The organism is Psychrobacter sp. CX16, from assembly GCF_057396245.1.
In genome coordinates, this window is the sequence record NZ_JBXYJF010000009.1 from 1 (window position 1) to 57,671 (window position 57,671).

The window sequence follows — 57,671 nt, forward strand, 5'->3', positions numbered from 1 at the left end:
TTTTTTCATCAGCCAGTTGTCGCTCAAGTCTTTTTATGATTTGGGCTGGGGTTTCTTTGTGTGGCATTCTTAGGCTCTTTGGCGGTGTATTCCAGTCTAATGTACCATGTTTCCTAAGCCAAGTTAGGACGGTACTACGTCCTTGTATGCCATAGTGCTTTTGGGCTTGTTTGTAGGTCATGTCGCCTTTTTCTACTTGCTCTACAATAGCTAATTTAAAGCCGAGTGTGTAATCTTTCTGTGTTCGTTTAACCCTTGATCTTTCTGCTTTGTCCATTTATAAGCTTCCTTTTCGTAAACTTATTTTAGGACGGGACAATAGATAAAAATAAAGCCCGCTCTTATAAGAGGGGGCTTTATCGCCTATAACAGGCAAATTATGCTATCGCATTACTTCTGTTTGCTTTTTTCGTCTAAATAACGACCAATCTCGTCTTTTAGTGCAAGCTTGCGACGTTTCATTTCATCGATTTCGTCTTCACGGCTTGCTGACTTAACCACATCATTTTCAAGCTTATCGATTTCAGTGTCTAAGTCGTTGTGCTCTTTGAACATTTTTTGGAAATGAGTGTCAGTATTCTTAAGCTCAGAAATTAAATCACGATGTTCATGGAACATATCATTATCCTTTTTAGGGTTGGGTTACATAAATCAAATGGGTAGCATAAGGAGCATTAAGTAGATTACCCATCAAAGAGAAAGTATATTTATTTTTATTACCTTCTCATTAAATTGTACCCAAAATATCAAGTGTTGACCATGGCAAAAACACTTAGTTTTGGCTTAACTTACAATTTACCTGTCAAAAAGTATAAATGGTGTCAGTTTTTATCAATAATAAGTATTACAAAACTAATTTCTATAATAGTTCAGTTTTATCAATCATATTATTCAGCTTTATACGCTTGTTGTTTTGCGCCTATGCCCCGATAATAAAGACATAAGCTAATCAGTAATCCTTTATTTACTTGCCATTACGCTGCTTAGTGAGCAACTAATGCAACAATAATTATTCAACCATCAATTAAATCGTATTTATTCCCTATTTTAGAACATTGATATAGATAACAGCCCCGAATGAGGAGTTCGATATGTTAGACCAAAGTTTATTAGATGCGGTAAAAAGCTATAGTGAAAAAATGACTCGCCCTATTAGTTTTGTTATTGGTGCCGGTGAGCATCAAAAACGTGCCGAACTGGTTGATTTCTTGACCAAAATTGCGGGAACAACCGACAAGATTAAGTTTGATGAGAGCAACACTGACGACAGTCTACCAAGCCCAATCAGCTTCAAGATTACAAGCGAAGGCGATGATGTTAATAATGAAACGGGTATCGTATTTAGTGGTATTCCAGGCGGTCATGAGTTTACGTCGCTAATCTTAGCCATCTTACAAGCCGGCGGTCACACACTAAAGCTTGATGAAAGTATTCAAAAGATGGTGAAGCGTATTGGTCAACCATTACAGTTCCAAACTTATGTGTCTCTGTCTTGCCACAACTGTCCGGAAGTGGTGCAGGCGCTTAACCAGTTTGCGTTATTGAATGATGGCATTAGTAACGAGATGATTGATGGTGGCTTGTTCCAAGAGCAAGTCGAAGCCAACAATATTCAAGGCGTACCAGCGGTATTTTTGAATGGCAAGCCTTTCTTAAATGGTAAAGTGGACACGGCTCGCATTATCGATAAGCTACAAGCAGAATACCCAGATTTATTGAATGCGGCGAGTGCCGATGACCAAGAGCAGCTAGAGCGTCAAGACGTTACCGTGATTGGTGGTGGTCCAGCAGGCGTAGCATCAGCGATTTATAGCGCACGTAAAGGTTTAAAAGTTACTATCATTGCTGACCGTATCGGTGGACAGGTGAAAGATACTCAAGCAATTGAAAACTTAATCTCTGTGCCTTTAACCACAGGTAACGAGCTGTCAGCTAACTTTGAAAAACACCTTAAAGAGTACGACATTAATATCAAAGAGCACGTCAGCGTTAAACAGCTGTCTGAAACTGAAGATGAAAACTACAACATTCATCTAAATACCGGTGAGCAGTTTGAGACCCGCAGTATCATCATCGCCACCGGTGCGCAGTGGCGTAAGCTGAACGTCCCTGGTGAAGAAGAAAATATCGGTAGCGGTGTTGCGTACTGCCCACACTGTGATGGCCCATTCTTTAAAGGTAAAGACATCGCGGTTATCGGTGGCGGTAACTCAGGTATCGAAGCAGCATTAGATTTAGCGGGTATCGTGAAAAACGTCACAGTATTTGAGTTCGCAGACGGCTTAAAAGCGGACCAAGTATTGATTAATAAAGCCAAAGAGACTAAAAACATTAACATCATTACCTCAGCGGCGACCAAAGAAATTAAAGCAGCTGACGGTAAAGTGAAATCCATTGTGTATGAAGACCGCACGTGCGGCGAAACCAAAGAGCAAGAATTGTCGGCGGTATTCGTGCAAATTGGTCTGGTACCAAACTCTGAGTTTGTTAAAGGTTTTGTCGATGTTAACCGCTTTGGCGAAATTGAAATTGATGAAGCTTGCCGAACAGACCGCAGAGGTATCTTTGCTGCGGGCGACGTGACTACCGTACCGTTTAAGCAAATCAACATTGCAATGGGCGAGGGTAGTAAAGCGGCGTTATCAGCATTTGAATACCTTGTGATGCAATAATTGGCATGATTTATTAGCCTACTGTTAAATCATTTGTATGTACTAATATGATTTAATATTGAACGACTTAAAAAGCCATCCTACAGTAGTGTAGGCTGGCTTTTTTATTTGAGCTTAATCGCCTTAGTTTTAATTGATTTGGTCAACTTACGATACTTAAGTAGTTATCTGTTTTTAATTTTAATTTCTATAATCTTAGCGTCTATTTTGCTTTAGAATATACCCCCAGAACTGAGCGCACCGCTGATAAACGTGTCTATTAACTGTGCTATTAAGCCATTTATTATAAATGCTAAGCAGCTCGTTTAAAGGTCTAGGTGTCCAAATTCACTTGACTGTCTTGTATCTGATGCACTCTCATTGATGGCGTTTTTAATTTGATGGTGTGTCTATGGCCTAACCAGATGCAGGGTTTACTTTAAAAGGAATGAGAATACGATGGAGTTAATTCAAGCATTTTTTAGCAAAGTGGGTGATCTGACATGGGGGTGGTCGCTTGTCCCGATGCTCATCATTTTTGGGCTATTGTTTACGATAGTCGGTAATTTTGCACAGATTAGATATTTTAAACGCATGTTTTCGGTATTCCGCAGCGATGAAGTCGGAGAAGGTGGTATTACAGCGCGTCAGGCACTATTGGTCTCTATCGGCGGGCGTGTCGGCGGTGGTAACATCGCTGGTGTCGCAGTTGCTATCTCACTGGGGGGTCCAGGTGCGGTGTTTTGGATGTGGACAGTAGCGGCCATCGGTATGATGACCAGTATTGTCGAATGTAGCTTGGCGCAGCTGTATAAGCGCAAAGACCATGAAGGCAACTTCCGTGGTGGTCCAGCAACCTATATCTTGCACGGCTTAGGTCGTGAGTATAAATGGCTAGCAGTTATCTATGCGGTGTCATTATTATTGTCATTCTCAATTGGCTTTGTGGCATTCCAAGGCAACACGGTGGCAGGCTCAGCGTTAGAAAGCTTTGGTATTGAACGCTGGATTTCAGGTATCATTTTGGTTATCGCTGGCGGGTTTATTGTGTTTGGCGGTATCAAGCGTATTGCAAAAGCTGCTGACATCGTGATTCCTATTATGGCGCTAATTTACCTATTAATGGCCGTAGTCATTATTGTGCTAAATATCACGGAACTGCCAGCACTAATCACTATGATTGTCAAAAATGCGTTTGGGTTTGAGTCAGTGGTCGGCGGCGGTATTGGTGTTGCCATTGAGCAAGGTATGAAGCGTGGTCTGTTCTCAAATGAGGCCGGCTTAGGCTCAGCACCAAACGTTGCGGCAACTGCTTATGCGACCCATCCAGTGAGCCAAGGTATCTCGCAATCGTTGTCTGTATTTATTGATACTATCGTGGTGTGTAGTGCTACTGCTTTTATGATTTTATTGAGCGGTGTGTATCAGCCCGGTGTTGAGATTGACGGTATTGTATTAGCGCAACAGGCCTTAACTAGCGAGCTTGGAGAATGGTCACAGTATGTGCTAACCATATCGCTATTATTATTCGCCTTAAGCTCTATTATGTATAACTACTATATGGGCGAAAATGCGATTAACTTTTTGGTAAAAGATAATATTAAAACGGCGACCTTTATTTTACGTGTGGTGGTGGTTGCTATTTTATTCGTCGGTGCAGTTGCGCCAACAGCAACAGAGGTATTCTTCTTCGCAGATCCACTAATGGGTGTATTGGCATTGGCCAACTTATTGGCACTGATTATGCTATTCCCACGTGCCAAGCGTTTGCTTGATGACTTCGCCCGTCAGTTAAGAGCGGGTGTCAAAGTGCCGTTATTTGATGCAAAAGAGTATGAAAAACTTGACTTAGATTTGGCTGCTTGGGGTAAAGAGGCCGTATTAGAAGCCAAAGAGCTCAAGCAAAAATCTTAAATCGCGTTCATTGCTAACGTCCAACCTTTCACAATAGAGCCCTCGTAGCCGCCTTAACAGTGGTTACGGTGGCTTTTTTTGTTTTTCAATAGCGAGTGTCATTCGGTTGATTGCTTTGGAATGTTGTATGGTCTAATTCGGTTGCCAACGTCATCGCCGTGATAACTTATTAAATGATGCTTGAGTTATTGTTTGCCACGCACATAGGCAACTACTGGCAGTGCGATAACATACATCAGTATTCCATACAAAGCGGCAGGCAGTGCAATCACTGGTAGTGCCACAGAAGTGCCCATAATAATCGGCGCAAGCGTTATCGCCGTGGTGCTGTTTTGGATGCTGGTTTCGATGGAAATCGTTTTGGCATCTGTCCAGATCAGATGAAACGCTCTGGCAATAAGTAAGCTCAATGCAAACAAAATCGCAATAATTAACGCCAGTTCCAGTCCGATTTCAGTAATATGTGATTGAGTCAACCTCCAGTTTGAGGCAATAGCTGCAATAACGATTACCACAAAAAACAAACTGGCCAAGCCATTTAATAAGCCGCTTCTGCGTGTCATAAAGTCAGTAAATTTATGACGTGCTAACATACCTAAACCGACCGGCAAGGTAGTGATTAAAAACATAACCAACCCAATCTTTAAGGCGCTGATTGAGCCGGCTTGGTCCTGCATAAAGTGATTAAAGGCGAGCGTAATCATAATAGGTAGGGTAATCACAGATAACAAGCTGACCACGCCAGTGAGTGCAATGGATAGCGCCACATTACCTTTGGCATGGTAAGTGAGAATATTGCTGGTAACACCGCCGGGACAAAAGCTGATTAGCATAATACCAAATGCAATGGCAGGGGGTGGTGACATCAAGGTGACGACGATTATGGCCACTAAAGGCACTAGTAATATTTGACTAAACAGTCCGAGCAAGAACACTTTTGGGCGCTTGACAATGATTTTAAAATCGGTAGTGGTCAGCCCTGTACCCAAGGTGAACATAATATAGGCCAGTGCTAATGGCAGCAGAGCGAGTGCATGATTCATGAGACAATCCTTGTCAAAAACGTAGCTAACTGGTGTGCAAGCCATAAGTGTGAAAATAAAAGTGTAACGACCTCATCATAAACGTAAATGGTGAATCTTCCAATGATTCATTATTCAGTTATCGATAATAGATATGGATTGAGTATGAAATGGAGCAAAGCACTGTTTATAGACCTTGCTATAGACAGTCGGTTAACGTAATTTATTAAATTATCTACAACTTATCTTATAGAGATATGGCATGTCAGTATTAAAAGAGACGTTATCGATTAAAGGGTTATCAAGAAAGGTGTCTTTGGCATTATTCGCCATGCTGTCAATCAGTGTGGCCAGCCACGCCTCAGCAAAAACGGTCAATGACATCATTAAAACGTATTACCCTATTTATAATGAGACCAAACAGTGCCGAGGTATTATTGCTAAAGATGGCTCATCAAGTTGGGAGGGGCAGTACAATAAAAGTGGCTATTGTATCCAAGTGGACATGATTGAAGTATTTAAGGATGGAACATAGCTTTACCTAAAACTTTACTCACCCAATACTATACTGTCATAATCAAACCAATTCCTTTTTCCATTATCTATATTTTAAGCAATACCTAACAAGAGGTAGTCAAGTGGAGCAGTCAAAACTATGGCAGAGTGAGGACTACTCAGGCATCGAGCTATTGTCTGCGACCTATACCAACTTTGAATTCAAAAAACACTGGCATAATGAGCTTGCCATTGGTGTGATTGAAGCTGGGGCAGAGAGCGTCTGGTATCGAGGGGAGAACCTGCTCATTCCTGAGCAGCAAATCATTGCAATTAATCCTGGCGAAGTGCATACAGGCTTGGCAGGAGTAGAGAGTGGTTGGCGCTATCGCATGTTTTACTTTGACTTATCCTATCTAGCTACTCATCTATCAGACAGCGGACTATCGATAAATTCGGTAATAGATACGCCTGTTATTAACGATGCTACTTTGTACCAAGACTTATTGCAGCTACATCAAGCCTTGGAGCTTAGCAGTTTGCGTTTAAGTAAGGATACGCTACTAACGCATGCGCTAGAAAATTTATTTGCAAGATATGGCTCATCCATCGCACCAGATAAAGCAGCTGCTATCGATATAAAAAGTGCGACACTGGCCAAGGCTTATATCAGTGATAATTGGCAAGGTAATCCATCGCTTGAAGATTTAGAGACGTATACCCAGTGCAATCGGTTTCAGTTATTACGCAGTTTTAAAGCGCTGTACTGGGTAACGCCGCATCAGTATCTATTGCTCATTAAAACCCAAAAAGCCAAATCAATGCTATCTCAAGGAATGTCTTATATTGACACCGCTTTAGCGTGCGGATTCTATGATCAAAGCCATTTTAATCGTAACTTTCGTAGAGTGTATGGCGTTGCGCCCTCTAGATACTTTGGCTATTCTGAATCTACTTAAAATCTCTGTACTTACCCCCTCAGTCAATAAACGAATCGATCTTGTCAATTTTGTACAATAAATCCATAGCTCAAACATCTAAGATATTGGTTTTAACGTCTTAGGAAGGATGATTATGAGTTTATTTTTGGCATGGTTCGCTGTTATGTTTCCCCTAGTGTTTAGCCCTGGTCCTGCAAATATTGCCTTTGCTGCAACGGGTTCACAAGTCGGTTTAAAACGGTCGCTTCCTTTTTTAATCGGCATAGATTTAGTATTTATTGTACAAACCATTTTAGTGGGTTTTGGTTTGGGTCAAATCGTGCAAACTTATCCCAGTATTATGAGTTGGATGCAACTGTTAGGGGCAGGGTATTTGATATATTTGGCGTATACGTTTGTTGTGGCAGGCAAGCTTGATACCGATATAAATACCAAACTATTGGGGTTTAAAGACGGACTGATTGTGCAAGCGTTAAATAGTAAAGGCTGGATCATGGTGTTTTTGATGTTCTCGTTATTTACAGCACAAGCGCATGCAGAGTTTGCAGGTTATGGTATCGTCATTTTGATAGTTTGGTTGGCGATACTCAATATATCGCTTCATCTAGTATGGATAGTCGTCGGTGAGTTATTGGCTAAGATATCAAGTAGCCCTACTTATCGTAAACGTTTGGATTGTAGTTATGCGCTATGTTTGGTAGGCGTTGCGATATGGTTGATTATTGATAATTCGATTTGGACGTTATAAAAAATGGTGGTTATATTTTGGTTGATTGACCAGTTTGGACTAACTATTCAAACCAATTATTCTAACCAACTATCTAAATCCAATGCTGGTTTGAAACAGCAACCGTAGTATCATGCACTAATTTTCCTGTATGTACGGCACTGGCAGATTCAATCCTCATAAAGTGAGTATCTGGCGCTGCAAAAGGGCAATGCTCAACACCTTTAGGAACGACATACATCTCGCCTTCATTAAGTTCTATATTTTTGTCTCTCAATTGTAGGATGAGCTTCCCTTTAAACACGATAAAAAGCTCATCTTCGTTATCGTGTTTATGCCATATTCTATTACCACTACCTTTAACAATTTTTACCAATTGACCGTTAAACTCGGCAATGATTTTGGGTATCCATACTTCATCAAATAGGCTGAATTTTTCTTTAATATTTATTTTAGGCACTATGTTCTCAGTGTAGGGGTCAGTTATTTCGATTATTTAACGGTCATATTGACATAAACCGATTATGTTTGCACTAAATCGATTATATTTGAGGTATTTTGCTTTATTTTGATTATTTTTAATGATAGCTGACACAATGGAGACTATTTCAGCCATTTGTAAGCGCCTGAGAGGTCTTTAAAGCGCCAGCACATAACAATGATTACCATTTGCCGTCCATTTTTATTTTGCGTCAGTCCTATATTTTAAAAACCATCCCCACCTGTCAATGTTAAAGAGGTTTATCAACCCAGCTAACCCTTCAATGCCCCTTCCACATACAATATTTCACCCGCTTCATCTTTATCAATCTTTCGTGTTTCCTGTAAGGCATCCACTCGCCACTGCTGCATATGCGGATTGTTTAGCATAACGTCCATATATTGTTTAGTCGTTGCCCTTAAAATTAACCCTGAATGTTGCATATAAGTTTTCAAACGAAAGATAACAGGCGCATAAAACGCATCAGCAATGGTGAAGTCGCCAAAGAGATAGTTATTTTCACTGTTCTTAAAAGCGTCGCTACCCAAACAGTGCTCAAAGATATCTTCGATACGATTAAGGTCAGCCAAACAAGTGTCGCTTGGATTGATTTTAGCCGTTGCCCGAATGTTCATTGGCATCTCATTGCGCACTCCCATAAAGCTTGAGTGCATCTCAGCAACGATACTTTGGCAATAAGCGCGCTGTTTTTGTGACGTTATCTCCTCTTTACTCAGGACGGATTTGTTTTTGCCTGACCAAATATCTAAATTGGTTAGATAATCATTAGCAAATAAACCAATGGCTAAGCTGTCAGTAATGGCGATGTGTTGGTTATCATTCGGCGTATCTTTATTCGGATTGATAACCAATACAGGCACTTTACCCGTTGCGGAATATTTAGCAAGTGTTGGGGTAGCAGAGGCATCAAACAACTGAATAAGCTGCTCATCAAACTCAATGTCAAATTGCTTGAGAAGAAGCCAAGCACGCAGTGACCAGGAGGAGTAGTTTTTATTACCGATGATAAGTAGCGGTGTGTTCATGACCATATTCCTTATGTGATGGATATTCCTTTTTAGCTTTGAATTTTAGTATGTCGCAGTTGTCGTCATTGAACAAACGCAAAATCTTAATGTCACCTATTAGCAATTTGCTTAAGTCATCATCTTTCTTTCACCTAAAGTTATGTTACTGTAAAAGATGAGATGTCTTAACTATAAATAGAGAGAATAACGTGGATATAGAAGCTATACGCTGCTTTATTGCGGTTGTAGAGACGGGTAGCTATTCGCAAGCGGCAAAGCAGGTGCATCGTAGCCAAAGTGCGGTGAGTCAAAAAATGCATAAACTGGCTGAGCAGACAGATAAAACATTATTTCAAAAGGCAGGTAGAGGGCTTGAATTAACTGAGGATGGTAAGTTTTTACTGGGTTACGCCCGTCATATTATTAGTCTTCATGATGATGTGATGCGTCAGATGCAGGACAGTAAACAGATTGTTCGTCCATTGCAATTGGGATGCCCCGATGACTACGCACAGGTGATATTACCCAAGATTATAGACTCGATACAATCGGTTGTACCAAACTTGCCCATTCAAATCCATTGCAATAACTCAACCAATTTAAAAGAGATGTTGGCAGCGGGCACGATTGATACGGCGATTCTTTCTCGTTCATCGTCAAAAGTTGCAGGACAGTATCTAGAGCAGAGCCAAGGGGTATGGGCATTTAATGGAGACAGCAATAAACTTGAAAAGGCGTTTAGAGCTTTAGGTAGTGTACCGCTGATATTGTTTGAGAAAAGTTGCCATTTTCACCATGCAGCGGTGGAGAGCTTAAGTCAATTAAATATAAGCAGTCAGGTCGTTTGTAGTACCAACAGTGTCGGTGCGATAAAAAGTTTGGTAAGCTCAGGGCAGGGTATAACGGTGGTGGCAGAATGTAGCCGCGGAGAAATGACGCTATTAACAGATGATAATAACCCCTTACCCTTTAGCTTACCAAAACTGCCCAGTGTGATCATTGAGATGGTCGTTGCAGCAAATGCCCATCCAAATTTTGGACGGGCGCAGTTGAATGAGATATGCTCGAAATATTAGTCAATAAATCAGACTTTATACGGCCTTATTTCTTAGCAGGTGGCACAAAACCATCCGCTTCAAAGCCCACTTTGACATGGGTGCTGTCACAAAATGGCTTGTGTCCAGAGTGGCCGCAGCGGCATAAATGCACTTCGGTATCACGGGTAATGGTGCGACCTGTTCCTGTCACCACTTCTACATTACCGTAGATGAAGTTTGGTCCGTTTTTCATCGGTTCAATACGCAGCTCACCGCCGCTGGCATCTTTCACTTCTGGTAGTTTGATTTCAACAGATGGCGGCTCGCCAGTCGCTTCAAAGTTAACCTCTTTATGACTGCCGTCACAATAAGGCTTTTGCTTCGAGTGTCCGCAGCGGCATAACACCATGCGTGTGCCATTATCCTTGCCTTGGACGCTATGTTTTGCATGAATATAAGACGGCCCGTTTTCTGTCACCCGAATTGTATTCACTTTCGGTGCGGTTTCCATCGGTGTTCCATCAGGATGAAATACTTGAATGGCGCCAGAAGGGCAGTTATGAGCAATCTCTAACAGTTCATCTGGGGAGGCGTTTTCAGGATGAATCCATTCTCCGTCGACGTTCGGAACGAATACATCAGGGCGACCTAATACACAGTTGCGTGAGTGAATGCAGCGGTTACTATCAAAAGTAACCGTTGCATCGTCAGTTTTGACCACTTCTACATTATTATCATTGTTGTCCATTGGAGTTCCTATTGGCTTGCCAAGGCTGCTGCCTTGGCTGGCTAGATAGAGAATAAAAGATGACCGAGCTCTACAGCTGAAGTCTATCCATGAATTAGCATTGAGTAGGACGAATGTTCAATAAACTATTATTTATTATATTTTGATTAAGTCTTAATGCAAATGCTTTATGGCTTTAATAGTTGCATATTTAAGGGTATAGCTTTTCTAAAAAGTCCAAATAACGATTCCATGAGCGTTTATCGGCACGTTCGTCATAAGACTCTGCTTCAAAGTCAGTAAACGCATGCGGTGCACCACTATAGGTGATCATTTCATGAGGTACATGAGCTTCTTCAAGCGTTTTACCCAAGGTAGTGAAGTCCTCAAAAGGCACGACTTGATCGGCTGTACCGTGAAATACTAATATCTCACCTTGGGTATTGTTATAGTTTTGGAAGGGCGGTGTTGCAAGGTCACCATGAAAGGGAACAAATGCTTTTTGAGGGAATCCAGAACGGGCAAGCTCTAGTGCAGCACTGCCACCAAAGCAATACCCCATCGTCACGCCGTCACGTACATTATTGCCTTGTGCCTGACCGGCATTTAAAGCAGCTGCAATTAAATGACGCATTTTATTGCGGTCTTGGTATAACTCACCAGTAAGGCGTTTTTTATCTTCTAATTCGGTAGGTCGAATGCCTTGCCCATATAGGTCAGCGGCTAATACGTTATAGCCTTCAGTCGCCAGCATGTCGGCACGCTTGCGTTCATAATCGGTGAGGCCATCCCAATCATGCAGGAGTAATATAAAGGGCGCGTTGGGAGTATCTGCTTTGGCGTAATAGCCTTCATAAGCCTGATTATCGACAGTATAAGTGATATTTTTGGTGGTAATCGCAGAGGCCGCTTGGCTAGCACCCAAAGTTAATAGTCCGATTGATGCACCAACCAGCAGTGATTTGTATTGTTTTTTAAGGGCTTTTATAGACGGGTCTTTGCTTGAGAATGACATTATAGTTCCTTAGTAATTTCTTATTTTATACAGTATCAATAGAGGGGTGACGATTGGACAGAATAAATTAGTCGTCTAATTTATCCATCTTTTTGGCCGCTTCATACAAGCCATTTGAGCGGTTACCGGTACGGCAGAACATTAAAATAGGCTGCTCGGCTTGATTAAAATAGTCGGCAAATTCTTCGACATGTTGCATATTTAATTCATTACCTGCAAACGAAATCTCTTTATAAGCAAGACCGGCTTCTTTAGCAGCCGCTTCGATATCGCTGCTAGTAGGTTGATCAGGTGCTTCGCCATCTGGGCGGTTATTAATAATGGTTTTAAAGCCTTGGTCAGCGATTTCTTGTACTTGTTCTGGGGTAATCTGACCGGCAAAGCTAACTTGATGTGACATATATTTTCCTTATTGGTGGGCATAAAATTTTAGTGTTTTCGACTAAATAACACTATAGATAACGTTGATGTAAATGATGTTAATACAAGATACTCGATTCAATATAACTTATAGCAATCCTTGCATCAATGCACTTTGGTATAGCAATTTTGCACGTACCCCCGAGCCGCAAAACAGCATAATCGGCTTGGGCAGACTGTGATATTGCTCGGCAAAGCGTCTCACTGTTTGCAAGCTTAGGCGCTCTTCGTCAAAAGGGATATAAGCGTATGCCAAATCAGCCTGCTGTGCCGCAGCATTAATGGCTTGGCTTGTCGGCTGATTGGGCTGCTCATTATCAGGACGAATATTAATCAACGAGCGGTAGCCTAGCTTCGATAGCTTGGCGCACTGAGCAGGATAAATCTGCTTATAAATAGTAAGAGAATCGCTCATAAAGGGGGGCTTTGGGTTAAAAGTTAGGTGTAAGTTTGAATGATAGTCTTGATCTAATCATTGTTATTGTACGTTTTTCTGGTCTCTTCAAGGGGCTATTCAAATTCTTGTTTTTGAATGGTCGGCACAATATCGTTGCGCGGATCATCATCGGTGAGTAAGATAACTGCTTGTACCGTGCTTAGAAATACCCGTCCAGACAGCTCTTTAATCACAGGCGTATGTTTGATGATATCCATCACGGGACCTTTGATAACGGAATAATGTAGCCGTTTTTCTTTATCGACCAGCTCACGATTTAGCGTGGTTAGCATTTCTTGAGCGGTCAAATCAATATGATTCACTGCAGACATAATCAGCACTAGATTATCAGCTTTAGGGTGCGCTTCAAGGGCATTATGAATCTGCGTATGTACCGCATTACTGTTGCCAAAGAACAGGCTTTCATCGACACGTATGATTAATAGATTATCATAGGTAATCACGTCATGACGATTCACGTTACGAAAATGCTCAGTACCTAATAATCTGCCAACCACAGCGATATGCGGCTGACTGGACTGCCAAATGAGCCCCGCAAAAGAGGCAATTAAACCAATCACCAAACCGGTATTTAGTCCGAAGATAAGCACGCCCAATAAGGTAGCTAAGTAGCTCATTGCATCTAGGTGATCTGATTTCCATGCCTGCTTTAGGGTGTCGATATCAATGAGGCTAATAATGGACGCCATAATCATGGCGCCAAGTAGGGCGTAGGGCAGGGGCGCAATGGCTCGGCTGAGCACTAATAGACTTGCAACCATGACCATTACGGTAATGATGCTGGCAAGCGGTGTTCTAGCGCCAGAGTCAACATTAATGGCGGTTCGTGAAAATCCGCCGGCGACTGGAAAGCTTTGGCTAAATCCGCCGGCAATATTAGCAAGCCCGAGTCCTTTTAACTCCTCATTAGCATTGAACTTCTCACCGCGTAATCGTGCGTAGGTGCTGGCAACTGAGCTGCTCGAAACAAACGCGATTAATGCCATTAATCCTGCAGTGGGTAGCATAGACACCGCTTGCGATAGACTGTCTATATGCGGCAAGGAGATTTGCGGTAAGTCACTTGGAATATTACCGATAATCCGGATGCCATCCGTCGACCATTGCCCGACATAACTGGCAATAATGGCAATAATGACCACAATTAACGGAAATAAACGACCCATCCAATTTGCAGCAGACCTAGGTAGCCAAGATTCCCATAATATACGACTGGCATAGCGGTTGAGTATGAATAAAATAAAGGCAATTACACCCAGAATAAAGGTAGGTAGATGCAGAGTATTTGCCTGTTTTAGCAAGGACACAAGTGCATTAGGCAGTGTGTTACCGCTGATAGAAATGCCCGTGATGTATTTAATTTGGCTAACAAAGATAAGAATCGCTGCCCCACTAACGAAGCCTGCTGAGACGCCGCGGCTGATAAATTGAATAATCCAGCCGAGTTTTAATCGTCCTGCTACCCACAATAAGACACCGACCATTAGTGCCAGTAGGCTTGCTAATAAGCTGTATTGTGCGCTGCCCGGTTCGGCGAGTCCATGCAGGCCGCTCGCAGTCATAATGGCCGTGATAGCGACGGCACCAACTGCTTGTACGTTGCTTGAGCCGACCCACGCATAGACCAGTACCGGCATGATAGAGGCGTACAGCCCATATTCAGGGGGTAAGCCTGCCAGCACCGCATAACCCAAGCTTTGCGGAATAACCAATACCCCGACTACCACACCCGCAATGATATCGGCAGGCAAAAGTGGCATCGAGTATTGGGTAATCCAAGTCGGTAGTAGGCGAGAAAAAGAGCGTGACATAAGCACCAAATCTTCTATTTAGTCGACCCCTTCTGAATATAACTGTTTTAAATCTTGAACGGTCAATTTCAGAAAAGAATTTTTATTATCAGCAACAACACCGCTGACTCAGCCATCAAATCAGCTAAAAGTCCGCTGTTGAGCGAATACGTATTTTAGCAGCATTAGCGCCTATAATAAGTTGATGAGTTGCAACACCGCCCTTATATAAACAAATATTGCTTAACCATGAGCGTTTAGTAGCGAATTTAATAATAAATTGAATAAAAGGATAAGACCATGACAACAGATTCTGTTCATTTAGTATGCCCAAACTGTGCTGCGACCAACCGTATTCCACAAGCCCGTTTAACTGAGTCACCAAAATGTGGTAAATGTCAGCATCAGCTATTGACTGCTAAGCCGGTGATGTTAACCGATCAAACTGCACATAAAACCATCCAAAAAAATGATGTCTTAACCATCGTTGATTTTTGGGCAAGCTGGTGTCAACCCTGTCATATGATGGCACCGCAGTTTGAGCAAGCAGCAGCACAATTACCGAATGTGGTATTCGCGAAGCTACAAACTGACCAGTTTGAGCAAGCCGCTGCACCGTATGGCATTCGCAGTTTGCCGACTATGGTGGCATTTAAAGGCGGTAAAGAGATTGCCCGTCAATCAGGGGCATTGCCTGTGAATCAAATTGTACAGTGGGTACAGTCTTTAGCTTAATATCTTAAGGCTATTAGGCAAAGCACACTTGACCTAACACCACCGCTTTATTGGCACCGGTAACCGCAGGCAGGTTGCCGGTCTCACCCATAATGGTTTGACGAGCAAGCCATGCAAACGCCATGGCTTCTATCCAAGTCGGCGCAATACTAAAGTCTTGACTGGTCAATACCGTCCACTGCGGTAGCAGAGTTGAGATTTGCTCAAGTAGATAAGGATTATATGCACCGCCACCACAGACCACGACTTCACCTTGCTGCATGTTAAGGCGAGTTGCTTCGGCCTTAATGGCATCGGTTAGCGTTTGAGCAGTCAGCATGGTAAGCGTGGCTTGAACGTCAGCAGGGTTAAGTGCCTGTTGCTGCTCGATATCAAGCTTAGAGATTTGAGCGGTAAGCCAAGTTAAATTAAAGTCCTCACGGCCGGTACTCTTTGGGGTGGGCTGAGTGAAGTAGTCATGAGCCAATAGCTGATTAAGCAGTTCTTGGTTCACCCTACCCGAACGTGCCCACTGCCCATCTTTATCATATAGTGTCTCAAACTCAGCATTATCCGAATCTGTCTTTAGCTGATCCACATGCTTTTGATACCATGCATCTAACAATATATTGGCAGGCCCCGTATCATAACCTGTGACATTATGAGTTTGCTGGGCAGGCAGTACTGTGATATTAGAGATACCACCAAGATTAACGACAATACGGTGTTTTAGAGCAGGGGCAGTGGCAGTACCTATGTCATCAGTCATGCCGAATTGTGCCAAATGAAAAGCAGGCGCAAGCGGTGCACCTTGTCCGCCAACTGCCATATCACGGCGACGAAAGTCGGTTACCACGCTAATACCCGTTCGCTCTGCAATAATATTGGGATCGACTAACTGTAGAGTAAACCCTAGATTTGGACGATGGCGCACGGTTTGCCCATGACAACCAAGGGCTAAGATGGCGTCTGCTGTGATGCCTGACTTCTTAAGCAACTCATTTACCACGGTACTGGCAAATTCTGCATATTCTTTGCTGGCCCAACCAAACCACTCAAGTTCACTGCGTGGCTGCTGCTCCAAGATAACGTTACGGGCAGGATTTGCTAATTCAAGCGTCCCATTAGGCTCACATAAAGCCAGTAAAACCTCGCGAAGCTGAACCGGAAATTGAGCACTGTGAGTGGCGATAATTTTTTCATTTTGAGTGTCATCAAACTGACAAATCACTGCGTCCATGCCATCAAGGCTAGTGCCTGACATCATGCCGATATAATAGCCCGTATCGAAGCTATCAAATAAGGTCTCGGAAAAAGCCTGCTCAAAATCGTCAAAGGTAGGGGCGGTATTGTCGCTTATAGATTGGGTCATAAGATAAGTGCCGTACAATAAGAATAAGTATTCTGATTATAACAGACTGTCAAAGGGTCGGCTTTAAAAGCAAAGTTCATGAGCCAAAAGGACGCCAAAACAAAAGGCTGCTAGAGCATTTCTCTAACAGCCTTTTTTAAAATTATATTTTCTACTATGGGTAGACTTTATTGCAGTTTAAGCAGTGGCTGACCGTATTCAACAGCATCACCGGTTTCAACCAGTATTTCATCAACCATACCCGCCATCTGACTCTCAACAGGCAGCAATTTGCTAAGCACATCAACATAAGCAATAGTCTGACCCACCTCGACGCTGTCGCCTAGATTGACCAAAAGCTCTGGACCACCGTCTGGGCTAAGCTGGACATGACCGACATACGTTGAGCTCACGATAGAGGCTTTGGCGTCCTCTTTTTTTTGAGCATCTGTGTTTGGCAAACTGTCTGCTTGAGCGGCTGTATTGCCCTGAGAGCTTGCTACAGATTGACCTGACAGATAATTGACCACAGTAATAGATTGTGCACCGTCAGCGACAGTCACTTGATGCACCTGACTGCGCTCGACACGTTGTACTATCTTTTCAATAATTTCTATATCCATGCTAAGACCTCAAAACTGATAAACGCCAACTCACTGATGCGAGGTGCTAAAAGTAACATACTAACCGCTGATATAATTTGCCAACGTCATAAAGCTTAGACCACTCATGATAATCGCAATAATCCAACCGAAAGCAGCAATCCAAATAGGATGTTTATAATTGCCGACAATATTCTTTCTGTACGCGGCAATTAGGATAATGATCATTGCAATCGGTAGAATCAGACCGTTTAATGTACCGGCCAATACCAATAACTGCGCAGGTTTACCTATGGTAGCAAACACAAAGGTAGAAATAAGAATAAAGGTAATAATAAAGTAACGTTTGTACTGTTCAATAAAGGGGTGAAAGCTACTCATAAAAGACACTGAGGTATAAGCGGCGCCAATAACAGAGGTGACCGACGCGGCCCAAATAACAATACCAAAGATAATCTTGCCCACATTGCCTAAGATATGCTGAAACGGAGACATCGCAGGATTTGTCGGGTCAAGGGCAATACCTTTAGATACCACGCCTAACACAGCTAAGAATAAAAATACCCGAACAATGGACGCAATCAAAATGCCTGATACAGAGCTGCGTGTCACTGAGGGCAGATTTTCCTCTCCGCTAATACCCGCCTCTAGCAACCGGTGTGCCCCTGAGAAAGTAATATAACCACCGACAGTACCGCCCACTAAAGTCACAATCGCCATGGCATCTATTTTGCTTGGCATAATAGTACGTGCGGCCGCTTCAGCAAAGGGCGGGTTAGATTTAAACATCACATAGATTATGAGTACCAGAAGCGTAAAACCCATAAGTTGGGTGAACCTATCCATGATAGGCCCCGCTTCACGGCTTAAGAAGATAGCCACGGCTATGACACCACTGATTAAAGCACCAGTAATAGGAGAGATGTCAAATACCGCTTGCATACCAAGACCAGCGCCACCGATGTTACCAATATTGAACGCCAGACCCCCTAACACCACTAAGAAGGTTAAAAAGTAACCTACCCCAGGAAAGACAAGGTTAGCGACTTCTTGCGCCCGCTTTTTAGAGACCGCAATAATACGCCAGACATTCAGCTGAACTCCGATATCCATAATAATCGAAATCAAAATGACAAAGCCAAAGCTGGCCATTAAGCTTTCGGTAAAGGTGGCAGTTTGGGTTAAAAAACCTGGACCCACTGCCGAGGTTGCCATTAAGAATGCGGCACCGAGTATGGCAGTATTGTTCTTCTTTAAGGCGTTCATAGGCATCCTTATCAAAGGCTTCGTTTAAGATAATAAAGTTTAGTCGTGCTTATTAAAATTGTCATCGAATTAGAGCGATATAAGGTATAAATTGAAGCGACATACAATAGAGCTTGAGATAAAAGGGTCTATCTCGCTATTATTTTAATGCCCTGTTGTTCAAGCTGGCTTTTAATCTCAGCGGCAAACTTAACGGCATGTGCATTGTCGCCATGTAGACAAATACTTTGAGCCTCGACGGCAACTTTAGTACCATCAACACTGGTAACCACGCCTTCGGTAATCATCTGTAGAGCGTGCTGTGTGGCTTGAACAGGGTCGGTAATCAGTGCATTGTCTTTAGTGCGTGAGACAAGGGAACCATCGCTTTCGTAATTTCTATCAGCGAAAACTTCTGAGATTGATGCCATACCCTGTTCTTTGGCAACGCTAATTAAATAGCTGCCTGACAGCCCCATAATTGCCAAACTGGGATCAAAGCGTTTCACTTCACTGATCACAATATTAGCCAAATGTTCATCTTTAGCGGCTTGGTTATATAGCGCACCATGTGGTTTAACATAGCTCAGCTCAACACCTACTAAGTCGCAGACCGCTTTGGTAGCCCCTAATTGATAGCTTATCAGTGCCCGATATTGCGCTTCGCTTAAGTCTTGCATCGTACGACCGAAGTTTTCTTTGTCATCAAGACCCGGATGCGCGCCGACTCGTACCTGATATTGTTTGGCAAGTTGTAAGGTCTCTAGCATATGCTGATAGGAGCCGGCATGCAGACCGCAGCTGACATTGGCTGAGCTGATAATAGACATTAGTGCCTCGTCTTGACTACAGCCTTCGGCCACGTCCGCATTTAAATCAACACTGACGTTTTTGGTCTGGTTTGTATTATTAATTGTCATCTGCATATCTCCTAATGCGCTCGATGTAGCGCTGTCGTTGTTGACGAGCCTCCAGAGCGTCTTCCATTGATATCAATTCAAAACGGCAATGCTGTCCAAAGCGGGTTTGCGCCATTAGCCCAATATCGGCTTCAATAACGGTCGCTATTTTGGGATAACCGCCAGTGGTTTGCGCATCGGCCATTAGTACAATCGGCTGGCCTTGTGGCGGTACTTGAATCATGCCCACCGCCACACCATGAGAACTCATACTGATATCTTCAATCGATTTTAATGGCATGTTACCGACGCAGCGATAGCCCATACGGTTACTGCTGGTATCCACTTTCCAGTCCTGCTGCACAAAGTTCATTTTTGAGGTGTCATCAAAGCAGTCGTATTCACTGTTTTTGACCACACGAATGATATTGTGTGCAAAGTCGTCATTATCACTAAACAGACGCGGTACACCAATAACCGGTAATGGCGTGTGTGGCGTGGTCTTTAAGCTAATGTCGTCGCCTTGTTGCAAGAATCTACCATCTTTACCACCAAATTCAGCCTTGGTATTGGTACTGGCTGAACCAAGCACCGGCTCGATATTAAATCCACCTTGAACGCATAGATAGGCGTACATGCCCTGTAGCGGACGAACCAGTTTTAAGGTTTGACCAGCTTTGGCATTGATACGCCAGTAGCCATAGATTCGAGTATCATCGAGGTAAGCTTCGTAAATAGCACCGGTTAAACAAAAACAGGTATCTTGGCTAAATTCAAATTCCATACTACCAAGAGCAAATTCGATAGCAGGCTCATCCAAATCATTTTTCATCAGCGCATTGCCTGCTTGCAGCGCCCACGGGTCCATCACACCATTGGTGCCAACACCTAAGCCACGAAAGCCAAAGCGACCCCTGTCTTGAATGCTTGCCAGTGCGTTTGAGGCTAAAATTTTCATTGTAGTTGCCTGTTTTTGGTTCTTATTCATTTATAGTACTTATTAGTTATGAGCTTATGCATCATGAATATCGATGGCTTTAAACTGAAGCGTATCACCAGCACTCAAAGCGGTTGGTGGCGTTTGGTTTAAATCAAACAAAGGCATCTCGGTCTGTCCGAGTAGTTGCCAGCCTCCAGGGGATGAGAACGGATACACACCGGTTTGCTCACCGCCGATACCGACTGAACCTGCTGGAACTTTAGTGCGCGGCGTCTCTCGTCTTGGGAAGTACAGCTTTTCTGATAATCCGCCCAGATATGGGAAGCCTGGCTGAAAACCAATAAAATAAACGGTATAAGTCGCGTCGGTATGTAGCTTGACTACCTCATCAATGGATAGACCCAAAGACTGAGCCATAGGTGCTAAGTCTGGGCCATATTTACCGCCGTAATGCACGGGTATTTCGATATGTTTGCCTTGAATACTTTTGGCTTCGGTATGCTGACTAATGTCGGCCAACTGTTTTTGCAATGCGTTTAGCTCATTAAAGCTAACCGGCTTGGTAAACACGCTGAGCGTATTCATGCCAATAATGACCTCAACCACTGTGTCAAGTTGTTCGATACGCTCGGCCAATGCCCAGCAAGTTTGCTGCTTCTCTAGCGTAATCGGTGGCTGCATATACAGTGCAAGGCTGGTTTCACTACACCATTGCCACTGCGTGCCTGCGCTATTGCTATCGGCTGTGGTCTGAACCTCCAATTTGGTATCGGGCTGAGTCTGTGACGTTTGCATGCTTGGCATCCTTAAATATTCTTCTCAATCCATTGTTCTAAATAGTGAATACTCACTTGACCTTCATTAAAGCCTTCATCCCTAAACAGGCGCTGATGCAAGGCGATATTGGTATTAATGCCTTCGATTTGAGTTTCACTCAATGCGGCCTGCATTCTTTTGATGGCATCTTTACGAGTCAGCCCGTGCACACAGATTTTGGCGACCAAGCTATCATACGATGGCGGTACGGTATAGCCAGTCTCAATGTGACTGTCGACACGCACCCCAAATCCAGCAGGCAGGTGGCAGTAGCTGATACGACCCGGTGTTGGCAAGAAGGTATAAGGGTTTTCGGCATTAATACGACATTCAAATGCATGCCCTGATAGGGTAATGTCTTCTTGTTTATAAGGCAGTGGCTGACCAGCTGAGACCAAAATTTGCGCTTGGATAATATCAATACCGGTCACAAGCTCGGTAATTGTGTGCTCTACCTGAATGCGGGTGTTCATCTCAATAAAGAAGAACTCGCCATTTTCAAATAAGAACTCAAACGTACCCGCACCCACATAATTCATAGTCTGGCAGGCTTTGACACAGGCGGCGCCAATTTGTTGACGCTGCTCCTCAGTAATACCTGGTGCAGGCGCTTCTTCAATCACCTTTTGATGACGGCGCTGCATTGAGCAATCACGCTCACCTAAGTGAATGGCATGACCGTATTTATCGGCCAATACTTGCACCTCAACATGACGCGGCTTTTCTAAATAGCGCTCCATATACACCACCGAATCACCGAAGTTGGCTTCGGCTTCACTGCGGGTCACAGAAATGGCGTTAATCAGCTCGCTTTCTTTATGCACTACGCGCATACCACGGCCACCGCCGCCACTGGCTGCTTTAATAATCACTGGATAGCCAACTTCTGCTGCCATTTTGATTACCGCATCATTGTCATGAGGTAGTGCGCCTTCAGAGCCTGGCACACAGGGCACACCCGCCTCAATCATCTGTTTTTTTGCCTCAACTTTATCGCCCATTTGGCGAATGTTTTTGGCAGTTGGCCCAATAAATATCAGGCCAGCTTGTTCAATACGCTCAGCAAAGCGTGCATTTTCTGCTAAGAAGCCGTAACCTGGGTGAATTGCCTCTGCATGTGTCATTAATGCCGCTGATAAAATAGCGTCTTGATTTAAATAGCTTTTATTGGCAGGAGTAGGACCGATGCACACGCTTTCATCAGCAAGGCGAACTGCCATAGAGTCTTTGTCCATTTCAGAGTAGACCACAACAGAGGTAATGCCCATTTTTTTGCAGGCCCGCACAATACGTAGGGCAATTTCGCCACGGTTGGCAATAAGAATCTTTTTAAACATGGTTGCTTCCTAGCATTATCATTAACAAATGGTCATTCACAAGCGCCGATGAATAAACGCATCATAAACGGAGAATAAACGAATGATGTATAGGTTTTATTAATTTAGGCAGTATGAGTCTCGAATAATTTTTGTCCAAAATCGACCACATCACCTTCACTAATCAAGATACGGTCAATCACGCAGTCGGCTTCTGCTTTAACTTCATGCATGATTTTCATCGCCTCAATCACACAAAGCGTATCGCCAGCGCTGACACTATCGCCCTCATTAACGAAGACATCCGCACTTGGCTCAGAGCGTAAGTAAAAAGTACCCATCATTGGCGCCACAATCGCATCACTTTCAACAGCGCTGCTGTTGGCTAGTTGTTCTGATACAGCTGAGTTTTGGTTTGTATTCTCATCTGCAGTATTGTTAACGCTACTGGTAGCAACATTATTAGATGAAGACGCTGCTGATATAGCTTTAGCATCAGTTGAAGTAGATGGCGCGGCTGATTGGTGTGCCACCACATGAATACGCTGCTGGCCATCAACGACTTCAAGCGATTCGATATCAGAGCGCTCGGCTAGAGCAATAATTTTTTCTACATCATCAAAATTAATATTCATGAGAGTCACTTATTTATATTCAGAGTATTGGGATAGGGGATTAATCACCCATGATTAAGACAGCTATTATTGTTGTATGCAGATTGCCTTAATGACACAGTGCGGTGGATTGGGCGCATGACACTGGCGTGATAAATAATCATAACGTAAAAAAAGTGAAAAACTAATTGTTATATACAAATCGTGCACAAAATATCATAGGCAAATTAAGCCATCTTATGATGATTGTAACTATCTTTATGAGTTATCTGAAAAACCAGATGTTTTTATGTAACGGCCATTAAATCTATTTAAGGGGTGACATTAGCGCAAATAGGTAACAAAATAGCGGCTAACATAGCTTTTTGTTGTATTCTTATTTAAAATCTAGAGATTCACAATAATACGTCCTAAGATAGGCGCCACGATTACATTTATATTATTAAATGACACAACTACTGAGGCAATTATGAGTCAAGCGACAGCAGAACAATCATCCAGTCAATTAAGCAACCTAAGCATAGATGAGCAGCTTGCTATTATCAAACGTGGCACTCATGAGATTTATTCTGAAGAAGACTTAATTGCTAAGTTGAAATTAGGCCGCCCGCTAAAAATCAAAGCCGGCTTTGATCCTACTGCACCAGATTTGCATTTAGGCCACACGGTACTGATTAATAAACTAAAACACTTTCAAGACCTAGGGCATGAGATTTATTTCTTGATTGGTGATTACACCGCCAAAATTGGCGATCCAACGGGTAAAAACGCCACCCGTCCGCCGCTAACCGACGAGCAGGTATTGGCCAATGCCAAAACCTACGCTGAACAAGTATTTAAAATCTTGGACAAAGACAAAACCAAAGTGGTGTTTAACTCACAGTGGTTTAACGACATGAGCGCCGGCGATATGATTGCGCTGGCCAGTCAGCAGACCGTATCACGTATGCTTGAGCGTGATGATTTCTCAAAACGCTATGCAGCGCAAACGCCCATCTCTATTCATGAGTTTTTGTATCCGCTAGTGCAGGGCTATGATTCAGTCGCATTAGAGGCAGATGTGGAGCTTGGCGGAACTGACCAAACTTTTAATCTATTAATGGGTCGTACATTGCAGTCTCGCTATGGTCAAGAGTCGCAAGTGTGTATCACTGTGCCTATCCTAGAAGGTTTAGACGGTGTTAATAAAATGTCTAAATCTTTAGGCAACTATGTGGCAATCTATGACGCGCCAGGCACCATGTATCAAAAAATCCTATCGATGCCAGACACGCTCATCCAGCGCTATTATGAATTCTTAAGCTTCAAGCCAATGGATGAAGTGAATGCATTAATGGCAGAGATGGAAAATGGCCGTAATCCGCAAGAGATTAAACGTATTTTGGCTGAAGAGCTGATCGAGCGCTTCCATGATGCAGAAGCGGCTGCCAATGCGCATAAATCAGCGGGTAATGTGTTGGCGGATGGTGAGTTGCCAGTAGATTTACCAGAGGTGACACTTGAGTTGCCAGAAGGTCAAGATGCCTTATTCATTACGCAAATCTTAAACCAAGCCGATCTTGCCAAAAACAACGCTGCTGCCAAAGACATGCTAAAACGCAACACGGTCAAAGTGGACGGTGAAGAAGTGAACGCGGGCTTTAGCTTAACCTCAGGTCAGACAGTGGTTATCCAAGCAGGCAAAAAAGCGTTTGCTAAAGTGACGGTGGTTTAATAGTTTAGATTTTAGTCTATTATAGGGTTGATCTTTCATAATGAAGGATCAACCCTTTTTTGTATGAGTCATTTGAGGCAACAATGAAAAAGCAGTTAGACATATTAATGAGAGTAGTCACGTTTATTTTGTCTATCTACTTTATAGCGACCGAAATTGAAAGTTGTGAAGAGGGGGACTCTGCTCTCAAAGTAAGAAAAGACGTCAAAAATATCGTAAAAGAGAGTCGACAACAATTGCCTATCAGGATTAACGGGACGGTATGGGATGGTATTGATCAAGATGACCTGACTGTCAGTTACTTTTATAAATACGATACAGAGCCCTTTAATAAGACAGAGACGCTGGTTGCACTAAATATTTTAAAGGTGCAATCAGCTAATCTAATGTGTGCTGATGCATCAACTTTAGCAGGTTACCAATATATTTATCACTTTAGAGATGTTAATGACCATGAGTTTATGAATTATGTGATTAATACCTATACTTGTAAGAAAATTACCGAAGAACAGTTCCACCTCAAAAAGTTAGAGAAAAAGGGTGAGTATCATTTTCCAGTAAGTAACAGTCTAAATTACAAATTAAGTTTAGCGGATATTGGTTTTATCGCTTCGAATTACACACCAAATATGAAAGAAGACTTGGCTTTATTTCAGAGGCAAGACATCGAGCGAAATGGTAACGTTGAGTTTCCAGAAAGTTTTCTTGAAGTAGAACCCGCCTCTCAAAAGCAAATGAAAAAAGCGATTGTTGAAGATTGATGCTTGAAATTTTGATGACATTATCTAAGACACAATTTTAAGACTTTATTTTATCTGGCTGATTCGGAATAATAGGCTGATAATAAGCTCTGGTAAATAGGATTTACAGCGGTTATATTAAAGTTAAAGCTTATAACGTTTTTGATTAGGAACTACCATGCTAAAGTCGACAACGCTATCTTACAATGGCATAACCCTTGAACCACTCACTCAAAGTCATGCAACTGATTTAGCCAAAGCCTGCCAAGATGGAAAGCTTTGGGAGAAAGTGACAACTTCTGTACCAACACCTGATGGGGTCATTGATTACATAAAACTTGCTGAATCAATGGCGGATAGAGTTGCGTTTGCCGTTATTGATGAGCAGACGGGTAAAGCAATCGGCACCACCAGCTATCATGATATTTTACCAAATGCGAAACGACTTGAAATTGGCTACACATGGTATGCAAAGTCCTATTGGCGTAGCCATGTCAATACAAGCTGTAAGCTGATGTTATTAAGTCATGCATTTGATGACCTCGCTTATCTTACTGTGGGGTGGCGAACCGATATTGAAAATATACAGTCGCAACAGGCTATTGAACGATTGGGCGCTAAAAAAGATGGCGTTGTTAGAGGTATTAGAGTGCGCCGTGATGGCACGATTACCGATACCGTGATGTACAGCATGACGATTAATGAGTGGCCACAAGCAAAAACGAAACTAGAAAATAAGCTGAAACGTTATGACCAAACATAAAACAGACACGGCGCCACAGGTTCCCCAAGGTATTTACCGTCATTACAAAGGTAACTTATATCAGGTGCTGCATACCGCGCATCATTCTGAAACCGAAGAGCCGCTTGTCGTCTACCGCTGTCTCTATGGTGAGTACGGCGTATGGATACGCCCGCTTGAGATGTTCACCGAGACTATCGAGCGTGATGGCAAACAGATGCCACGCTTTGAGCTCATTAAAGCTTTGGCCGACTAGGCTGTTTTAATGAGCGCTTATTCGTCAATCTAATTATTGGGTTGTTCAAAATTAGGATGATCCTCATACCACTGATTGTTATCTTTATTGAATAGAATAATCATCACGACGGGTGCTAAGATACTGAGCCAAATACCATAGTTGATGGGCAGGTTTAAGGTCACTGCCAAATAGCTGATGACGATAAGGATCAGTGCTAGCGAGAAAGTGCGCAGGTTAAATGTGGAGTGTTTGCACATAAATTTGCGCAGTAAAGTCAGGGTTAGCAAAAACACAGCCAACTGCGGCAAAATAGTGGCCATGACATAAGTTTCGGTGACTGGGGTAGTGGCGGCCACTGCATTATTACTTAGCGTGGCATGGGTATCCATCACCAGCTTAAGTGCGCTACTGAGCCCTGCGATAGAGATGAATATAAAGAAGTGTCCATAACCAAAAACAAGTAAGTCTCGGCGGTGGCGATGTACGCTTAGCATATGGGCGAATGGGATACTAAAGTATAACCACCACATCGAGAATAATAAGGCGACCAATCCTGATGCTGAGATAATAATTGAAGCAGCATTATGAGCAGAGTCCACCACGTAGGAGTGGATGATACCGCTGATACCGACCACCCCTTCACCCAATACGATAATGGTTAATAATCCATAGCGTTCAGCGATATGGCCGGGATGCCAGTTATTAAACTTCTCTGAGCGTGCCCATATAGGCATGAACAGCTCTAAAAATATAAACAGAAACAGCGACGGCGTTTGCAAATACTGGGGTAAAAATAGCCAAATAATCCACATGCTTTGCAAGGTAAATAAGCCCAAAATACTACGCAGTGCCACCTGTCTATGTTCCGGAATATCACGATATACCCGCCACCACTGAGTACAAGCCGCTAGGCGCATAATGGCATAGCCGGTCACCCCAATCCACATCAAGCCTTGATCAAAGAATTGATTGATATTGGCTGCGATAAGTAGCGAGCCAAACATCTGCATCATTACCGAAATACGATACGGCACATCATCTGGATCATATCCTGAGGCAAACCATGTAAAACTGGTCCATGCATTCCATAAGATAAAAAATGCCACAGTAAAGGTGATAAAGCCTGAGAGATCAAGCTCTCTTAATCGCTCATAGAAGCCACCAGCAGCTGCCGATACCGCAATTACATAAACCAAGTCAAACAGCAGCTCGAGTGTGGTTGACACACGATTAGGCTCTGAGGTGTCTCTTTCACGAATGGGCGGGATGTGAAGTAGTGACATTGATAGGCAAACTCCAGTGATGATGATTGCTATAGTCAGCGAACCACTAAACGCTTACGGTGTTAACCTCGCTAGGCTACACTTATAGTACTTGCGCTCGCTTACCTTATAACCATTTCAGACCTCTCGGACTATATTGGGCTTTTAGAATAAAGGGGCGATTGGTTGGCTAACCATTTTAAATCATTTGCTGACGACGTTATAGCCAAGATAGTAAGTAACAGGCTGAGTATAATCAGGCTAGGACATACTTGAAGTTAAAATCCATTGTTACTCAAAAGCGTACTAAAAAAGCGCCACTAAATTTAGTAGCGCTTTTTTTTATAAGCTGTCTCATTTGTCATATAAATGGCAGATTGAGACCGGCTTATTGTATCCGTCTCTAAGCGGGTCTTATTTTTTTAGACCTGCTTCGATTTGGATTTTCAGCTTAACGTCTTTCATCATGCCGCCGTCAGTGTAAGTGTTGATGCCCCACTGAGTTCTGTCAATCGTGGTTTCAAAATCGCCACCACATACTTGGGTTTTTAATAATGGGCTATCATAACAGTTGAAACTTGTGGCTTTTAAGGTAACAGGATGGGTTTGATCAAGTAGCGTCAACTCACCTTTAACTGCTGTTACTTTATTACCGTCAAATTGCCAATCTGTCGATTTAAAATAAGCGGTTGGATACTTCTCAACGTTAAAGAAGTCAGCAGATTTTAGATGCTTATTAAAAGGTTTGATACCTGTCTCTAAGCTACTAATAGGAATTGTTACGCCAACGAAACCTTTTTGGGCTGCAGGGTCATATTCAACGATACCTGATAAGCCGTAGAAGCCACCAGCGTTAGTAGAGGTACCAAAGTGATTCACAAAAAAGCGGGCATTAGCATGATGCGGATCAATCTCGTAAGTGGCTGCGTTGGCAGAAACACTTAACGTACCTAGAGCAGCTAATGTAGCAATAGTCAGGGTTTTCTTAAATAGATTCACAGTCGGTTCTCCTATTACTGACCTTAAATGGTCAAGTTTGAAAGACATCAAATGATAAAAAAATAATCACATATAATGCGCACGGGTTATTGCATATTAATTAATCGGCAATAGCCACCTATAAGCGCTACTTATATATAGCGACAACTAGTTTAACAAAGATTTAAGCAATTTTGGGTAACATAAACCCGTAAAACCAGAAAGTTTGGTTATAATTTGGTTATAAAAAGCCGTTGAGAGTAGTGCTAATTAATGACTCGGCTTAATTTTGCGACCCATAAGCGTATTGGCAACCCAAGCTGGACCAATAAGTAAGAACTGCAAATCTTCAAGGAAAGAGGGTTTTTTACCTTCTAGCTTATGACCGACGAACTGACCAATCCATGCCACCACGAATACCGCTGCCCACGCTTTAAAGCCAAGTGGTAACACACTAATAGCAGCCATGCTAATCAGCATAAAAATACCCATTGAGATAAATAGTGGGGTAGATAGACGTAGATAAAATACGGCAACCAACATGGCTAAAACGATGGTGAACCAAGCCGCCACAGACATACCCATGCCTAAGATACTGACAAAAATAGTTGGCACACATAGCCAGTGTATTTTTTTGTTAATCGGGTTTTGATGGCTAACTGCATATTCTGCAAGCCATTGATCGAGCGTACGTTTTGAAGAGCGTTTAGAAGATGACATTCCAATATCCTTATTAGTAATGAATGAACTTGTTTAATATAACGGTCATTGTTCATGATGACAATGACCATTACAGGTTCGATTAATACAATTGATAGCGCCTATTATTGCAGTATAAAGGAGGGTTGTAAATATGAGGACTGTAGCACAGTTTGTGATGTTACTGACTTACCGCATAGCCGGAGAAACCATCTGGCTCTCTAAGAGGTAGCGATAGTTGGCGATTCATGTTGATAATTTGGCATAATGTCCCCATCTTAGTCTGCCATGTGTGTGGTTTTTGCTACTATTGATTGATAATAGCGGTGTGCCACCTAAGTATTTGAAAAGGAAGTTTAACCTATGATGCGTATTGGCCTGTTTTTATTGACCAACTTAGCAGTACTGGTTGTGTTTGGTATCGTATTTGGGATTTTATCTCGTGTTTTTGGACTCGGTTCTGTGCATGGTGCAGGCGGGATAAACATGGCAAGTCTTGCCGTTATGTGTGCCGTTTATGGCATGGTCGGCTCTATTATTTCTCTGTTTTTATCTAAATGGATGGCAAAACGTTCAACCGGCACTGTGGTCATTGAGCAGCCAAGCAATCGCACTGAGCAGTGGTTGGTGGATACCGTTGTCAAGCAGGCTAAAGCGGTCAATATTGATATGCCAGAAGTGGGTATTTTCGATAATGCGCAGCCAAATGCGTTCGCCACTGGTTGGAACAAAAACAAAGCCTTGGTTGCGGTGTCTTCAGGCTTATTACATACTATGACGCCGGATGAAGTCGAAGCGGTACTGGCACATGAAATCGGTCACGTTGCTAACGGCGATATGGTGACATTGGCGCTGATTCAAGGGGTGGTTAACGCCTTTGTGATGTTCTTCGCGCGTTTAATTGGTAGCTTTGTGGACCGTGTGGTGTTCAAAAATGAGGATGGTCCGGGTATCGGTTATTTTGTGACCAGTATTGTGATGGATATCTTGCTTGGCTTCTTGGCGTCAGCGATTGTGATGTGGTTCTCACGTCAGCGTGAATTCCGTGCCGATGCGATGGGTGCTAAGTTAGCTGGCCGTAATAAGATGATTGGAGCCTTAAATGCGCTACGTCCTGCAGAAGCTCGTCCGGATCAGATGCCAGAGAATATTTGCGATTTCAACGGGTAAGCCAGAAGGGTTTAGTATTGCAAACGTCTTTCGCTCACACCCTACTTTGGATGACCGTATTGAAGCGTTGAAAAAGTTGCAATCCTAGGTTTTTTAAGTTCGAGACTTAAGCTTAATAAGAAAATACCGCGATAGCAGCTATCGCGGTATTTTCTTATCTAAGTCTGTGTTTATTGTCTAAGAATACACTTAATTGACTATGGTATCGCGTTCATGACGGTGCCATTCATACAAGCCGATACAAGCATTGATTTGGTAAACCATGGTCTGAATCGCAAAGATATAGTTGCCAGTCATTAGGTTAATGGTTAGCCACACAAAGTTGCTTAAAATCCAAATCCACCAGTTAAATGAATAACGCAAAATCATGGTGACCTGTGCGGTAATACCCAGCACAAACGCAAAAACGTTTAACCAATAGAAGTTAATCACACCAAACAATTTACGATTATCCTCATCAAATAACGTCGTGTAGCCTTGCGCCGCTAAGATATTATTGACCGTAGGGAATAGCATCAGGCCGATGGCAATAAAAATAAAAGTGATAATCCACACCGCTTTGGTAGCAGACTTGGGCACCATATTGCCTTCAGTATCGGTGTTCTTTGACCAATAAAACAGACCATAAGCATGGGTGAAAAAGTTGAACATCGGTGCCATCATTAGGCCGACTGCACCGGATGTGGCTTGAACCACACTTTCGCCAGCGGTAGCAACCATACCCAGTCCATTGCCCATAATGGCTTTTCGGAAAGAGAGCGAAACCACACATACTAGGCCAACCAAGGACACACATAAGTAAAACCAATCTAGCGGTAAGTGATCGGTGGTTTTCCAAAATCCTGTGCCCAGTGCGGTAACGCCGAATACAAACCAAATGACAAACCACTGCTTTGCCCATTTGCCGGTAATATTATCTAGTAACTTGATTCTCATGTGTGTCCTTAAGGAGTTTGATTGAATCTGTTAGATTAAGTGAATTAAATACAGGTCGCGCTTTCTAAAAGGAGACTATTTTATTGATTAAAGATGTGTCTATCAATATAAGCAATCGCATCTTGATAACGTTCGAAGTAATCTGGGCTAGTAATAGGGTATGTTTTGATATTATGACGATTAAAAATATCCGTTAGTCGGGCCTCAAAACGGTCGCGGGCATTGTCTGTGCCTAAGGAGCGCATACCGTCATCTACCCACGGCGTGTTATTTTTCAAAAATAAGGTATGATCAAAGCGAAACTCATCGATACAAGCAGTCACAAACGGATGGGTTCGACCTTCATATTCTTCACAAAACGCTTGAGTGGTGACAAAGTCAGTATCTATAATCGTTACTGGAGATTTGGCTTGATAAACAGCTTCGCGTACTGCATGGGCATGGTCTAAAGCAATGGGCGCATAATCACTATATTGCAGACCAACTTCAGTACCGCCTAAGTCGGTTCCCACATATAAACGTCCCATCTCCAAAGCAATATCAGCTCCATAATAGTTGGCAATTTTGTGAACCAACGTTGTTTTACCAGAGCTCTCACCACCAACGATGGCAACCGTACGCGTATAGTCACCGCGCGCTTCAGGATGAATAATATCCCAATTAGCGATAGGGCTATAATGAATGACAACACTGTCAAATTCTGGGTGTAGCGGGGTGGTAACGACCTTAGTATTTAGCGTCGAGGTCACTGCCTCTTTTGACAACGGATGACCTTCGGTGACCAGCAACACATTATCTTCATCAATCTGGAATTTATCTTTGATATAGTCAATTTTGGCGTTATACGCATCAATATTGATAGTAATGTCTTCAATATTGTCATGCACCGGGAACGAGAAGTCATCTAGAATATGGATTTTAATAAAGGGCAAATCGCTACACGCCATTTGTAACCAGCGTGCTTTATCTTGAAGAGTAACTGGGAAAGCGGGATTAGGGTTCGGGTGACGGGTAATGACAATATGTAATACCTCAACCATACCTGATGCCTGCAAGATACTGCGAATATGGCCCAGATGTAACGGCTCAAAATGACCAATCATTAATCCTGATTTTTGCATCGACAATCTCACTTGTTAATACTCAAAAAATAGTTACGCTAGCAAAGCCTTATATAGTCGTACAGGCCCTATATGCGTTATAGTTAGATAAGCGGCAATAAGCCTACATAAAACAAAAAGTTATATTGTGTAAAAAATATCGAGACTGGCTAATATTAAGTAAGACTTGACCGTTACAATGTTACAAAGTCCTTGTAAAGTGCAAACAGCATTTTTAAAAATAATCGATATAATAACTATTAATAGGTAAGCTGTTAAGGTATTGAGTGGTTAGATGCTTTATAGCTCTTATATAGTACTTATTATTTGATAAATTCAGCATGTAACGAATAATAACACTTAACCCCTCCTTCATACATACTCGATAATTGGGCTTATCGGCCATGATAGCCTTAAATGTTGTTTGATTTAAAGCGTATTTGAGTATCATGTCTTGACCCCTCATTTTTTGCAAGGGAGAACCACTATGGAAAGACTGAGTAAATTACATCGTTCACGTAATCATCGTATGATTGCTGGTGTGATGGGCGGCGTTGCCGAATATTTTGGTTGGTCGCCTAATTTGACCCGTATCTTGTTTGTGGTGATTTCTTCAGCCAGCGCGGCCGTGCCCGGCATTCTGATTTATCTAATTCTTTGGTTAATTATGCCAAATGCGACCGCAGAATCGTACAGATAACTGCATTTGCGAAAATAACAGCATATTTGAAAAATCAAAAGGCTGACTGATTATAAGCTGATGGTCAGTATGCAAAAGTAGCAGATAACAATAATGACAGACCCATATCGCTTTCCTCCTGCCTAGATGGATAACCATCTAGGTATTTTTTTGTCTAAATTTGTCCCAAATGGGCTCTCAATATAGATAAAATAACGATTTTTTAGTAAGGTGAGGGTATAAAATTTATCACCTCAAAAAACGGACAATAAACGCCTATTCTAAGCGGTTGCCGTCCTAACCAAACAATTAACCAATACATGGCGACATTATGACTTTTCAAGAACTCATTTTAACTTTGCAAACCTATTGGGCAGAAAAAGGGTGTGTAGTATTACAGCCTTACGATATGGAGGTAGGGGCAGGTACCTTTCACACAGCGACTTTCTTGCGCTCATTAGGGCCTGAGATTTGGAATGCCGCTTACGTGCAGCCATCACGCCGTCCAACCGATGGCCGTTATGGTGATAACCCAAACCGTTTGCAGCATTATTATCAATTCCAAGTTGTGATGAAGCCAAATCCGCCGAATATCCAAGAGCTGTATTTGGGTTCTCTAGAGGCGATTGGTATCGATACCTTGATTCACGATGTACGCTTTGTCGAAGACAACTGGGAGTCGCCAACACTAGGCGCTTGGGGTCTGGGTTGGGAAGTTTGGTTAAACGGTATGGAGGTGACTCAGTTTACCTACTTCCAGCAGGTTGGTGGTCTAGAGTGTTTTCCAGTGACCGGTGAAATCACCTATGGTCTTGAGCGTTTGGCGATGTATATCCAAGGCGTAGACAGCGTTTATGATCTGGTTTGGACAGATGGTCAATTTGGTAAAGTCACTTACGGCGATGTGTTCCATCAAAATGAAGTGGAGCAGTCGACCTATAACTTTGAGCACGCTGATGTGCCTAAGATGTTTGAGCTGTTTGATTTTTACGAGCAGCAGGCAGATAAATTGGTTGAAGCCGGCTTACCGCTACCTGCCTATGAGATGGTGCTAAAAGCGTCGCATACCTTTAACTTATTAGATGCGCGCGGTGCGATTTCGGTGACTGAACGTCAGCGCTTTATCTTAAGAGTGCGTACATTAGCTCGTAAAGTTGCCCAAGGTTACGTACAAGCACGTGCGAAACTTGGCTTCCCACTTGCTGCTGAGGAGCACCGTGAGGTTGCATTGAAGAAGTATCTGCCACAAGATAAAGATGATGCCGATACCGATGACAGCAAAGGCAAGAAAAAAGACAAAAACAAGAATAAATAACGTCGATGTCGCAGCGTCTTGCATTAAGAGCAGCTGCGATTAAAAACAGACCCCTCTTAAATAAGCAGAGACCCTCATGAGTACAATTTTATTTGAATTAGGTAGTGAAGAGCTACCACCAAAGAGCTTAAAGCCACTACGTGATTCACTGCAGGCCAGTGTTGAAAGCCAGCTAAAAGAAGCCGATATCAGCTATGATAGTCTAAAAGCGTTTGCAGCACCGCGTCGCCTAGCGATTCAAATCGAAGGCATCAGCGATAAGCAGCCAGACCGTACCGAACAAAAGCGTGGGCCAGCGGTAAAAGCGGCTTATGATGCCGATGGTAATCCAACACGTGCGGCCGAAGGCTTTGCTAAAGGCTTAGGTATTGATGTCAGTGAATTGACGACTATCGAAACAGACAAAGGCGATTACATTGGCTATGAATTAAAGATTCAAGGTCAAGCAACAACTGAGCTGTTACCTGCCATTTTCCAAACGGCATTAGATAACTTGCCAATTGCTAAGCGTATGCGCTCGGGTGCCAGTCGTGAAGAGTTTGTGCGCCCTGTCAAATGGTTGGTCTTTATGAAGGATGACAAGGTTATCCCAGCAACGATTCAAGGGTTAACAACCGGTGTGAAGACGAATAAAGGCATTGAGACCGGTAATATAACCTTAGGTCATAGATTTCATGCTGGCGATGCACTCATTCCCCATGCCAAAGAGTATGAGCGTGTACTTGAGAAAGTAAAAGTCATCGCAGATTTTGATCGCCGTCAGCAGCTAATCGTAGATCAAGTACAAACCCTAGCGGATGAAGTCGATTCCACGGCTATTGTCCCGCAAGATTTGCTCGATGAAGTGACGGCATTAGTCGACTTGCCTGTTGCGCTACGTGCCAGCTTTGAAGAGCGCTTTTTACAAGTGCCGCAAGAGGCGCTTATTAGCACTATGCAAGCGGATCAAAAGTATTTTTGTCTGACGGACAGTGAGGGTAAGTTAAGACCGTATTTTATCTTTATCAGTAATATTGAATCGAAAGACCCAAGCCAAGTGATTAGTGGTAATGAAAAAGTAGTACGTCCGCGTTTGGCAGATGCCGAGTTTTTCTTCTTGCAAGATCAAAAGCAGCCACTTATTGAAATGGCAGAGAGCCTAAAAAATCGTGTTTTCCAAGACAAATTAGGCACCATTTGGGAGAAGTCTGAGCGTATCGCTAAATTGGCAGCCTTTATTGCAGCAACGATTAAAGAGCAAAATATTGAAGGCTACTCAGACATCGATGTCGAGCAAACCACGCGTGCGGCAATGCTATCGAAAGCAGATTTGACCAGTACCTTGGTTGGTGAGTTCCCAGAACTGCAAGGTATTGCCGGTACATACTATGCACGTCTCAATGGTGAGCCTGAAGCGATTGCTGCCGCTATTGAAGAGCAGTATTTACCGAAGTTTAGTGGTGATAAATTACCACAAACAGCGGTTGGTATTTGCTTAGCATTGGCAGATCGTTTAGACACGCTAGTAGGCATCTTTGGTATTGACCAAGCGCCTACCGGTTCAAAAGATCCGTTTAGCTTACGTCGCTCAGCCATTGGTGTGCTGCGTATTTTAATTGAGAAGCAGTTGCCTATTAATTTGGTTCGTCTCGTTGAACAAGCCATCTTAAATTACCAAGGCAAATTGCCAAAAGCGGGCGAGACCTTAACGCAAGTGGTCGACTTTATTAACTCGCGTTACCGTGCAATGTATACAGAGCAGGGCGTAAGCGTTGATACTATCCAAGCAGTAGCGGCAATTAACCCGCATATGCCGCTTGATTTTGATCAGCGCATCCGTGCCGTTAATGAGTTCCGCAGCTTACCACAAGCAGCGACACTGGCTGAAATCAACAAGCGTGTGGCCAACATCCTAGCCAAGTCTGAAGGCGAAGTCAGCGATACAGTTAATGAATCACTGCTAACGGAAGAAGCCGAAAAGACCTTGTATCAAGCATTCAGTAAGGCCAAGACCGAAGTAACGCCTTTGCAAGCCGAAGCGAATTATACGCAAATCCTACAGTCACTGGCCACATTAGAAGCGCCGCTAACGGGTTTCTTCGATAATGTAATGGTGAACAGTGACGATGAAGCGCTTAAAGCCAATCGTTTGACCTTGCTTAAGCAAGTGCGTGAATTGTTCTTGACCGTTGCCGATGTGGGTGAATTACAGATTTAAGAATTTACTAGACCAGTTTTAGGAATTTACTAGACCAGTTTTTGGGATTCACTAGACAAATTATCTGCGACAGTCTTTAAATAGTGAGCAGGTGTTGATAACACATCGTTTAATAACGGCAGGATAGAGTATGCGAAGAAAACTGGGTTGGGCGCTGATTATTTTAGGCATCGCTGCTATTATGGGTGGGCTGTTGCTGTTCTTTAACTTAAAGAATAGGGGAGCCACAGCGAGTACTGTTTCACTTCAGTTAGCATTACCAAAAACTGAAGTGTTGCAGCAATTAGAGAGTCCGATTGGTTCCATAAGCGTTACGACAATTATGAGGGGCTAAAGCTCAATCTTTAGCTACTTTTAGCTACTGGCCTAGCTTAATCGCTATAGCTTGTCTAATTGGACAGTCAGCCGTCTTACTCTTATTCTAAAAAGCCTGCGCCAGTGCGTGGGCTTTTTGCTGCTTGCAATAAGGCATGTTTCGCCCCATTAAGGCTATTATAGTCATAGCCAGACTAAAGAGTTACGGTGTTAACCTCGCTCAGCCTACTACAGTAGTACTTGCACTCGGTTGCCTTGTACCTTTTTTAGCTGGCTTCGACTGTATAAGCTTTTATATTTACTATTATTTTAAATGGGTAACCTATGGTTAAAGAGTCTACATCACCGAATGTTGATGATAAACAAGCCCGTCTGAAGCATTTAATCAAGCGCATGCCCAATTTGCCTGGCGTGTATAAAATGCTGGGTAAAAACGGCGATATCCTATATGTGGGTAAAGCCAAATCCCTAAAAAATCGGGTGACTAGCTACTTTGCTAAAACCATCGATCATCCCAAAACTCGGGCATTAGTCTCGCGTATTCATAATATCGAAACCATTATTACGCGCAGTGAAACTGAGGCATTGCTACTTGAGCAGAACCTCATTAAGGAGTATCGTCCGCCTTATAATGTGCTGCTGCGTGACGATAAATCGTATTTGTATGTGTTTATCTCAGCCGATCAGCCGTATCCAAGACTCGCGTATGGACGCGGTAAAGGCAAACATCAAAAGGGTAAGTTTTTTGGACCTTTCCCTTCTGCTCATGCGGCAAAAGAGAATTTGGTGTTGATGCAAAAGATGTTTCAAATGCGCCAATGTACCAATACCTTTTTTCGTCAGCGTAAACGTCCGTGCCTTGAATATCAGATTAAGCGCTGCCGTGCACCTTGTGTTGGACTGGTGTCACCAGAGGATTATGCGACCGATGTGCAAAATACCATCCGCTTTCTAAAGGGTGATTCAGGAGAGATTCATGATGCCTTGATTACTAAGATGGAAGGAGCAGCAGAGGATTTAAACTTTGAAAAAGCTGCCTTTTATCGTGATCAGTTATCCATGCTGCGTGAGGTTCAGTCTCGCCAAGCAGTCTATACTGTGCAAGGTGAGGCTGATGTCATCTCGATTGCCAGTCAGGCCGGCATGACCTGTGTCAACGTATTGACCGTGCGTGGCGGGCGTGTGTTGGGTGGTAAAAACTACTTCCCAGATGTCGACAGCACCGCACCACTCAATGACAATCTATCGGCGTTTATCACCTCGTTTTATTTCCAAGTGACCGATGATTTGCCCGGTGAGATTATTATTAGCCATGAGTTGCCTGACCAAGCAGCCCTACAAGAGGCACTGAGCACTCATTTTGAAACTAAAACTGTCATTAAGACCAACGTACGTGAACACCGTGCAGAATGGCTCGATTTGGCCAAGCTTAATGCCAATAATGCACTGAAAACTAAGCTTGGTGATTATCTCGAGTTACATTCCCGATTTAATGCGCTGAAAGAGACGTTAGAACCGGTTACCACCGCCAATATTGATCGTATCGAGTGTTTTGATATTTCGCATACTATGGGCGAGGCGACGATTGCCAGCTGCGTGGTGTTTGACCAAGGCGGTGCTCGCAAACGTGATTATCGTCAATATGCGATTCACGGCGTAAAAGATGGCGATGATTATGCAGCGATGGCGCAGGCACTAACGCGACGTTATAAAAAGCATCCTCCACCAGATATCCTCATTGTGGATGGCGGTAAAGGTCAGCTAAATATGGCAATAGAGGTGTTGACTGAGCTGGGTATCTTAAACGAGACGCTGCTTATTGGGGTGGCCAAAGGTGAGGGGCGTAAAGCAGGACTAGAGGTGTTGCATTTCCTTGACCACGAGCCACTAGACTTACCGATGGATTCTAAAGCGCTGCACTTGATTATGAATATTCGTGACGAGGCGCACCGTTTCGCCATTACTGCACACCGTAAAAAGCGTGATAAGCGTCGTTCCTCTTCGGTCTTAGAAGCGATTCCGGGACTGGGCGAGAAGCGTCGCCGTGATTTACTCAATCACTTTGGTGGGTTGCAGCAGCTATTGGGTGCATCACAGCAAGAGCTTGAGGGCGTCAATGGTATTGGTAAAGTAATGGCCAATACCATCTATAAGGTACTGCATGAATAGTGATGGCTGTGCTTGATAAGTAATCGATGTCTCGTCCTAAAAAAGGTCGGATAGAAATCTATCCGACCTTTTTTGTTCATGTCTTAACCATAAACTTGAAGCTTAAGACTGCTTATTGTTTAAATGCGCTTGCACTTGATCACGCACCCAAGCTTTTAAATCCTCTGACATATTGGCTAACTGTTCACTAAGATAGTCCTCAATATGCGACTCTAACTCTTTAACAAAATCCTCATCTAATGGACCTTGAATGTTTTTGAATTGAAACGATTCTGGTTGATTCGATATAGAGGGTGTTAATTCTACAGGGGAATCTGTCTGTGAGTTCGACTCAGATTCTGACTCTACTGAGTCTTCTAAATCAACCGTACTATCTGTCTTAGCTGTATGGTCAGTAGTGTTGTGAGCTACAGCATCTATCGAAGCATCTTCTGCTGTATCCATACTTTCTTTACTATCATCCTCAACACTGTCTTCAATCACGTCATCTGAAGGCTCAGCTTGTACCGGTTCAACTGAATCAGCGTTGGTATCCTCTTTCTCAGAGATTGTTTGCGTTTCGGCCTGATGTTGCATCGCCTCCTCAGCCTCTGCTGATTGTATCGCTTCTCGCTCTGCAGCCAGACGTTCAGCTTCTAGGCGGTGCTCTTCTTGTCTAGTGGCTTCCTGTTCGGCGGTAATTTCGGCATAAATACCATCAATATACGCATGCAAATCAGGAATAGAGAACTCAAACTTTTCTAGGTCTGTTTTATCATCAAGCAGCTGTACAATGTCATCAAGCTCTTGAATCAAAGCCCCTTTTACTTGTAGCGGCGCGTTGGCCCAGCGATGAGAGAATTGGTGTGAGAACGCGACTTGTGTCATATAGAACTGTCTCCGTGATTGTATGTATGCGCTATAAAGGTAGGAGGCTAACTATTACTTATTAGTACAGCAGTAATTAACTGCATCCTGGCCCAACCCATTTATAAATAGGCTAGGCTAATAATGATCAAGTTATGATAACTGCCCAATATTAAAAACCGAATATTTCTAATTAGGCTTAGGACAGAACAGCAGCCTACTCAGACCAACGGCCAAAGACCAATGCACCATTGGTACCACCAAAGCCAAAACTATTGGACATGGTGTATTTTAAATCCGATACCGAGCGTGCGGCATTGGCCACATAATCTAAATGGCAGTCTTCATCCACCTTATCTAAATTTATCGTGGGCGGTACTACTTGGTCTTGCAGTGCTAAGATACTGAAGATTGCCTCAATAGCACCGGCAGCGCCTAATAAATGTCCAGTCATAGACTTAGTAGAGCTGACCAGAATGCTGTCTTTACACTGCTCAAATACGCCTTCAATCGCTTGTGATTCAGCAACATCACCGGCAGGGGTACTGGTGCCATGGGCGTTGATATAACCAACCTCACACGCGTCAATTCCGGCATCTTTTAATGCCGCTGTCATGGCACGTGCTGCGCCATCGCCATCGGTTGGTGGCGCAGTGATATGATGCGCATCATCACTCATACCGAAGCCCGCAAGCTCAGCCAAGATAGTCGCGCCACGTGCTTTAGCATGCGCCAAGCTTTCAAGCACCAATACACCCGAGCCATCGCCGAGCACAAATCCGTCGCGGTCTTTATCAAACGGGCGACTGGCTCGAGTAGGGTCATCATTTCGAGTAGATAGTGCGCCCATTGCTGCAAATCCTGCCATACCAAGCTCGCTTGAGCCTTTCTCGCTACCGCCGGCAAGCATCACATCACAGTCGCCATAAGCAATCAAACGTGCGGCTAGACCTATAGCATGAGCAGATGATGTACACGCTGTTGCCGTCGCCAGATTAGGACCACGTAATCCATGCTTAATCGCCACCATACCCGCAGCCATATTGATAATCGCACCGGGTAAGGTAAAGGGAGAAACACGGCGCACGCCCTTTTCGGTTAATGCATTTCGATTGTCTTCAATGGTTTGTAGACCGCCAATACCCGAGCCAATAATGGCGCCAAAGCGATTGGGGTTAACATTTTGTACTGGTGCAGGATCGGCACTGACCTCAGAGATAAAGCCAGCCTGCTTTAGAGCCATACTTGCAGCAGCCACGCCATAATGAACAAAGCTGTCATAACGGCGCGCTTCTTTTGCCGCCATATACAAACTGGCATCAAAATTATCAATGGTACCGGCAAACTGTGAGCGGTAACTTGAGGCGTCAAAATGACTAATAGACTTAATACCACTCTCACCATTTAATAGACGTTGCCATGTCGTTGAGACATCTAGCCCAAGCGGGGTGATGGCACCCATACCCGTAATCACCACACGTTGATGGTCATTACGCTGATAATGCGGCGGTTTGTTAGAAGCGGTATTATTTGTGGCAGTGTTTGCTGAAAGCTGGCTCATGATTTGGTTGCCTTATTACTGTTCGCCGTAGACTTTTAGGTTGGCTGCAAAACCACAGTTTTTCATGCGGGCAGACTGAACCACGGCATCACGCTCGCCATAGAGTCGAGATAATTTAGCTTCGTTGGCTTTGGCATTGCTGCTTTTACCTAGACCGAAGTTGATATTTGGTGAAATACCCCAGCGACCAGCAGAGACGCCAACACCCACACCAGTGGTTGTGATACCTGAATAGGTATTTTTTTGGTTATTAATATAGGTGTTAATGCGATTGTACTCTTGGCTCAAGTTATTGCAGTCATAAGACTGATAAGTGCTTGGCGGGATATACTGTGGGGAGACGTTGCCCGTACTGGCGCAGCCCACCATCATTAGGCAGCCGGTCATCAGCAATCCTGTGCTTGATAGAGCTTTTGATAAAATATGTGTCATAAATAAATCCAATTTTGTCATGAGCGAAAACGAGTGACTAGTACAAACTGTTAATACGAATTACTGATAAAAGCTATTTAAGAGAGGCACTGATGTTAATGTCCTCGTTAATCTCTAAATAAAGTTACCAGGCTTAATCACGGCAAGGGTGACAATACCGATATAAGCAAGCAGCGCAATAAAAATGCCGGCTTTACTTTGAGACGGTGTTGCAGTGGCTCGGAATGCTTTAATACTAGCACTTATTGCCGCAATGAGTAATATAAATTTGGCGGCAACCCATTGCAGCGGCACATTAAGAGACAGGAGTGGCATCAGCGATACAACCCCTGAAATAATAAGCAGGGCATAAACCACATGCGTCGCAATTTTACCTCTTTTGTCCAAGCGTTCGCTTTTGGTCAATACTAAATAACTCTGCCACAAAAATAAAATAATCGTCAGAGCTGCCATAAGCATGTGTAGATGTTTCATAGTATCCTCAAGTCGTGGCAGACAAATTGCTCATGCCAACTTAATGTTAACTGAATATAAATAGGTCTTATTTTGTACAAGCTTATACAAATAAGTGTCGGTTTGATTGTCATTTTAAAGAAGTTGTGCACTCAAATAAACAATGCACTTAACTAAACAGCGGTGCTTCTTTTTATAATCGTTAATTAACCTTTATTTTGTCCGGCACATAAGGGGCTAGCAGGGACAGTTTGTGCTTTGTTGTTTAGCTCATCCCATTCTGTAGGACTATAGGCATGGATAGCCAGTGCATGGACGCTGCCGCCTTGCGCAGTCATTAAGTCATTAACCAAGCCATAAATTTGTTGGTGTCTGGCAACCGCACGCTTGCCATCAAAGTCGCTACTGACAATGGTTAGTTTAAAGTGGCTTTCTTTACCATCAAAGTATCCGGCATGATTCATTGATTCATTCACTAAATCAATATGCAGCGGATTTAAAGGTTGCAGATTATCAATAATCGCTTGTTGTGTTTGCAAAATAAAGCTCCTAATTGAGGATAAGTCGTAAACAAACGCTTGGGCAAGATACGGATCATACGACACGTCTTAACAAAGATGGTCTAAAGGGCAATAATTATAGATAATCATCCTAAATCAGTCGTCTGTTTTTATTGTAAAGCTATGGCAGTAAGGGTAGCAACAAAAAACAGTCAGAGCAAAGCCACTGACTGTTTAACCGAGTATTAAGCGTACTCTTTATCGATCACTCAATTATCAAGCAAACTTGATGTTTAGTAGATAATTTAGACAATGGCTTATGGTCTATATTTTTGAGTGACTTCTGGAATCAAGCTGCGCAGTGTGGACATACGTGCTGCGCTTGATGGGTGAGTGCTTAAGAATTGTGGCGGCTCGCCTTGGCTGGCTTGTTGCATTTTTTGCCATAAGCTAACGGCAGCATTAGGATCGTAGCCAGCTTTAGTCATCAATACCAAACCAATTTTGTCGGCTTCTGACTCTTGTGTACGGCTGTGCGGACGGGCAATACCCAAGTCGCTTGCCATAGAAGCCAGTTCAGTTTGACCTTGTGATAGACCGAATATGCTAGCAGCAATACCTAAGCCTGCTTGAGTTGCATATTGACTAGAGATACGCTCACGCGCGTGCTCACGGATAGCGTGTGCCATTTCGTGACCCATAATCGCCGCAATCTCGTCATCGGTTAAGTTTAAACGGTTAACAATACCAGTGTAGAACATCACTTTACCACCAGGCAATACAAACGCGTTTAACTGATTTGATTTGATGGTGTGTACTTCCCATTTCCAGCCTTTAGCATCACTGCGATAAAGCTCTACTTGGCTGATTAAACGGCCCGCAATACGGTTTAAGCGATTTAATAGGGCAGGGTCGGTATCCAAAACACCTTTAGCGCGCGCTTCTTGTAAGCTTTTTTGATAGCCTTGTGCTGACATTTGTAAGACTTGCTCGCTTGATACTAATAATAGCTGCTGTCTGTCGCCGCCGAGCACCCCAGTATTGGTCGTGGTGCTACAACCGGTCAAAGCCATCGCAGTAACCGAAGCGGCTAACGTACTACGTATCAAAAATTTCTTCATTATAAATAATCCTCGCTAATGGGTTTGCGTCCTATGCCAGACAGTTTTTAATGACTGTTCTACTACCTTTCAGACGATGGACAGATAGTCGCTCTCAATTTAACACAGTTATATTGCTAAATAATGCAGCATTAAATAGATTGTGTCTTAACTATATATCACCATTCACCTAAGCAGATAGAACGACTAACCTTAACTTCAATCGTTGTTAGTTCATCTAATGTATCGGCTTAGCATAATCAAAGTTTATCGAATCAACAGTAACAAAACAGCTTTTTATTGTAAATTGCATTATGAGCCGGCATTTTAATAATATACACGAAGGGGGGAAATTAACTGTTTTAAAGTCTATTGCTCTTCTAAATATTTGATTTATAAGCAAGTTATCATGGTTTAAAGTTTCAAAGTTAAAAAAGTCAATAAAATAGTGAAAAAAGGTGTTGACAGTAATTTTTTTTGGTCTATAATAGCCCACCTATCGAGAAGATGCGATTATTTGGATAAGCGGGATTAGCTCAGTGGTAGAGCATAACCTTGCCAAGGTTGGGGTCGAGAGTTCGAATCTCTTATCCCGCTCCAATATTTTAAGACACGTTTATTTTAAGTCTTAAAGACCAACAGCCCACAAGTTGGACAATATATCCAGATAATGGTAGTATTACCATACAATATGCGGGATTAGCTCAGTGGTAGAGCATAACCTTGCCAAGGTTGGGGTCGAGAGTTCGAATCTCTTATCCCGCTCCAATTTCTAAAAAGGCCTCAAAACTCACATCGAGTTTTAAGGCCTTTTTTTGTCTGAAAAATCAAATCCGATAAAGGGATTGCAGTTTCCACTAGTTTTTACTCAAGCCTAACTCTTTACCCGAGTCGATTGCTATAATAAAGCTGCTGCTGTCTTAGGATATTGGCAAAAATATCATCATCGTAGGGAATCACAAGGCTCTTCGGTACTTCTATTACAAAGTCGCCTGAACTCACTTGCAAAAATTTGTCATTAAGATGAGTGACATGTAGTCCATAGTGTTTCAAATCATCGGCCAGCTCATTGAGTATAGTCTCTTGTTCGGCATCGCTGATCTTCGGTCTAGAATAACTTTCAGGTCTGATAATCATACGCCCATCAACAATGTCATGGTTTTGACTAGGATGACCGTTTAGCAAGACGCTGTGCTCTATCTTATTTTTATATTTATCGTTAATAATACCCATCAAGAATTACCCTTATAAATAACAACGTTTGTCTGTATCCGTTAGGATTTTTATCAGCTGTATCCGTCTCAGACTAAAGCTTTATTATTTCAATTTAAATATTTTCAGAACGGATTTTATAGAGATTTGGTAAGTATTTGGAGATAGAGACAGGCGAGACAATAGCTAAGTAGTTTAATAAAAATTAGCTTCACTTCATTATCCGGTTATTTTTGTTACCACGACCTTGTTCAGCAGCTTTATGGCATTCAATATTGATGGCAATCAATGATGGGCCAACTCTTTGTGTGCACCTATCGGTAGGTACATTAACCATTCCGCAAGCGCTCGGCGTCGCAGCAGCATTTGAGGTCAGTGGTGCGGTTTTCTAGATTAATCCCAATCGAAGCTTTTTTAAAAATCTTATCTTCAATCAAAATCAGAACAAACCTCAATTTGAATCTTTAACCAGATTTAAATTGAGGTTTGTTCGTTTATAGAGTAATCCGCTTGATAAATAGATTAATTATTGATTGAAATTATGAAAATCCTTTCAGAGAAACAGGTTTTGTTTAGTTAATAAAATCATATACAAGTTGCTCCTAATTCCTTTTAATTATTACATTTAAATTACACTGTAGAAATAATGTTAATTAACGAATTTAAAACCATTTATGTAGCCCTTTTTCATAAAAAACGACTTTTAATACTGGCTTTTATGTATATCCTTAACTATAATGAGGTATTAGGTGTTAATCATATCAGCTTATGAAATATAGGGTACTTGAGATTCATTCTTCTCTGATTATGCCAATCCCATTGCATCTTAATTGTCACGACATGGAATAAATAGTCGCTCTCTAGTATCGAAGTACTTTTTAGTTATGCTTATTAGATAAGCTTACATTTTGATACTTGTTATTTAGAAGATTTTGCAAGCCAGTACTGCAACACATACATTCTATATACTTATCAAGTTTCTTCATTCTCGAGTACCCTCGACAATTCAAAGATTAAGTTAGCGTATATCAGCTATCAACAATATATGAAGGGGTAACGTATGCAAGCAAAAGAGCAACCCGTTAAAAATCAGTGGCTAACCGCCCTTGTGATGTCTTTTATTGCTTTACCATTTATCGCATTACTGTTTATTTGTGCCTACGGCTTTATTGTCTGGTTTGGTCAAATGCTATTTTGGGGCCCACCAACCTAGACCTAGATTTCAAAGTTAAGCTGCGAGCAGTTTATCTCTAGTGATTATCAAAACTAATCGACCAAACAAGTAAACAAACAGACAATCAGCGTCAAAACATTCGAGACAGGTGATTAAGCTCTCGACCTTGATACGACCAAATGGCAAGGAATTATCATGAACGCAATTAAACGCCTATTTAGTTGGCTGCGTCGGCTTTTATTCAAACCATCAACACAAATTGGCCTCGGTATCCTTATTCTTATTGGGTTTGCCGGTGGTGTTTGGTTCTGGGCAGGGTTTAACGCAGCACTCGAAGCGACCAACAAAGAAGAGTTTTGTTTGTCTTGCCATACGATGGAAGACAACATGCTGCCAGAATTAAAGAAAACCGTGCATTGGCAAAACCGCACTGGGGTACGTGCAGAGTGTCAAGATTGTCACGTACCACATGACTTCACTGATAAGATAGCGCGTAAGATGCAGGCCTCTCGTGAAGTGCTGTCACAGGTGATGGGTGATATCGGTACCCGTGAGAAATTTTTAGCGCACCGCGGCGTATTAGCGCAGCGTGAATGGGCTCGTTTTAAAGCCAACAACTCAAAAGAATGCCGTAACTGTCACGATTACGACAGCATGGACTTTAGCAAAATGCGTGTGACATCACAGATGATTATGCGTAGCGCTGCTGAACGTAATGCCAGCTGTGTTGATTGTCACAAGGGTATTGCGCATGAATTACCAGAGATGGAAGGCATGCACAACCCAGCCTTTGATTCTTTGGTTTCAGAAGCGGGTAGCACCAAAATCAACGTGGGCGAAACCTACTATAACGTGGTGCCACAGCCTTTATACCTAGATTCTGAGAAAATTCAGCAAGCCGGTACTATTGAGGTGGCTGCACCAGCGAAAGTAATCGCTCATGAAAATGGCATGACTCAGATTGAGCTTGATATGTGGCGTAAAAACAAAGGCTTTGGCCGTGTTTGGTACACCCACTTTGGCTTAAACATTGTTGATGCGATTATCGAAAAAGAGCTGTCTCGTGATGAGAATATTGTTACCGTCAAAGAATCAAAAGAAGATCCAATGACTGGCCTTGAGTGGCAAAAAGTTAGTGGTCAATTCTGGGTAGAAGACGGCTTATTAATGGACAGTCTAGAGCCTGCTTGGGACATCGCTGGTCAAACCTATGCCGACAACTGTAGTGTGTGTCACCGTCAGCCAGATCCTTCAGGACATGATGCCAACCAGTGGCCAGGTCTATTCAGTGGTATGGTCGGGTTTACCAACCTAGATGACGATTCAGCAAACTTAGTACTTAAATATCTACAGCTGAATTCATCAGACTTTACGGGTAGCAGCCATGCACCAGGGTCGCCTGAAAACGCTATCCAAACGGCACGTCCATAACGCACTCATTGTCTAAGGTAAGAGGTATATTATGAAAAATATGAATCGTAGGGGCTTTTTAAAATCATTGGCGGCCTTATCTGGTACAGCCATGTTGCCTACGCCGCTACTTGCTGATGACAGCGTCATAACCAAAGCTAAGGGTGTGGATGCCAATCAAGATTGGAGCGGCTGGAAAATGTCAGGCGCTCACTGGGGTGCGTTTCGTGCTCGAGTAGAGGCGGACAAACTGGTTGAGATTAAGCCGTTTGAATTTGACCAATATCCGACTGATATTTTAGACGGTGTGCCAGGGATTATTTATAGTCCATCACGTGTTCGCTATCCAATGATCCGTGTCGATTGGTACAAAAACCGTCATAAGAGTGATACCTCACAGCGCGGTGACAACCGGTTTGTACGTGTTAGCTGGGATGAGGCATTAGACCTGCTGTATGAAGAGCTTGAGCGTGTCCAGAAGACTTATGGTCCTTGGGCGCTACATACCGCAAACGTTGGTTGGCGCTCAGTGGGTAACGTACACAGCTGTGGCAACCACATGGTGCGAGCCATCGGTATGCACGGTAACAGTGTCGGTACCGCTGGCGACTATTCTACTGGTGCCGGTCAGATGATTTTGCCTTATGTGTTGGGGTCAACTGAGGTGTATTCGCAAGGCACCTCATGGCCGGTTATTCTAGATAACTCTGAGCTGATTATCTTCTGGGCCAACGACCCAATCAAAAACTTACAGGTCGGCTGGAACACAGAGACGCATGAATCATACGAGTACTTTGAAATCTTACGCGATAAAGTAAGAAACAAAAAGATTGAGGTCATCTGTATCGACCCAGTGAAGAGTAAAACTCAGAACTACCTAGAGTGCGAGCATCAGTTTGTTAACCCAATGACAGACGTAGCCTTTATGTTAGGGTTAGCGCACACTTTATATACCGAAGAGCTTTATGACAAAGAGTTCATCGATATGTACGCACTGGGTCTGGATGAGTTTACGCCATACTTGATGGGTAAAACCGAAGACAAGGTTGAGAAGACCCCTGAGTGGGCGTCTAAAATCTGTGGTATCAGTGCCGATAGAATCCGTGAGCTGGCTCGTAAGATGGCGAAGAGCCGTACGCAGCTGTGCTTTGGTTGGGCCATTCAGCGTCAAGAACACGGTGAACAGCCTTATTGGATGGGCGCAGTACTGGCGGCAATGCTGGGTCAAATTGGCCTACCGGGTGGCGGTATCAGTTACTCACATCATTATAGCTCAGTGGGCGTACCAACCTCAGGCGCATCAATGCCAGGCGCGTTCCCGCTGAACTTAGATACGGGCCGTAAGCCTAAGTATGACAATAGTGACTACAATGGTTACAGCTCAGTTATTCCAGTGGCGCGTATGGTTGACTGTCTGCTTGAGCCAGGTAAGAAGATTAACTTCAACGGTCACGAAGTCACGTTACCACCACTGAAGATGGGTATTTTTACTGGTAGTAACCAGTGGCACCGTCACCAAGACCGTAACCGTATGAAGAAAGGCTACCGCAATATGGAAACGGTGGTGTCCGTTGATTATAACTGGACCGCGACCTGCCGTTTTGCCGATATCGTCTTGCCGGCGTGTACCCCTTATGAGCGTAATGATATTGATGCTTATGGCTCATACAGTAACCGCGGTGTGATTGCGATGCATAAACTGGTTGACCCGCTGTATCACTCAAAATCAGACTTTGATATTTGGTATGAATTTACCAAACGTATGGGCCGTGAGCTTGAATACAGCCGTGCGATGAACGAAATGCAGTGGATTGAACAGCTGTATGAAGACTGCCGAGCAGAAAACCTCAAAAAAGACTTCTATATGCCAGAGTTTAAAGAGTTCTGGGAGAAAGGGTATGTTCTGTTCCCAGAAGGTGACCCTTGGGTACGTCATGCCGACTTCCGTGAAGACCCAGAGGTTAATGCGCTAGGTACGCCTTCAGGATTTATCGAAATCAGCAGCCGTAAAATCGCAAGCTATGGCTATGAAGACTGTAAAGGCCATCCGATTTGGATGGAGAAAACCGAACGCTCTCATGGTGGTCCAGGCTCCGATAAATATCCATTATGGTTACAATCAGTCCACCCTGATACCCGCCTGCATTCGCAAACCTGTGAGTCAGAAGAGCGCCGGGCAACTTATACCGTACAAGGTCGTGAGCCTTGCTATATCGGTCCAGAAGATGCTAAAGCCCGCGGTATTAAAGATGGTGATTTAGTTCGTGTCTATAACGACCGTGGTCAGCTAATTGCCGGTGCGGTTATCTCAAATAACTTCCCACCGGGTGTGATTCGTATTCAAGAGGGCGCTTGGTATGGCCCAACTGGACCTGAGATTGGCGCTATCGATACCTATGGTGATCCCAATACCTTGACAATTGATATTGGTACCTCCATGTTAGCGCAAGGCCCAAGTGCCAATACCTGTATTGTCGAGATTGAGAAGTTCAAAGGAAAAGCGCCTGCAGTGACCTCGTTCGGTGGTCCAAAATACGTCAATCCAGATGGCAGTCCTGCTAGTGATGATAGAGTGTAATCGATAAGTCATTAGTCGTTATATGATTGCTATAATCAATAAAAGGGCTTTGCTGACTGGTTAGCAGAGCCCTTTCTATATCAATCAAATACAGCTCTTGAAATAAAATAGATATTCAAAATAGAGTATAAAGCAGGTCAAATTATCATGACGGCTTTAATTCAATGCGCTCATCTTACCGGAAATAATTATGAAGACAGCAACAGAACAAGCTAGCACAGAACAGATAACGACAGAACAGTGGCACGCTGCAAACAATGCCCGTGCTGCGCTTTATCGTTGGTTCGCCGATGTGTTTGCCCATGAGCTCAGTCAGACTGCGGTAGCAGATTTACCAAACAGCTATACGGATTTACATCAAATATTTAGCGATTTGGGGTTAGAGGCGCAAAGTACGCGCCTTAAAAAAGCGATTCATAATCTTCAGGTTATCCCTGAATCAGATCGCTTTATCGAGTTGGCAGCAGATTTTGCTCAGATATTTCTGCTTAGTGATAAAAACAGCGCACCGCCGTATGCCTCTTACTATATCGATGCCGATAACATGCTATACGGCAAGCCTGCCCAACAAATGGGTCAATTTTTGGATACGCATCAGCTCAGTTTGCATCCAGACTTTCGTGAGCCAAAAGATCATATCAGTGTGTATTTGAATGTGATGTCGGTTTGGATTCACTCTAGTGCTGACGATGAAAAAAATATTGCGAGCATAGCAAAAGAGCAGGCAGCCTTTTTAGAAGATGCTTTATTGAACTGGCTAACGCAGTTTAGTGCGCGTTGCCAAAAGATTCGGGTCAAAACGGATATCTATCCGGCGTTGACTGACTTATTGCAGCATTTTGTGCAGGAAGATAAAGCGGCGATGCTAGAGATGATTAACGAGTTGTCATAACAAGCTATACAATAGAGGTATTGGCCGTATCAAATAATATAGTAAGCTGAGTCACTAATCGGCTGTTTGACTAGGGCGTGTCCTCATTTTGAAAATGGTGATAAAAATAAGATAAATCGCAGTCAGACAAGGAAAATAATGCCGTAAAATTCTTTCATACTAAACCCTTTTACATTAAACCCCTTCATACTAAATAATACTATCTGATTAAGAGAGTCTGTTACCGTGATTACCGTAGAAGAGTTACAAGCTGCCATTACCAAGCGTATCCAAACTTATCATGAGAGTGATGTGCCTGCTGCTAATCGACAAACACAGACGATGGCACTGTTGACCAGTCTAAATCATATTTTGGCGCAAGATGTGACATCGACCTTTGATGTACCGCGTCAAAATATCTCTGCTATGGATGGGTATGCCATTGCTAAAGGCAGCGAGTTAAATGAAGACACTACAATTGACATCATCGGTGAATCACAAGCGGGCGCTGCTTTTAGTGGTGAGTTAGAAGCAGGGCAGGGCGTGCGTATCTTCACCGGTGCTGTGGTGCCGAGTGATTGTGACACGGTTGTTATGCAAGAAAATACCAATTTTGCAACTATCAAAGACAGCATTGATAAATCACAGCCGTATCAGATTACGCTTACTAAGACAGCCGAAGTCGATAAGAATATTCGCAAGCAGGGCGAAGAGATTGAAACCGGTGAAGTGGTGTTACACGCAGGCAAGCGCCTAAACCCAGCGGACATCAGCTTATTGGCCAATCTTGGTATCAGTGAGGTAGTCGTTTATAAACCCTTGGTTGTTGGCCTTTTAGCAACGGGAGATGAACTCGTCACAGTCGGTGAGCCACTTGAGACGTTGGCGCAAATTTATAACTCAAATACGCCAACGCTTAAAAGTATGCTTGCAGACTTACCTGTAGTGATACACGACTATGGCATCATTCCTGACCATTTAGAGATGACTCAAAAGGCAGTGCTTAGTGCGATGCAAGAGTGTGATGTGCTGATATCAACGGCGGGCGTGTCTGTGGGTGATTACGACTTTTTGACCACAGTGATTGAAGAATTGGGTCAGATTAATCATTACAAAGTGGCCATGAAACCAGGCAAACCATTTGTGTTCGGTGAACTGACTAAAGATTTACAGACGCCGGTGCTTTATTTTGGTCTACCCGGTAATCCATTGTCATCAGTCGTCGGGGCGCTGCAGTTTATTATTCCGGCCTTATGGCGATTGTCTGGTGTTAATGAACAGCATTTACCGCTGTCATTAGAAGTGGAAGCGACGCTTACGACCGACGTTAGAAAGTCACCAGGTCGTGCCGATTATCAACGTGGTATTTTAAGCCGTGATGACAATGGTGACTTGGTCGTTAGTCCTGCGGGTAAGCAAGATTCGCACCGTATCAAACAGTTAAGTCTGGCCAATTGCTTGATTGTATTGCCAAAAGATTCAGGCAGCTTAAGTGCTGGCGAGACTGTCACCGTACAACCTTTCCCTTGGTCTTAAACAATCTATTTATTGCCTAGCTAGCGGGGTTAATGAATCTAACTGGGTACTAAGCTGCTAATTAAAAGTTAAGTACAAAATTATACCCTTCGTATCATATGAATGAACGACTACTAAAGTAGTATAAAGGGGGATGTCGCCCTTATCTTTAGGGTCAGTATTTAAACAGCATCAACCTGTTATAATAAGGCATACAAATTTGCAGCATCAAACGGGGGTAATCAAGATAGATTATCCTTAGTTTATTTTTTTTAATCTTTGCTTTTTTCATCCACAACCTGAGGCAACGCTTAGAGCACACTTTATTCAAATGATTACGGTACCTAATATGAACCATCTTAATGCCAACCTAGGGCAAGCTAGGCTGTACACCCCTTCTTTAAAGTCAGCACTATTTGATGGTCAGGACCACCCTTCATCTCTATATTCAGATGGGCGGCATTCGCCTATCACTGCCTTCAAAAGTGGCTTAGATACGCCATCGCTTAACACCAAACATCATATTAGCAGCACTACGGCTCACAATAAAAAGCCAGACTCTGTCGGCAATGACAATAAAGGGCTATTAACTGATGGCTTTTCACGTCGTTTAACTTACTTGCGTCTGTCTATCACTGACTTTTGTAACTTTCGCTGTGACTATTGTCTGCCAGATGGCTATCAAGGTAAGCGACCTAAAAACGAGCTAAGCATCGACGAGATAAAGGTACTGGTAGAAGCCTTTGCCAATGTGGGCACAAAAAAAGTGCGTATCACAGGCGGTGAGCCTTCTATCCGTAAAGATGTGACCGACATCATTCGCTTAATTAAGCAAACCGACGGTATCGAAACCGTTGCCATGACCAGTAATGGCTATAAGCTTGGCAAGCATTTGCAAGCTTGGAATGAGGCAGGGCTTGATCAGTTAAATATTAGTATCGATAGCTTTGACCCTAAAGTATTCCAGAAGATAACCGGATTTAATATGTTACCAACCCTGTTGGCAGACATAGATACCTTGCTTGAAACCACAGATATTAAGCTAAAACTCAACGGCGTGCTGATGGAAAGCACTGCTTATGAGACCTTGTTGTCAGCACTGGATTTTGTTAAAACCAGACCAGTGACGTATCGTTTTATTGAGTTTATGCAGACCAGTGACAACAGCGATTTGTTCTTTGCGCAGCATGCGCAGTCCGCATTAATAACAGAATATTTGCTTGAAAATGGATGGACACCTCAGCAAAGAGGTCAGACCGACGGACCGGCGATTGAGTATAGCCATCCTGATTATGTGGGTCGTATCGGTATGATTGCACCGTATGCGCCGCACTTTTGTGAGAGCTGTAACCGCCTGCGTGTCAGCAGCTTAGGTAAAGTGCATCTTTGCTTGTTTGACCAAGGTAATTACGATATTCGTGATTACTTACAAAACCAAGATGTGAATGGACTGATGGCTGTACTACACAGCTTCATGCCAATTAAGCCAGAGCATCATCATTTAGATGAGTCGAACAGCGGTATTATGAATAATTTATCTATGATTGGTGGCTAAAGCAATTATCTGCTGAGCACCGTTAACTGTCAGTATTTAGAGGACTTATTATGTCAAAACAAAAAGAATTTACGCCGTTAAAGGTTGCCGTTTTAACGGTATCTGATAGTCGCACCTTAGCAGAAGATACGTCGGGTCAATATTTGGCCGATTCACTGCAAGAGGCCGGTCATCAATTAGCGGACCGTCAGTTAATTACCGATGACATTTACAAAATTCGTGCGGTGATTAGTGGCTGGATTGCAGACCCAGACGTGCATGCTGTGATTACGACCGGCGGTACCGGTTTTTATATCCGTGACAGTATGCCAGAGGCGGTGAGCGTTTTATTTGATAAGACCATTGATGGCTTTGGTGAAATGTTTCGCCTTATCTCAAAAGAAGAGATTGGCATGTCTACCGTACAATCCCGTGCTGTCGCTGGCATGGCCAATAACACAGTGATTTTCTGCTTACCGGGATCATCAGGTGCTTGTCGTACGGGCTGGACTAAAATCATTAAAGAGCAGCTAGACAGTCAAACCCGCCCATGTAACTTTGTGCCACATTTAATGCGTGTGAATCCAAGTCACGATTAATAGTGCAGTCATTGGCTAATATATTGTTAGCGAAGACATTAAAGTGAAGATATCGGTGATATGACAAGCAAACAGGCAGCTACACTAGATAATCTAGCAGGGGTATTAATTTTGGCAGGCGGGCTATCCACACGTATGGGCTCGCCTAAAGCCCTATTAACGCTACCATCGGGCGAAACGCTAATAGATTATCATGTACGACATGCCAGTCAGCTTGGTGTGCCAGTGGTGATTGCTGATAATGAGCAAGGTTTTCAGCCGGCTGTCAGTACCAGCAATGCCCAAGTAAGCTATGTGCAAGATTATCTACCGCAAAGTAGCAATAAAAAGGCTCAAGCTAAGCACTCAGCAGGACCACTTGGCGCCATAGTTTCAGGCTTACAGTATGTTATGGCGGATAACCCTCATTCGAAAAGTGATGAGAAAGAGCAGCGCTCAAAGTGGTTGATGGTTATTAGTTGCGATAGCTTAATTTCGGCAATCGATGTTTGGCACTGTATAACTGATCAGCGTAATATCACACAAGAAACGGCTGGAGTGAATCCCCGAAAGGTATACTGCTTGGCAAAAAATGCTTTGAGCGAAAAACAGCGTTTATATCCTTTGTTGGCGCTGTATCAGTTGTCACTTACGGAGGGGTTAAAGTCCTATTTGGATGCAGGTGAGCGCCGAGTGATGGGCTTTATCAACCCTATTTGCCATACTATCGATATGCCAAAATCTTGGGATCGCTTATCTAATCTCAACACACCTGAGCAATTTAAACTCGCCTGCGAGCACTATTTTGCTTAAATAAACGTTGCTTATACAGCTTTAAGCGCAATCTGGTTTGTCACAACCGCCAAAAATTTACCTTTTATCAAATACGATTTGACCCTAAGTGTCGGAGCAAGCCCTATGTCAAACAAGCAAAACAACCAACACGCCTTAAGCGATAAACAGCTATCGCATTTGGACGCCGATGGCGACATTCACATGGTTGATGTGGGGCATAAAACAGTGACGACGCGTGAGGCGGTAGCACAGGGTTATGTGATTTTTCCACCTGATATTTATCAGCATATTAAGGATGCAGATGGGCAGACCAAAAAGGGCAGTATCACCCAAACCGCTCATATCGCAGGCATCATGGCAAGCAAGCGCACTCATGATTTGATTCCGTTATGTCACCCACTACCCCTTGATAAGATTGGTTTAAGCTTTGAGTATGATGATGACAAAAGCGCCATCAAAGTACAAGGTACGGTGAGGGTAACGCACAAGACAGGCGTTGAAATGGAAGCTTTGACTGCCGTAAGCGTGGCCTGTTTGACTATTTATGACATGACCAAAGCCTTATCACACGACATCATTATTAATGATGTTCGTTTGGTGACCAAGACAGGTGGTAAGTCAGATTATCAAGCGTAATGGTTTTTTTATAGCCAGTTTAAAAGCGTGTACTACTTAATACAGATAAGATGAAAGAGAACATTATGAATATTACCGTATTATATTTTGCCAGTTTGGCGGACAAAGCTAAGAAGGGACAAGAAGTACTTACTTTAGACAGTCAAATCAGCTTGCCTAACCTCTACACCAAGCTTCAATCAGAGCATGGGTTTGAGCTTGACAGCTCACAAGTTCGAGTCGCGATTAATGATGAATTTGCGGACTGGAATGATACGATTAACGAAGGTGATATAGTTGCCTTTATTCCGCCGGTCGCTGGTGGTTAATCGTCCAATAACTGACGATTAATACAAATAAGCGGTTAATCAAATAAAAGCATTTGAGAACCACAAGGTAAACAAAAAGCCATGTCTAATTTAGAGTCAAATAAAGCTGAAACACCTGTATCTACTGAGGATGCACATCAACAGTCTAGCCAAATTAGCTTAAGCGTGGATGAGGTTTATGCGATTGCCGAAAAGCAAGGGTTTGCTCTACTTGATACGACGATTGATGGTCAGCGTCTCAAAGACTGTTTGGAAGATGAAGAATGTGGTGCGTTAGCAACCTTTGAGGGCTGGGTGCGCAATCATAATAATGGTAGTGAGGTGACAAGTCTGACCTATTATGGCTATGAGCAACTCGCCATTAACCAAGGTAAATTGATTATTGAAGAGGCCAAACGCCGTTTTGATATCGAAAACGCAGTCGCCATTCATCGTATTGGTGCATTAGAGATTGGCGATATGGCAGTATGGGTCGGTGTCTCATCTAAGCATCGCTATCCTGCTTTTGATGCTTGCAGATGGATTTTGGATACGATTAAAGCAGATATTCCTGTCTGGAAACAAGAGTTCTATCAAGATGAGTCGTCAAAATGGCTCAGTAATAATGGTTAAAGAGTGCCAGCTAGATTGTAAGCTCTCAAAGTATTTTTAAAGCTCAGCTTAGAGCCTAGTTGGGCTTTTTTAGAGCTGAGCTTTTTTATTTATACTGGCA

58 protein-coding genes, 2 tRNA genes and 1 pseudogene (1 of these 61 running past the window's edge) are annotated in these 57,671 nt (G+C 43.1%); 30 read left to right on the top strand and 31 right to left on the bottom strand.

The window, feature by feature from the left end:
- Both AC2SLM_RS04765 and AC2SLM_RS04770 read right to left on the bottom strand, forming a co-directional pair.
- A partial coding sequence (locus AC2SLM_RS04765) for a helix-turn-helix domain-containing protein (RefSeq protein ID WP_486552358.1) occupies positions 1 to 277 on the bottom strand: 277 nt, incomplete at its 3' end.
- Between the two features lie 113 nt (positions 278 to 390).
- On the bottom strand, positions 391 to 618 hold the full coding sequence (locus tag AC2SLM_RS04770; RefSeq protein WP_486540113.1) for an HP1242/YdcH family protein: 228 nt from the start codon (positions 616 to 618) through the stop codon (positions 391 to 393).
- A gap of 473 nt (positions 619 to 1,091) precedes the next feature.
- On the opposite strand from AC2SLM_RS04770, the gene ahpF reads away from it, so the two are divergent.
- Both ahpF and AC2SLM_RS04780 read left to right on the top strand, forming a co-directional pair.
- Positions 1,092 to 2,672 (top strand): alkyl hydroperoxide reductase subunit F, encoded by a 1,581-nt coding sequence (gene ahpF, locus AC2SLM_RS04775; RefSeq protein WP_486552359.1) that lies wholly within the window; start codon positions 1,092 to 1,094, stop codon positions 2,670 to 2,672.
- Positions 2,673 to 3,110: 438 nt separating this feature from the next.
- Complete coding sequence (locus tag AC2SLM_RS04780; protein WP_486552360.1) at positions 3,111 to 4,565, top strand: alanine/glycine:cation symporter family protein; 1,455 nt, start codon at positions 3,111 to 3,113, stop codon at positions 4,563 to 4,565.
- A gap of 185 nt (positions 4,566 to 4,750) precedes the next feature.
- Here the strand turns inward: AC2SLM_RS04780 and AC2SLM_RS04785 are convergent, their stop codons facing one another.
- The gene (locus tag AC2SLM_RS04785; protein WP_486552361.1) at positions 4,751 to 5,608 is read right to left on the bottom strand and encodes a bile acid:sodium symporter family protein; all 858 of its coding nucleotides are present in this window, start codon (positions 5,606 to 5,608) and stop codon (positions 4,751 to 4,753) included.
- A gap of 241 nt (positions 5,609 to 5,849) precedes the next feature.
- On the opposite strand from AC2SLM_RS04785, the gene AC2SLM_RS04790 reads away from it, so the two are divergent.
- The 3 genes from AC2SLM_RS04790 (at position 5,850) to AC2SLM_RS04800 (ending at position 7,771) form a co-directional block, all read left to right on the top strand.
- Entirely contained in the window at positions 5,850 to 6,122 is a 273-nt protein-coding gene (locus AC2SLM_RS04790) for a hypothetical protein (protein ID WP_486552362.1), read from the top strand.
- Between the two features lie 103 nt (positions 6,123 to 6,225).
- The gene (locus AC2SLM_RS04795; protein ID WP_486552363.1) at positions 6,226 to 7,041 is read left to right on the top strand and encodes an AraC family transcriptional regulator; all 816 of its coding nucleotides are present in this window, start codon (positions 6,226 to 6,228) and stop codon (positions 7,039 to 7,041) included.
- 115 nt (positions 7,042 to 7,156) lie between these two features.
- The gene (locus AC2SLM_RS04800; protein ID WP_486552364.1) at positions 7,157 to 7,771 is read left to right on the top strand and encodes a LysE family translocator; all 615 of its coding nucleotides are present in this window, start codon (positions 7,157 to 7,159) and stop codon (positions 7,769 to 7,771) included.
- A 73-nt stretch (positions 7,772 to 7,844) separates the two neighbouring features.
- Here AC2SLM_RS04800 and AC2SLM_RS04805 read toward each other — a convergent pair whose 3' ends face one another.
- Entirely contained in the window at positions 7,845 to 8,210 is a 366-nt protein-coding gene (locus tag AC2SLM_RS04805) for a cupin domain-containing protein (protein ID WP_486552365.1), read from the bottom strand.
- Positions 8,211 to 8,503: 293 nt separating this feature from the next.
- Positions 8,504 to 9,277 carry a glutathione S-transferase family protein gene (locus tag AC2SLM_RS04810; protein ID WP_486552366.1) on the bottom strand — a complete coding sequence of 258 codons (774 nt, stop codon included), beginning with the start codon at positions 9,275 to 9,277 and terminating at the stop codon, positions 8,504 to 8,506.
- A 191-nt stretch (positions 9,278 to 9,468) separates the two neighbouring features.
- Between AC2SLM_RS04810 and AC2SLM_RS04815 the strand changes: the two genes are divergently transcribed.
- Complete coding sequence (locus tag AC2SLM_RS04815) at positions 9,469 to 10,335, top strand: LysR family transcriptional regulator (RefSeq protein WP_486552367.1); 867 nt, start codon at positions 9,469 to 9,471, stop codon at positions 10,333 to 10,335.
- A gap of 25 nt (positions 10,336 to 10,360) precedes the next feature.
- Here AC2SLM_RS04815 and AC2SLM_RS04820 read toward each other — a convergent pair whose 3' ends face one another.
- The 5 genes from AC2SLM_RS04820 to AC2SLM_RS04840 all read right to left on the bottom strand — a co-directional run bounded on the left by AC2SLM_RS04820 (position 10,361) and on the right by AC2SLM_RS04840 (position 14,726).
- Positions 10,361 to 11,044 (bottom strand): CDGSH iron-sulfur domain-containing protein, encoded by a 684-nt coding sequence (locus AC2SLM_RS04820; RefSeq protein ID WP_486552368.1) that lies wholly within the window; start codon positions 11,042 to 11,044, stop codon positions 10,361 to 10,363.
- Between the two features lie 190 nt (positions 11,045 to 11,234).
- Complete coding sequence (locus tag AC2SLM_RS04825) at positions 11,235 to 12,038, bottom strand: dienelactone hydrolase family protein (RefSeq protein WP_486552370.1); 804 nt, start codon at positions 12,036 to 12,038, stop codon at positions 11,235 to 11,237.
- 67 nt (positions 12,039 to 12,105) lie between these two features.
- On the bottom strand, positions 12,106 to 12,438 hold the full coding sequence (locus tag AC2SLM_RS04830) for a protein tyrosine phosphatase family protein (protein WP_486552371.1): 333 nt from the start codon (positions 12,436 to 12,438) through the stop codon (positions 12,106 to 12,108).
- Between the two features lie 108 nt (positions 12,439 to 12,546).
- Positions 12,547 to 12,873 (bottom strand): protein tyrosine phosphatase family protein, encoded by a 327-nt coding sequence (locus tag AC2SLM_RS04835; protein WP_486552372.1) that lies wholly within the window; start codon positions 12,871 to 12,873, stop codon positions 12,547 to 12,549.
- 95 nt (positions 12,874 to 12,968) lie between these two features.
- Entirely contained in the window at positions 12,969 to 14,726 is a 1,758-nt protein-coding gene (locus tag AC2SLM_RS04840) for a SulP family inorganic anion transporter (RefSeq protein WP_486552374.1), read from the bottom strand.
- A 279-nt stretch (positions 14,727 to 15,005) separates the two neighbouring features.
- On the opposite strand from AC2SLM_RS04840, the gene trxC reads away from it, so the two are divergent.
- Positions 15,006 to 15,440: a thioredoxin TrxC gene (trxC, locus tag AC2SLM_RS04845; RefSeq protein ID WP_486540137.1), complete on the top strand. Its 435-nt coding sequence runs from the start codon at positions 15,006 to 15,008 to the stop codon at positions 15,438 to 15,440.
- A gap of 13 nt (positions 15,441 to 15,453) precedes the next feature.
- Here trxC and AC2SLM_RS04850 read toward each other — a convergent pair whose 3' ends face one another.
- The 8 genes from AC2SLM_RS04850 to AC2SLM_RS04885 form a co-directional block, all read right to left on the bottom strand.
- Complete coding sequence (locus AC2SLM_RS04850; RefSeq protein ID WP_486552376.1) at positions 15,454 to 16,791, bottom strand: anhydro-N-acetylmuramic acid kinase; 1,338 nt, start codon at positions 16,789 to 16,791, stop codon at positions 15,454 to 15,456.
- 167 nt (positions 16,792 to 16,958) lie between these two features.
- Positions 16,959 to 17,393 (bottom strand): acetyl-CoA carboxylase biotin carboxyl carrier protein, encoded by a 435-nt coding sequence (locus AC2SLM_RS04855; protein ID WP_486540141.1) that lies wholly within the window; start codon positions 17,391 to 17,393, stop codon positions 16,959 to 16,961.
- Between the two features lie 60 nt (positions 17,394 to 17,453).
- Positions 17,454 to 18,638 carry an NRAMP family divalent metal transporter gene (locus tag AC2SLM_RS04860; protein WP_486540143.1) on the bottom strand — a complete coding sequence of 395 codons (1,185 nt, stop codon included), beginning with the start codon at positions 18,636 to 18,638 and terminating at the stop codon, positions 17,454 to 17,456.
- A gap of 128 nt (positions 18,639 to 18,766) precedes the next feature.
- Positions 18,767 to 19,537 (bottom strand): 5-oxoprolinase subunit PxpA, encoded by a 771-nt coding sequence (pxpA, locus tag AC2SLM_RS04865; protein ID WP_486552378.1) that lies wholly within the window; start codon positions 19,535 to 19,537, stop codon positions 18,767 to 18,769.
- Positions 19,527 to 20,474 (bottom strand): 5-oxoprolinase subunit C family protein, encoded by a 948-nt coding sequence (locus tag AC2SLM_RS04870; protein ID WP_486552380.1) that lies wholly within the window; start codon positions 20,472 to 20,474, stop codon positions 19,527 to 19,529. Before AC2SLM_RS04870 ends, pxpA begins: the two co-directional genes overlap by 11 nt.
- Before the next feature lie 54 nt (positions 20,475 to 20,528).
- Positions 20,529 to 21,251, bottom strand: coding sequence for a 5-oxoprolinase subunit PxpB (gene pxpB, locus AC2SLM_RS04875; RefSeq protein WP_486552382.1), 723 nt, complete (start codon positions 21,249 to 21,251; stop codon positions 20,529 to 20,531).
- Positions 21,252 to 21,262: 11 nt separating this feature from the next.
- Positions 21,263 to 22,609, bottom strand: coding sequence for an acetyl-CoA carboxylase biotin carboxylase subunit (gene accC, locus AC2SLM_RS04880; RefSeq protein ID WP_486552384.1), 1,347 nt, complete (start codon positions 22,607 to 22,609; stop codon positions 21,263 to 21,265).
- A gap of 104 nt (positions 22,610 to 22,713) precedes the next feature.
- Entirely contained in the window at positions 22,714 to 23,223 is a 510-nt protein-coding gene (locus AC2SLM_RS04885; RefSeq protein WP_486552386.1) for an acetyl-CoA carboxylase biotin carboxyl carrier protein, read from the bottom strand.
- Positions 23,224 to 23,671: 448 nt separating this feature from the next.
- On the opposite strand from AC2SLM_RS04885, the gene tyrS reads away from it, so the two are divergent.
- From tyrS to AC2SLM_RS04905, 4 genes are all read left to right on the top strand, one after another.
- Positions 23,672 to 24,916, top strand: coding sequence for a tyrosine--tRNA ligase (tyrS, locus tag AC2SLM_RS04890; RefSeq protein WP_486552388.1), 1,245 nt, complete (start codon positions 23,672 to 23,674; stop codon positions 24,914 to 24,916).
- 83 nt (positions 24,917 to 24,999) lie between these two features.
- Complete coding sequence (locus AC2SLM_RS04895) at positions 25,000 to 25,677, top strand: hypothetical protein (protein WP_486552389.1); 678 nt, start codon at positions 25,000 to 25,002, stop codon at positions 25,675 to 25,677.
- 157 nt (positions 25,678 to 25,834) lie between these two features.
- Positions 25,835 to 26,419, top strand: a complete 585-nt coding sequence (locus AC2SLM_RS04900) for a GNAT family N-acetyltransferase (RefSeq protein WP_486552391.1) — start codon at positions 25,835 to 25,837, stop codon at positions 26,417 to 26,419.
- Positions 26,406 to 26,654, top strand: coding sequence for a DUF1653 domain-containing protein (locus tag AC2SLM_RS04905; protein ID WP_486552393.1), 249 nt, complete (start codon positions 26,406 to 26,408; stop codon positions 26,652 to 26,654). The genes AC2SLM_RS04900 and AC2SLM_RS04905 overlap by 14 nt, the downstream gene beginning before the upstream one ends.
- A 29-nt stretch (positions 26,655 to 26,683) precedes the next feature.
- On the opposite strand, the gene AC2SLM_RS04910 is transcribed toward AC2SLM_RS04905, so the two are convergent.
- The 3 genes from AC2SLM_RS04910 to AC2SLM_RS04920 form a co-directional block, all read right to left on the bottom strand.
- Positions 26,684 to 27,919, bottom strand: a complete 1,236-nt coding sequence (locus AC2SLM_RS04910; protein ID WP_486552395.1) for a low temperature requirement protein A — start codon at positions 27,917 to 27,919, stop codon at positions 26,684 to 26,686.
- Between the two features lie 393 nt (positions 27,920 to 28,312).
- Entirely contained in the window at positions 28,313 to 28,897 is a 585-nt protein-coding gene (locus tag AC2SLM_RS04915) for a YceI family protein (RefSeq protein WP_486540165.1), read from the bottom strand.
- Between the two features lie 249 nt (positions 28,898 to 29,146).
- Positions 29,147 to 29,596 (bottom strand): Mpo1 family 2-hydroxy fatty acid dioxygenase, encoded by a 450-nt coding sequence (locus tag AC2SLM_RS04920; protein WP_486540167.1) that lies wholly within the window; start codon positions 29,594 to 29,596, stop codon positions 29,147 to 29,149.
- Positions 29,597 to 29,938: 342 nt separating this feature from the next.
- Between AC2SLM_RS04920 and htpX the strand changes: the two are divergent.
- Positions 29,939 to 30,833: pseudogene (gene htpX, locus AC2SLM_RS04925) on the top strand (protease HtpX).
- Between the two features lie 101 nt (positions 30,834 to 30,934).
- On the opposite strand, the gene pnuC reads toward htpX, so the two are convergent.
- Positions 30,935 to 31,681 (bottom strand): nicotinamide riboside transporter PnuC, encoded by a 747-nt coding sequence (gene pnuC, locus AC2SLM_RS04930; protein ID WP_486540171.1) that lies wholly within the window; start codon positions 31,679 to 31,681, stop codon positions 30,935 to 30,937.
- 80 nt (positions 31,682 to 31,761) lie between these two features.
- Entirely contained in the window at positions 31,762 to 32,802 is a 1,041-nt protein-coding gene (gene nadR / locus AC2SLM_RS04935; RefSeq protein WP_486552397.1) for a multifunctional transcriptional regulator/nicotinamide-nucleotide adenylyltransferase/ribosylnicotinamide kinase NadR, read from the bottom strand.
- A gap of 466 nt (positions 32,803 to 33,268) precedes the next feature.
- Here nadR and AC2SLM_RS04940 point away from each other — a divergent pair, with 466 nt between their 5' ends.
- From AC2SLM_RS04940 to uvrC, 5 genes are all read left to right on the top strand, one after another.
- The gene (locus AC2SLM_RS04940; protein ID WP_486540175.1) at positions 33,269 to 33,481 is read left to right on the top strand and encodes a PspC domain-containing protein; all 213 of its coding nucleotides are present in this window, start codon (positions 33,269 to 33,271) and stop codon (positions 33,479 to 33,481) included.
- 310 nt (positions 33,482 to 33,791) lie between these two features.
- Positions 33,792 to 34,775: a glycine--tRNA ligase subunit alpha gene (gene glyQ / locus AC2SLM_RS04945; protein WP_486540177.1), complete on the top strand. Its 984-nt coding sequence runs from the start codon at positions 33,792 to 33,794 to the stop codon at positions 34,773 to 34,775.
- Positions 34,776 to 34,851: 76 nt separating this feature from the next.
- Complete coding sequence (gene glyS, locus AC2SLM_RS04950; RefSeq protein WP_486552399.1) at positions 34,852 to 36,972, top strand: glycine--tRNA ligase subunit beta; 2,121 nt, start codon at positions 34,852 to 34,854, stop codon at positions 36,970 to 36,972.
- A 130-nt stretch (positions 36,973 to 37,102) separates the two neighbouring features.
- Positions 37,103 to 37,306 carry a hypothetical protein gene (locus AC2SLM_RS04955; protein WP_486552401.1) on the top strand — a complete coding sequence of 68 codons (204 nt, stop codon included), beginning with the start codon at positions 37,103 to 37,105 and terminating at the stop codon, positions 37,304 to 37,306.
- Between the two features lie 305 nt (positions 37,307 to 37,611).
- Positions 37,612 to 39,456 carry an excinuclease ABC subunit UvrC gene (uvrC, locus tag AC2SLM_RS04960; protein WP_486552403.1) on the top strand — a complete coding sequence of 615 codons (1,845 nt, stop codon included), beginning with the start codon at positions 37,612 to 37,614 and terminating at the stop codon, positions 39,454 to 39,456.
- Between the two features lie 102 nt (positions 39,457 to 39,558).
- Here uvrC and AC2SLM_RS04965 read toward each other — a convergent pair whose 3' ends face one another.
- The 6 genes from AC2SLM_RS04965 to AC2SLM_RS04990 form a co-directional block, all read right to left on the bottom strand.
- Positions 39,559 to 40,323 carry a hypothetical protein gene (locus AC2SLM_RS04965; protein ID WP_486552405.1) on the bottom strand — a complete coding sequence of 255 codons (765 nt, stop codon included), beginning with the start codon at positions 40,321 to 40,323 and terminating at the stop codon, positions 39,559 to 39,561.
- Between the two features lie 196 nt (positions 40,324 to 40,519).
- Positions 40,520 to 41,863, bottom strand: a complete 1,344-nt coding sequence (fabF, locus tag AC2SLM_RS04970; protein WP_486552407.1) for a beta-ketoacyl-ACP synthase II — start codon at positions 41,861 to 41,863, stop codon at positions 40,520 to 40,522.
- A gap of 15 nt (positions 41,864 to 41,878) precedes the next feature.
- On the bottom strand, positions 41,879 to 42,295 hold the full coding sequence (locus tag AC2SLM_RS04975; RefSeq protein ID WP_486540189.1) for a hypothetical protein: 417 nt from the start codon (positions 42,293 to 42,295) through the stop codon (positions 41,879 to 41,881).
- A gap of 114 nt (positions 42,296 to 42,409) precedes the next feature.
- Positions 42,410 to 42,769 (bottom strand): SirB2 family protein, encoded by a 360-nt coding sequence (locus tag AC2SLM_RS04980; RefSeq protein WP_486540191.1) that lies wholly within the window; start codon positions 42,767 to 42,769, stop codon positions 42,410 to 42,412.
- Between the two features lie 185 nt (positions 42,770 to 42,954).
- Entirely contained in the window at positions 42,955 to 43,287 is a 333-nt protein-coding gene (locus AC2SLM_RS04985; RefSeq protein ID WP_486540193.1) for a BolA family protein, read from the bottom strand.
- 278 nt (positions 43,288 to 43,565) lie between these two features.
- Positions 43,566 to 44,369 carry a M48 family metallopeptidase gene (locus AC2SLM_RS04990; RefSeq protein WP_486552409.1) on the bottom strand — a complete coding sequence of 268 codons (804 nt, stop codon included), beginning with the start codon at positions 44,367 to 44,369 and terminating at the stop codon, positions 43,566 to 43,568.
- Between the two features lie 504 nt (positions 44,370 to 44,873).
- Between AC2SLM_RS04990 and AC2SLM_RS04995 the strand changes: the two genes are divergently transcribed.
- A tRNA-Gly gene (locus tag AC2SLM_RS04995) sits at positions 44,874 to 44,948 on the top strand.
- 93 nt (positions 44,949 to 45,041) lie between these two features.
- Positions 45,042 to 45,116, top strand: a tRNA-Gly gene (locus tag AC2SLM_RS05000).
- A gap of 114 nt (positions 45,117 to 45,230) precedes the next feature.
- On the opposite strand, the gene AC2SLM_RS05005 is transcribed toward AC2SLM_RS05000, so the two are convergent.
- Positions 45,231 to 45,581, bottom strand: a complete 351-nt coding sequence (locus AC2SLM_RS05005; protein WP_486552411.1) for a hypothetical protein — start codon at positions 45,579 to 45,581, stop codon at positions 45,231 to 45,233.
- A gap of 1,039 nt (positions 45,582 to 46,620) precedes the next feature.
- On the opposite strand from AC2SLM_RS05005, the gene AC2SLM_RS05010 reads away from it, so the two are divergent.
- From AC2SLM_RS05010 to AC2SLM_RS05060, 11 genes are all read left to right on the top strand, one after another.
- The gene (locus AC2SLM_RS05010) at positions 46,621 to 46,773 is read left to right on the top strand and encodes a periplasmic nitrate reductase, NapE protein (protein ID WP_486552413.1); all 153 of its coding nucleotides are present in this window, start codon (positions 46,621 to 46,623) and stop codon (positions 46,771 to 46,773) included.
- 156 nt (positions 46,774 to 46,929) lie between these two features.
- On the top strand, positions 46,930 to 48,165 hold the full coding sequence (gene torC / locus AC2SLM_RS05015) for a pentaheme c-type cytochrome TorC (RefSeq protein ID WP_486552414.1): 1,236 nt from the start codon (positions 46,930 to 46,932) through the stop codon (positions 48,163 to 48,165).
- Between the two features lie 31 nt (positions 48,166 to 48,196).
- Positions 48,197 to 50,722, top strand: a complete 2,526-nt coding sequence (torA, locus tag AC2SLM_RS05020) for a trimethylamine-N-oxide reductase TorA (RefSeq protein ID WP_486552415.1) — start codon at positions 48,197 to 48,199, stop codon at positions 50,720 to 50,722.
- A gap of 190 nt (positions 50,723 to 50,912) precedes the next feature.
- Positions 50,913 to 51,614 carry a molecular chaperone TorD gene (gene torD / locus AC2SLM_RS05025; RefSeq protein WP_486552416.1) on the top strand — a complete coding sequence of 234 codons (702 nt, stop codon included), beginning with the start codon at positions 50,913 to 50,915 and terminating at the stop codon, positions 51,612 to 51,614.
- A 225-nt stretch (positions 51,615 to 51,839) separates the two neighbouring features.
- Entirely contained in the window at positions 51,840 to 53,129 is a 1,290-nt protein-coding gene (locus AC2SLM_RS05030) for a molybdopterin molybdotransferase MoeA (RefSeq protein ID WP_486552417.1), read from the top strand.
- 328 nt (positions 53,130 to 53,457) lie between these two features.
- Positions 53,458 to 54,663, top strand: coding sequence for a GTP 3',8-cyclase MoaA (gene moaA / locus AC2SLM_RS05035; protein ID WP_486552418.1), 1,206 nt, complete (start codon positions 53,458 to 53,460; stop codon positions 54,661 to 54,663).
- 50 nt (positions 54,664 to 54,713) lie between these two features.
- Complete coding sequence (gene moaB, locus AC2SLM_RS05040; protein WP_486552420.1) at positions 54,714 to 55,241, top strand: molybdenum cofactor biosynthesis protein B; 528 nt, start codon at positions 54,714 to 54,716, stop codon at positions 55,239 to 55,241.
- 60 nt (positions 55,242 to 55,301) lie between these two features.
- Positions 55,302 to 56,033, top strand: coding sequence for a molybdenum cofactor guanylyltransferase (gene mobA, locus AC2SLM_RS05045; RefSeq protein WP_486552422.1), 732 nt, complete (start codon positions 55,302 to 55,304; stop codon positions 56,031 to 56,033).
- 105 nt (positions 56,034 to 56,138) lie between these two features.
- Positions 56,139 to 56,651: a cyclic pyranopterin monophosphate synthase MoaC gene (gene moaC, locus AC2SLM_RS05050; protein ID WP_486552424.1), complete on the top strand. Its 513-nt coding sequence runs from the start codon at positions 56,139 to 56,141 to the stop codon at positions 56,649 to 56,651.
- Between the two features lie 65 nt (positions 56,652 to 56,716).
- A complete protein-coding gene (gene moaD / locus AC2SLM_RS05055) occupies positions 56,717 to 56,959 on the top strand; it encodes a molybdopterin converting factor subunit 1 (protein ID WP_486541452.1) in 243 nt (80 codons plus the stop codon).
- A gap of 81 nt (positions 56,960 to 57,040) precedes the next feature.
- A complete protein-coding gene (locus tag AC2SLM_RS05060; protein WP_486552426.1) occupies positions 57,041 to 57,571 on the top strand; it encodes a molybdenum cofactor biosynthesis protein MoaE in 531 nt (176 codons plus the stop codon).
- Positions 57,572 to 57,640: 69 nt separating this feature from the next.
- Here the strand turns inward: AC2SLM_RS05060 and modB are convergent, their stop codons facing one another.
- On the bottom strand, positions 57,641 to 57,671 hold the 3' end of the coding sequence (modB, locus tag AC2SLM_RS05065) for a molybdate ABC transporter permease subunit (protein WP_486552428.1). It continues 671 nt past the right edge of the window; 31 of the gene's 702 nt are visible here — the last part of the coding sequence; its start codon lies off the right edge, out of view; its stop codon occupies positions 57,641 to 57,643.

Bases quoted from the DNA above. Each gene is read 5' to 3' on its own strand.
- AC2SLM_RS04785 (WP_486552361.1), bottom strand. From the start codon at position 5,608: ATGAATCATGCACTCGCTCTGCTGCCATTAGCACTGGCCTATATTATG.
- AC2SLM_RS04940 (WP_486540175.1), top strand. From the start codon at position 33,269: ATGGAAAGACTGAGTAAATTACATCGTTCACGTAATCATCGTATGATT.
- AC2SLM_RS04825 (WP_486552370.1), bottom strand. From the start codon at position 12,038: ATGTCATTCTCAAGCAAAGACCCGTCTATAAAAGCCCTTAAAAAACAA.
- AC2SLM_RS04840 (WP_486552374.1), bottom strand. From the start codon at position 14,726: ATGTCACGCTCTTTTTCTCGCCTACTACCGACTTGGATTACCCAATAC.
- AC2SLM_RS04990 (WP_486552409.1), bottom strand. From the start codon at position 44,369: ATGAAGAAATTTTTGATACGTAGTACGTTAGCCGCTTCGGTTACTGCG.
- AC2SLM_RS04920 (WP_486540167.1), bottom strand. From the start codon at position 29,596: ATGTCATCTTCTAAACGCTCTTCAAAACGTACGCTCGATCAATGGCTT.
- AC2SLM_RS04900 (WP_486552391.1), top strand. From the start codon at position 25,835: ATGCTAAAGTCGACAACGCTATCTTACAATGGCATAACCCTTGAACCA.
- AC2SLM_RS04885 (WP_486552386.1), bottom strand. From the start codon at position 23,223: ATGAATATTAATTTTGATGATGTAGAAAAAATTATTGCTCTAGCCGAG.
- fabF (WP_486552407.1), bottom strand. From the start codon at position 41,863: ATGAGCCAGCTTTCAGCAAACACTGCCACAAATAATACCGCTTCTAAC.
- glyS (WP_486552399.1), top strand. From the start codon at position 34,852: ATGAGTACAATTTTATTTGAATTAGGTAGTGAAGAGCTACCACCAAAG.
- AC2SLM_RS04870 (WP_486552380.1), bottom strand. From the start codon at position 20,474: ATGAAAATTTTAGCCTCAAACGCACTGGCAAGCATTCAAGACAGGGGT.
- AC2SLM_RS04835 (WP_486552372.1), bottom strand. From the start codon at position 12,873: ATGAGCGATTCTCTTACTATTTATAAGCAGATTTATCCTGCTCAGTGC.
- uvrC (WP_486552403.1), top strand. From the start codon at position 37,612: ATGGTTAAAGAGTCTACATCACCGAATGTTGATGATAAACAAGCCCGT.
- AC2SLM_RS04895 (WP_486552389.1), top strand. From the start codon at position 25,000: ATGAAAAAGCAGTTAGACATATTAATGAGAGTAGTCACGTTTATTTTG.
- AC2SLM_RS04780 (WP_486552360.1), top strand. From the start codon at position 3,111: ATGGAGTTAATTCAAGCATTTTTTAGCAAAGTGGGTGATCTGACATGG.
- pnuC (WP_486540171.1), bottom strand. From the start codon at position 31,681: ATGAGAATCAAGTTACTAGATAATATTACCGGCAAATGGGCAAAGCAG.
- mobA (WP_486552422.1), top strand. From the start codon at position 55,302: ATGACAAGCAAACAGGCAGCTACACTAGATAATCTAGCAGGGGTATTA.
- glyQ (WP_486540177.1), top strand. From the start codon at position 33,792: ATGACTTTTCAAGAACTCATTTTAACTTTGCAAACCTATTGGGCAGAA.
- moaD (WP_486541452.1), top strand. From the start codon at position 56,717: ATGAATATTACCGTATTATATTTTGCCAGTTTGGCGGACAAAGCTAAG.
- torC (WP_486552414.1), top strand. From the start codon at position 46,930: ATGAACGCAATTAAACGCCTATTTAGTTGGCTGCGTCGGCTTTTATTC.
- nadR (WP_486552397.1), bottom strand. From the start codon at position 32,802: ATGCAAAAATCAGGATTAATGATTGGTCATTTTGAGCCGTTACATCTG.
- moaC (WP_486552424.1), top strand. From the start codon at position 56,139: ATGTCAAACAAGCAAAACAACCAACACGCCTTAAGCGATAAACAGCTA.
- AC2SLM_RS04965 (WP_486552405.1), bottom strand. From the start codon at position 40,323: ATGACACAAGTCGCGTTCTCACACCAATTCTCTCATCGCTGGGCCAAC.
- AC2SLM_RS04800 (WP_486552364.1), top strand. From the start codon at position 7,157: ATGAGTTTATTTTTGGCATGGTTCGCTGTTATGTTTCCCCTAGTGTTT.
- torA (WP_486552415.1), top strand. From the start codon at position 48,197: ATGAAAAATATGAATCGTAGGGGCTTTTTAAAATCATTGGCGGCCTTA.
- AC2SLM_RS04770 (WP_486540113.1), bottom strand. From the start codon at position 618: ATGTTCCATGAACATCGTGATTTAATTTCTGAGCTTAAGAATACTGAC.
- moaB (WP_486552420.1), top strand. From the start codon at position 54,714: ATGTCAAAACAAAAAGAATTTACGCCGTTAAAGGTTGCCGTTTTAACG.
- tyrS (WP_486552388.1), top strand. From the start codon at position 23,672: ATGAGTCAAGCGACAGCAGAACAATCATCCAGTCAATTAAGCAACCTA.
- pxpA (WP_486552378.1), bottom strand. From the start codon at position 19,537: ATGACAATTAATAATACAAACCAGACCAAAAACGTCAGTGTTGATTTA.
- moaA (WP_486552418.1), top strand. From the start codon at position 53,458: ATGAACCATCTTAATGCCAACCTAGGGCAAGCTAGGCTGTACACCCCT.
- AC2SLM_RS04905 (WP_486552393.1), top strand. From the start codon at position 26,406: ATGACCAAACATAAAACAGACACGGCGCCACAGGTTCCCCAAGGTATT.
- AC2SLM_RS04955 (WP_486552401.1), top strand. From the start codon at position 37,103: ATGCGAAGAAAACTGGGTTGGGCGCTGATTATTTTAGGCATCGCTGCT.
- AC2SLM_RS04820 (WP_486552368.1), bottom strand. From the start codon at position 11,044: ATGGACAACAATGATAATAATGTAGAAGTGGTCAAAACTGACGATGCA.
- AC2SLM_RS05005 (WP_486552411.1), bottom strand. From the start codon at position 45,581: ATGGGTATTATTAACGATAAATATAAAAATAAGATAGAGCACAGCGTC.
- trxC (WP_486540137.1), top strand. From the start codon at position 15,006: ATGACAACAGATTCTGTTCATTTAGTATGCCCAAACTGTGCTGCGACC.
- AC2SLM_RS04850 (WP_486552376.1), bottom strand. From the start codon at position 16,791: ATGACCCAATCTATAAGCGACAATACCGCCCCTACCTTTGACGATTTT.
- AC2SLM_RS04830 (WP_486552371.1), bottom strand. From the start codon at position 12,438: ATGTCACATCAAGTTAGCTTTGCCGGTCAGATTACCCCAGAACAAGTA.
- AC2SLM_RS04855 (WP_486540141.1), bottom strand. From the start codon at position 17,393: ATGGATATAGAAATTATTGAAAAGATAGTACAACGTGTCGAGCGCAGT.
- AC2SLM_RS04790 (WP_486552362.1), top strand. From the start codon at position 5,850: ATGTCAGTATTAAAAGAGACGTTATCGATTAAAGGGTTATCAAGAAAG.
- AC2SLM_RS05010 (WP_486552413.1), top strand. From the start codon at position 46,621: ATGCAAGCAAAAGAGCAACCCGTTAAAAATCAGTGGCTAACCGCCCTT.
- AC2SLM_RS04980 (WP_486540191.1), bottom strand. From the start codon at position 42,769: ATGAAACATCTACACATGCTTATGGCAGCTCTGACGATTATTTTATTT.
- AC2SLM_RS04860 (WP_486540143.1), bottom strand. From the start codon at position 18,638: ATGAACGCCTTAAAGAAGAACAATACTGCCATACTCGGTGCCGCATTC.
- pxpB (WP_486552382.1), bottom strand. From the start codon at position 21,251: ATGCAAACGTCACAGACTCAGCCCGATACCAAATTGGAGGTTCAGACC.
- torD (WP_486552416.1), top strand. From the start codon at position 50,913: ATGAAGACAGCAACAGAACAAGCTAGCACAGAACAGATAACGACAGAA.
- AC2SLM_RS05060 (WP_486552426.1), top strand. From the start codon at position 57,041: ATGTCTAATTTAGAGTCAAATAAAGCTGAAACACCTGTATCTACTGAG.
- AC2SLM_RS04975 (WP_486540189.1), bottom strand. From the start codon at position 42,295: ATGACACATATTTTATCAAAAGCTCTATCAAGCACAGGATTGCTGATG.
- AC2SLM_RS04910 (WP_486552395.1), bottom strand. From the start codon at position 27,919: ATGTCACTACTTCACATCCCGCCCATTCGTGAAAGAGACACCTCAGAG.
- accC (WP_486552384.1), bottom strand. From the start codon at position 22,609: ATGTTTAAAAAGATTCTTATTGCCAACCGTGGCGAAATTGCCCTACGT.
- AC2SLM_RS04810 (WP_486552366.1), bottom strand. From the start codon at position 9,277: ATGAACACACCGCTACTTATCATCGGTAATAAAAACTACTCCTCCTGG.
- ahpF (WP_486552359.1), top strand. From the start codon at position 1,092: ATGTTAGACCAAAGTTTATTAGATGCGGTAAAAAGCTATAGTGAAAAA.